The sequence below is a fragment of the Lederbergia ruris genome, assembly GCF_018332955.1.
Lineage (GTDB): Bacteria > Bacillota > Bacilli > Bacillales > Bacillaceae_C > Lederbergia > Lederbergia ruris.
This window is the reverse complement of the sequence record NZ_BORB01000026.1, coordinates 1-57,671: the sequence shown is the minus strand read 5'-3', so window position 1 is coordinate 57,671 and position 57,671 is coordinate 1. Positions and strand designations below refer to the sequence as shown.

General features: G+C 39.1%; 45 protein-coding genes, 3 pseudogenes and 1 riboswitch (1 of these 49 running past the window's edge). Of the genes and pseudogenes, 41 read left to right on the top strand and 7 right to left on the bottom strand.

All coding sequences use genetic code 11. The features are described from left to right. From mutM to map, 8 genes are all read left to right on the top strand, one after another. Positions 1–182, top strand: partial view of a DNA-formamidopyrimidine glycosylase gene (mutM, locus tag KI363_RS14395; protein WP_212966760.1) — the 3' portion only. 628 nt of this gene lie to the left of the window's left edge; the window shows 182 of its 810 coding nt (coding positions 629–810); the start codon falls outside the window, past its left edge; its stop codon occupies positions 180–182. A gap of 14 nt (positions 183–196) precedes the next feature. After that, positions 197–1,039: a deoxyribonuclease IV gene (locus tag KI363_RS14390; RefSeq protein WP_212966759.1), complete on the top strand. Its 843-nt coding sequence runs from the start codon at positions 197–199 to the stop codon at positions 1,037–1,039. Between the two features lie 55 nt (positions 1,040–1,094). Then, positions 1,095–1,973 carry a putative RNA methyltransferase gene (locus tag KI363_RS14385; protein WP_246516882.1) on the top strand — a complete coding sequence of 293 codons (879 nt, stop codon included), beginning with the start codon at positions 1,095–1,097 and terminating at the stop codon, positions 1,971–1,973. Positions 1,974–2,007: 34 nt separating this feature from the next. Further along, the gene (locus KI363_RS14380; RefSeq protein ID WP_212966757.1) at positions 2,008–2,514 is read left to right on the top strand and encodes a methylated-DNA--[protein]-cysteine S-methyltransferase; all 507 of its coding nucleotides are present in this window, start codon (positions 2,008–2,010) and stop codon (positions 2,512–2,514) included. An 81-nt stretch (positions 2,515–2,595) separates the two neighbouring features. Further along, positions 2,596–2,707: riboswitch (TPP riboswitch) on the top strand. A gap of 73 nt (positions 2,708–2,780) precedes the next feature. After that, positions 2,781–3,350: an ECF transporter S component gene (locus KI363_RS14375; protein ID WP_281414137.1), complete on the top strand. Its 570-nt coding sequence runs from the start codon at positions 2,781–2,783 to the stop codon at positions 3,348–3,350. 159 nt (positions 3,351–3,509) lie between these two features. Then, positions 3,510–5,030, top strand: a complete 1,521-nt coding sequence (locus KI363_RS14370; protein WP_212966756.1) for an ABC transporter ATP-binding protein — start codon at positions 3,510–3,512, stop codon at positions 5,028–5,030. Next, positions 5,005–5,820, top strand: coding sequence for an energy-coupling factor transporter transmembrane component T family protein (locus KI363_RS14365; protein ID WP_212966755.1), 816 nt, complete (start codon positions 5,005–5,007; stop codon positions 5,818–5,820). Before KI363_RS14370 ends, KI363_RS14365 begins: the two co-directional genes overlap by 26 nt. Positions 5,821–6,022: 202 nt before the next feature. Then, positions 6,023–6,769 carry a type I methionyl aminopeptidase gene (gene map / locus KI363_RS14360; RefSeq protein WP_212966754.1) on the top strand — a complete coding sequence of 249 codons (747 nt, stop codon included), beginning with the start codon at positions 6,023–6,025 and terminating at the stop codon, positions 6,767–6,769. A 319-nt stretch (positions 6,770–7,088) separates the two neighbouring features. On the opposite strand, the gene KI363_RS14355 is transcribed toward map, so the two are convergent. Next, positions 7,089–9,113, bottom strand: a complete 2,025-nt coding sequence (locus KI363_RS14355) for a beta-galactosidase (RefSeq protein ID WP_212966753.1) — start codon at positions 9,111–9,113, stop codon at positions 7,089–7,091. Between the two features lie 536 nt (positions 9,114–9,649). On the opposite strand from KI363_RS14355, the gene KI363_RS14350 reads away from it, so the two are divergent. From KI363_RS14350 to pelA, 15 genes are all read left to right on the top strand, one after another. Continuing rightward, on the top strand, positions 9,650–11,470 hold the full coding sequence (locus KI363_RS14350; RefSeq protein WP_246516881.1) for a sensor histidine kinase: 1,821 nt from the start codon (positions 9,650–9,652) through the stop codon (positions 11,468–11,470). After that, a complete protein-coding gene (locus tag KI363_RS14345; protein WP_212966752.1) occupies positions 11,448–12,968 on the top strand; it encodes a response regulator transcription factor in 1,521 nt (506 codons plus the stop codon). The genes KI363_RS14350 and KI363_RS14345 overlap by 23 nt, the downstream gene beginning before the upstream one ends. Before the next feature lie 15 nt (positions 12,969–12,983). After that, complete coding sequence (locus KI363_RS14340; RefSeq protein WP_212966751.1) at positions 12,984–13,649, top strand: YesL family protein; 666 nt, start codon at positions 12,984–12,986, stop codon at positions 13,647–13,649. Positions 13,650–13,667: 18 nt separating this feature from the next. Further along, entirely contained in the window at positions 13,668–14,675 is a 1,008-nt protein-coding gene (locus tag KI363_RS14335) for a DUF4340 domain-containing protein (RefSeq protein WP_212966750.1), read from the top strand. Positions 14,676–14,940: 265 nt separating this feature from the next. Continuing rightward, positions 14,941–15,828 carry an ABC transporter permease gene (locus KI363_RS14330; protein ID WP_158324109.1) on the top strand — a complete coding sequence of 296 codons (888 nt, stop codon included), beginning with the start codon at positions 14,941–14,943 and terminating at the stop codon, positions 15,826–15,828. 18 nt (positions 15,829–15,846) lie between these two features. Further along, on the top strand, positions 15,847–16,734 hold the full coding sequence (locus tag KI363_RS14325) for a carbohydrate ABC transporter permease (protein ID WP_212966749.1): 888 nt from the start codon (positions 15,847–15,849) through the stop codon (positions 16,732–16,734). Between the two features lie 48 nt (positions 16,735–16,782). Continuing rightward, positions 16,783–18,456: an ABC transporter substrate-binding protein gene (locus KI363_RS14320; RefSeq protein ID WP_246516880.1), complete on the top strand. Its 1,674-nt coding sequence runs from the start codon at positions 16,783–16,785 to the stop codon at positions 18,454–18,456. Positions 18,457–18,566: 110 nt separating this feature from the next. Continuing rightward, complete coding sequence (yicI, locus tag KI363_RS14315; protein ID WP_212966747.1) at positions 18,567–20,882, top strand: alpha-xylosidase; 2,316 nt, start codon at positions 18,567–18,569, stop codon at positions 20,880–20,882. Between the two features lie 437 nt (positions 20,883–21,319). After that, positions 21,320–21,874, top strand: coding sequence for a hypothetical protein (locus KI363_RS14310; RefSeq protein WP_212966746.1), 555 nt, complete (start codon positions 21,320–21,322; stop codon positions 21,872–21,874). Between the two features lie 134 nt (positions 21,875–22,008). After that, entirely contained in the window at positions 22,009–22,377 is a 369-nt protein-coding gene (locus KI363_RS14305; protein WP_212966745.1) for a cytochrome-c oxidase, read from the top strand. 121 nt (positions 22,378–22,498) lie between these two features. Further along, a complete protein-coding gene (locus tag KI363_RS14300) occupies positions 22,499–22,831 on the top strand; it encodes a L,D-transpeptidase (RefSeq protein WP_158324154.1) in 333 nt (110 codons plus the stop codon). Between the two features lie 168 nt (positions 22,832–22,999). Beyond that, on the top strand, positions 23,000–23,956 hold the full coding sequence (gene msrA, locus KI363_RS14295) for a peptide-methionine (S)-S-oxide reductase MsrA (protein WP_212966744.1): 957 nt from the start codon (positions 23,000–23,002) through the stop codon (positions 23,954–23,956). Positions 23,957–24,459: 503 nt separating this feature from the next. Next, on the top strand, positions 24,460–25,482 hold the full coding sequence (locus KI363_RS14290) for a dienelactone hydrolase family protein (protein ID WP_212966743.1): 1,023 nt from the start codon (positions 24,460–24,462) through the stop codon (positions 25,480–25,482). Between the two features lies 1 nt (position 25,483). Then, the gene (locus tag KI363_RS14285; RefSeq protein WP_212966742.1) at positions 25,484–26,767 is read left to right on the top strand and encodes a Gfo/Idh/MocA family protein; all 1,284 of its coding nucleotides are present in this window, start codon (positions 25,484–25,486) and stop codon (positions 26,765–26,767) included. 394 nt (positions 26,768–27,161) lie between these two features. Further along, positions 27,162–30,443 carry a pectate lyase gene (gene pelA / locus KI363_RS14280; RefSeq protein WP_212966741.1) on the top strand — a complete coding sequence of 1,094 codons (3,282 nt, stop codon included), beginning with the start codon at positions 27,162–27,164 and terminating at the stop codon, positions 30,441–30,443. A gap of 91 nt (positions 30,444–30,534) precedes the next feature. Here the strand turns inward: pelA and KI363_RS14275 are convergent, their stop codons facing one another. Both KI363_RS14275 and KI363_RS14270 read right to left on the bottom strand, forming a co-directional pair. Continuing rightward, positions 30,535–32,832: a helix-turn-helix domain-containing protein gene (locus KI363_RS14275; protein ID WP_212966740.1), complete on the bottom strand. Its 2,298-nt coding sequence runs from the start codon at positions 32,830–32,832 to the stop codon at positions 30,535–30,537. A gap of 83 nt (positions 32,833–32,915) precedes the next feature. Continuing rightward, positions 32,916–33,584 carry a YesL family protein gene (locus KI363_RS14270; protein WP_212966739.1) on the bottom strand — a complete coding sequence of 223 codons (669 nt, stop codon included), beginning with the start codon at positions 33,582–33,584 and terminating at the stop codon, positions 32,916–32,918. Between the two features lie 586 nt (positions 33,585–34,170). On the opposite strand from KI363_RS14270, the gene KI363_RS14265 reads away from it, so the two are divergent. From KI363_RS14265 to KI363_RS14220, 10 genes are all read left to right on the top strand, one after another. Further along, positions 34,171–35,688 carry an extracellular solute-binding protein gene (locus KI363_RS14265; RefSeq protein ID WP_212966738.1) on the top strand — a complete coding sequence of 506 codons (1,518 nt, stop codon included), beginning with the start codon at positions 34,171–34,173 and terminating at the stop codon, positions 35,686–35,688. A 189-nt stretch (positions 35,689–35,877) separates the two neighbouring features. Then, entirely contained in the window at positions 35,878–36,837 is a 960-nt protein-coding gene (locus KI363_RS14260) for an ABC transporter permease (protein WP_158321637.1), read from the top strand. A gap of 69 nt (positions 36,838–36,906) precedes the next feature. Then, positions 36,907–37,797 (top strand): carbohydrate ABC transporter permease, encoded by an 891-nt coding sequence (locus KI363_RS14255; RefSeq protein WP_158321636.1) that lies wholly within the window; start codon positions 36,907–36,909, stop codon positions 37,795–37,797. A gap of 123 nt (positions 37,798–37,920) precedes the next feature. Continuing rightward, on the top strand, positions 37,921–40,464 hold the full coding sequence (locus KI363_RS14250; protein ID WP_212966737.1) for an FIMAH domain-containing protein: 2,544 nt from the start codon (positions 37,921–37,923) through the stop codon (positions 40,462–40,464). A 402-nt stretch (positions 40,465–40,866) separates the two neighbouring features. Then, complete coding sequence (locus tag KI363_RS14245; RefSeq protein WP_212966736.1) at positions 40,867–42,135, top strand: nickel pincer cofactor-dependent isomerase, group 22; 1,269 nt, start codon at positions 40,867–40,869, stop codon at positions 42,133–42,135. A gap of 17 nt (positions 42,136–42,152) precedes the next feature. Further along, on the top strand, positions 42,153–42,923 hold the full coding sequence (locus KI363_RS14240) for an SDR family oxidoreductase (protein WP_212966735.1): 771 nt from the start codon (positions 42,153–42,155) through the stop codon (positions 42,921–42,923). A gap of 25 nt (positions 42,924–42,948) precedes the next feature. Further along, the gene (gene larE / locus KI363_RS14235) at positions 42,949–43,749 is read left to right on the top strand and encodes an ATP-dependent sacrificial sulfur transferase LarE (protein ID WP_212966734.1); all 801 of its coding nucleotides are present in this window, start codon (positions 42,949–42,951) and stop codon (positions 43,747–43,749) included. A gap of 72 nt (positions 43,750–43,821) precedes the next feature. After that, on the top strand, positions 43,822–45,297 hold the full coding sequence (locus KI363_RS14230; protein ID WP_212966733.1) for a gluconokinase: 1,476 nt from the start codon (positions 43,822–43,824) through the stop codon (positions 45,295–45,297). Positions 45,298–45,311: 14 nt separating this feature from the next. Next, entirely contained in the window at positions 45,312–46,055 is a 744-nt protein-coding gene (larB, locus tag KI363_RS14225; RefSeq protein WP_212966732.1) for a nickel pincer cofactor biosynthesis protein LarB, read from the top strand. A gap of 210 nt (positions 46,056–46,265) precedes the next feature. Continuing rightward, on the top strand, positions 46,266–46,550 hold the full coding sequence (locus tag KI363_RS14220) for a hypothetical protein (RefSeq protein WP_212966731.1): 285 nt from the start codon (positions 46,266–46,268) through the stop codon (positions 46,548–46,550). Positions 46,551–46,739: 189 nt separating this feature from the next. Here KI363_RS14220 and KI363_RS14215 read toward each other — a convergent pair whose 3' ends face one another. Together KI363_RS14215 and KI363_RS14210 are read right to left on the bottom strand one after the other, a co-directional pair. After that, complete coding sequence (locus KI363_RS14215) at positions 46,740–47,657, bottom strand: nuclease-related domain-containing protein (RefSeq protein ID WP_212966730.1); 918 nt, start codon at positions 47,655–47,657, stop codon at positions 46,740–46,742. Positions 47,658–47,753: 96 nt separating this feature from the next. Beyond that, the gene (locus KI363_RS14210; protein WP_212966729.1) at positions 47,754–48,743 is read right to left on the bottom strand and encodes a LacI family DNA-binding transcriptional regulator; all 990 of its coding nucleotides are present in this window, start codon (positions 48,741–48,743) and stop codon (positions 47,754–47,756) included. A gap of 227 nt (positions 48,744–48,970) precedes the next feature. Here KI363_RS14210 and KI363_RS14205 point away from each other — a divergent pair, with 227 nt between their 5' ends. Next, positions 48,971–50,482, top strand: coding sequence for a tagaturonate epimerase family protein (locus KI363_RS14205; RefSeq protein WP_373306793.1), 1,512 nt, complete (start codon positions 48,971–48,973; stop codon positions 50,480–50,482). Positions 50,483–50,514: 32 nt separating this feature from the next. After that, the gene (gene uxaC, locus KI363_RS14200) at positions 50,515–51,921 is read left to right on the top strand and encodes a glucuronate isomerase (protein ID WP_158321627.1); all 1,407 of its coding nucleotides are present in this window, start codon (positions 50,515–50,517) and stop codon (positions 51,919–51,921) included. A 51-nt stretch (positions 51,922–51,972) separates the two neighbouring features. Here uxaC and KI363_RS22065 read toward each other — a convergent pair. Both KI363_RS22065 and KI363_RS14195 read right to left on the bottom strand, forming a co-directional pair. Beyond that, positions 51,973–52,044, bottom strand: a pseudogene (locus KI363_RS22065) (KGG domain-containing protein); the annotation flags it as partial. A gap of 9 nt (positions 52,045–52,053) precedes the next feature. Continuing rightward, positions 52,054–52,470, bottom strand: a pseudogene (locus KI363_RS14195) (KGG domain-containing protein); the annotation flags it as partial. Positions 52,471–53,017: 547 nt separating this feature from the next. Between KI363_RS14195 and KI363_RS14190 the strand changes: the two are divergent. The 6 genes and pseudogenes from KI363_RS14190 to KI363_RS14165 all read left to right on the top strand — a co-directional run. Continuing rightward, the gene (locus KI363_RS14190) at positions 53,018–54,181 is read left to right on the top strand and encodes an ROK family transcriptional regulator (protein ID WP_212966728.1); all 1,164 of its coding nucleotides are present in this window, start codon (positions 53,018–53,020) and stop codon (positions 54,179–54,181) included. Positions 54,182–54,208: 27 nt separating this feature from the next. Next, entirely contained in the window at positions 54,209–54,931 is a 723-nt protein-coding gene (locus KI363_RS14185) for an endonuclease/exonuclease/phosphatase family protein (protein ID WP_158321624.1), read from the top strand. Between the two features lie 451 nt (positions 54,932–55,382). After that, positions 55,383–55,535 carry a hypothetical protein gene (locus KI363_RS14180; RefSeq protein WP_212966727.1) on the top strand — a complete coding sequence of 51 codons (153 nt, stop codon included), beginning with the start codon at positions 55,383–55,385 and terminating at the stop codon, positions 55,533–55,535. A gap of 210 nt (positions 55,536–55,745) precedes the next feature. Then, positions 55,746–56,810, top strand: coding sequence for a type 2 periplasmic-binding domain-containing protein (locus KI363_RS14175; RefSeq protein WP_212966726.1), 1,065 nt, complete (start codon positions 55,746–55,748; stop codon positions 56,808–56,810). Further along, positions 56,807–57,379, top strand: coding sequence for a type 2 periplasmic-binding domain-containing protein (locus KI363_RS14170; RefSeq protein WP_212966725.1), 573 nt, complete (start codon positions 56,807–56,809; stop codon positions 57,377–57,379). Before KI363_RS14175 ends, KI363_RS14170 begins: the two co-directional genes overlap by 4 nt. A 161-nt stretch (positions 57,380–57,540) precedes the next feature. Beyond that, positions 57,541–57,671, top strand: a pseudogene (locus KI363_RS14165) (sugar ABC transporter permease); the annotation flags it as partial.

Below are 57,671 nucleotides of genomic sequence, written 5' to 3'. Positions count from 1 at the left end.
TTCAATTGGGTGGATATATGGACAACCCCTTTTATCAGGGAGATCAAAAAACAGGGGGGGCAATGGGAAGGATGTATGTGCACGGTCAGGAGGGGGAGGCCTGCCCACGCTGCGGTGCATCGATTGTGATGGCTGAAATTTCTTCGCGCAAAACGTTTTATTGCCAAATGTGTCAAAAGTGAAGGAGGAGATCAGTTTGAAATTTGGTTGTCATCTCTCGATAAAACAGGGGTACCTAGGGGCGGCCAAACAGGCTGTGGCAATGAATGCGGCAGCTTTTCAATATTTCCCGAAAAATCCGCGCAGTCTTGGTGTCAAGGATTTTAACAAGGAAGAGGCGGCACAGTGCAAAATGTTTTGCATGGAAAATGACTTAATATCAGTTAGTCATTCTCCTTATCCAAGTCACTTAGTCCCTCATGATGAGCAAAAACGGGAGAAAGTGGTGGATTCTTTGTTGAATGATCTGGATATTGCGGAAGCGTGCGGTTCGATGGGGGTGGTCGTTCATTTTGGCAAGCCGCTCAATCGCGTTGATCCGCTCACAAGTTACCAGATCATGATTCAAATGTTGAATGACATTCTCCAGCACTGGGAAGGAAAAGCGAAACTATTAATTGAAAATAATGCGGGCGTGCCCGGGAGTATGGGGACGACTCTGGAGGAACTTGTCCAAGTCCGTTCGCTCTGTCAATATCCAGAAAAAATTGGTTTTTGCCTCGATACTTGTCATGCTTTTGCATCGGGTTTATGGACAGGAGATAATTGGCAGGAAGTATTGGAAAAAGGACAGGCCCTCGGCTATTTCGAAGAGTTGCAAGTAATTCATTTGAATAACTCTAAATACCCCACACGTCTTGGCAAGGACCGGCATGCCCCGATTTTGGGTGCCGGTTTTATTAAAGAAGATCAATTTGACCAGCTTATCAAAACCCCGCAACTTCAAGACATCCCTTTTATTTTAGAAACCCCCAAAGAAGAATGCCCACATGAACGGGAAATACAGCTTCTGCAGGAAAAATGGGGAAGTGTGGAATAAAGCGTTGATTTATACTAAACTGAGGAGAGAAAAAGAGATGGGGGAGGTTGCATGTTTGAAAAAAAGTAAAAAAGTCCAAAGTGCAGAGCAAGTTTCCACCTTTATCTCCGCCTTCAGATGTCCAATTTGTGGGGCTTCCATGAAGGTTGAGGAGCTTAAAAGCCTTGTGTGCACAGAAAATCATACGTTTGATTTTGCTAAACAAGGATATCTTCATTTGTTGCCTCATTCCATTAAAAGTCAATATGATACAGACTTATTTGTTGCGAGACGTAAGATCATAATGGTAAGTGACTTATATACCTCTTTTCATCAGGTTATGGCTAAGTTGATTCAAAAGCATGTGGATGTTTCTGAAGCTCTTATGATAGATTTAGGTTGTGGAGAAGGTTCTCATTTACAAAAGATTTTAGACGAATCCCTGAATCAGAAGTTTACAGGGATTGGCCTTGATATTTCTAAAGAAGGCGTGATAATGGCCGCCAAACATTACGAACAACCGATTTGGTTAGTCGGAGATTTGGCCTATTCACCGATCGCGGATCAATCGATTGACGTTATTCTTAATATTTTGTCCCCTTCTAATTATCAGGAATTTAAAAGGATTTTAACTCGGAATGGCCTAGTGTTAAAGGTCGTCCCTCGTACAAATTATTTAAAGGAATTACGCGAAGCTTTTTTTGTACAGGACGAAAAAAAGGAGTACAGCAACGCCGATACCATTTCTTTATTTCAAAAGCATTTCCAAGTTTTGGAGAGGTTTCACTTTCATGATACCAAAAAACTTACGAAGGACGAATTAGAGAATTTAGTTAGCATGACCCCGCTTTCATGGTCAGCAGATCCAGAACGAAAGGAAGCGTTTATGAAGCAAGAATCTTGTAACATCACGATTGATTTAGAGATTTTAGTAGGGAAGAACAACATTGAATGAGCGATGTTGTTTGCTCTTTTAAGGAGGGAAAAGGATGACAGAGACTATTTATTACAGTCAAATGGAAACTGAGGACGGGGATGTTTTCCTCGCTACAACCACGCAAGGGCTTTGTTATGTGAGTCCGCAAAATGAAGGTATGCAAGAATTAAAGAGTTGGTTGGAGCGCCATTATCCAGAAGCTCAATTAGTCAAAGATAAGGAAAAACTATCTTTTTACGAGACTCAGCTGCAAGAATTTTTAGATGGAGCACGTGAAGAATTTGCTCTACCCGTTGAATTGATTGGCACAGATTTTCAAAAAGCGGTCTGGACAGAGCTGCGAAACATCCCTTTCGGGGAAATCCATACTTATTCGCAAATTGCGGAAAGGATCGGTAATCCAAAGGCGGTTCGTGCGGTTGGAAGTGCCATCGGGGCCAACCCGCTTCTTTTCGTTGTTCCATGCCACCGAGTCGTGCGGAAAAATGGGGAAATGGGCGGTTTTCGTGGTGGACTTCCGATGAAGGAAAAACTATTGAAGTTGGAAGGACATGGATGATCTTTTTTATGGAAATATAATTAAATTTTACGAAACATTTGCTTTATTTTGAAGTCTATTGTATAGTAAGGCTAATTACATAAAAGTCCGTCCGGGTGCTTGAGGAATCAGGCTGAGATAGTAGCTATTATCCGCTACTGACCGTTAATCTGATCTGGGTAATGCCAGCGTAGAGAGTGATACATTTATCATAGGGCCCTTCTCGTCGTCTGTGCATTTTGAGACGGCTTTTTTGTATTTTCAAAAAAAGAGGGGGTTGAGGAAGGTTGAAAAAATTAAAATTTACGGATTTATTGATTACTGTCATGCTTGGGGTTGTTTTTGGAATTACGATGAAATTCTGGGATGATTTATATACCTTTATTAAGCCAATGCTGCCTATGGCTCGTCAATTAATTTACGGAATGTGGTTTATGGTCGGACCTTTTGCCTTTTTATTAATTCGGAAACCTGGTGTAGCTTTGCTAGCAAGTATTGCAGCTGCAGGTCTTTCCGCTTTTATTGGGCATGGGATCGAGGTCCTTATATACGGATTTATGCAAGGACTGGGAGCTGAATTGTTGTTTGCTGCCTTTCGTTATAAACGTTTTGGCATCATCGTCGCTGGGTTAGCAGGGGTGGCATCCTGTGCGGCTGGCTTCTTTTTAGATTGGTTTTATGGATATGCCAATTTGGAAACTTGGGCCCTGTTTGTAAAGTATGGATTGCGTGTTATTAGTGCGTTCCTATTCACTGGCATATTTGCGTATTACATTGTCAAAGCATTAGAAACAACAGGTGTGACCAATCTTATTCGCCCCGTTGCAAAAGAAGAATATACAGCACTTGATAAATAGGTAGAAAATACAGCTGTTAAAGAGAAACAGGGCTGTAAATCTGGGAGACGATCGATGATTGAACGTTAATAATGTGTCCAGAGCGATTGGGCGCCGAGTTCCAGCCCGTTAAGCGCAGATTTTCGTTAGACTGATAGATTAGAAAAAGGGAGTCGACATATGGAACAGCAACAGGAAACAAAGTCACTTGGTGTCACGAATCTTCGTTTGAAATTTCCCAATGAGCCTTCCTTCATTTTTAAGGATCTGTCTTTCTCCGTTGCACCGGGGGAGAAGGTTTTATTGCTAGGCCCAAGTGGCTGTGGGAAATCAACCTTGCTCCAAGTTTTGAGCGGAATTATACCTGATTCTATTGAAGTTCCCCTGAAATATGATTCGATCCAATTACCTGAATCATGGGGTTTTGTTTTTCAAGATCCAGATACGCAATTTTGTATGCCGTACGTGGATGAAGAGCTCGCTTTTGTATTGGAAAACTTACAGATTCCAAGGAGCGAGATGGATGGACGAATCAAAGAGGTGCTCGCGATGGTGGGATTGCAAGGACTTCCCATCCATACACAGATTCATGATTTATCGCAAGGCATGAAGCAACGATTGGCATTAGCTTCGGTATTATTACTGCAACCAGATGTCCTCTTCCTTGATGAGCCATCTGCCTTGTTAGATCCCGATGGAGTAAGCCAAATTTGGGAATCTGTTCAAGAAGTGGCGGCAGAAAAAACAGTGCTGATTGTGGAGCATAAAATTGACCAGATTGCGGATTGGGTCGATCGCGTCGTGCTTTTTAAGGATAATGGTGAAATTTTGGCAGATGGTCTGCCAGAAAACATTTTTCATTTCTACAAACAGGAACTGATTCAATACGGAATTTGGTATCCGGAGGTTTGGGAAGATTATCTTGCGTCCCCATCCTATTTAAGTTTAAAAAAGGCAAGAGGAGACGAATCCCCGTCTGCTCAACCAATGTTAGAGTTGGAGGAGTTTATCGGCTATCGAGGCAGTGAAGAAAAAATTCACATTCCAAAAGCGGCGGTTATTCCCGGGAGTTGGATTGCCATCATTGGAGAAAATGGCGCGGGAAAAAGTACGTTTCTATTAGCTTTAATGCAATTATTACGTACAACAGGCCAATATGTATTAGAGGGGAAGACAATCCAATGGAAAAAGCGAAAAAAGACATTACCGACAGGTTTATCTCTTGTTTTTCAAAATCCTGAACTTCAGTTTGTGACGAATTCGGTTGTGGATGAGCTCGCCTTTTCAGAGCGATTAAAAGGGGCAGAAGAAGATTCATTACGAAAAAAAGTTCAACAGCTTATGGATATGTTTCAGCTACCTACAAATGAAAAGCGGCATCCTTTTCAGTTATCAATGGGACAAAAGCGGCGATTAAGTGTTGCAACGGCCTTTATGTCAGGGGAAAAAATCTTGTTACTGGATGAACCGACATTTGGGCAAGACGCGAAAAACACCTTTATGATCTTGCGACAGTTGGAGGAGTTACGGAGAGAGGGGACGACGATCATGATGGTGACGCATGATGAGCAGATTGTGGAACATTTTGTCACCGAGGTTTGGACGATTGATCAAGGAGCATTAGTGGATGTTTCCAAACGAATTCCCCAACAGTTTAAGCGAAAGGAGCGATTACATGCAGGAGCTATTTACTCCAGTTAAAGAAACGTGGCTTTATCGTGTGAATCCTGCTGTAAAATTTGTTCTCTTTTTTCTTTTGTTACTCATCGTTCTCTTTCAGCGCAACCTTGCATTTGTTTTTCACTTAACACTTTTATATGGAATCCTTCTATACGGATGGAGCGGCTATTCTTGGAAGAAATTGGGCCTATTTTCCATACCGATGGTTCTTTCTTTTATTTCATCTGCGGTGACGATGACTTTATTTGGAAAAGGAGTGCACGTGTGGTGGACCTGGGGACTTATTAAAATCTCAGAAGAGAGTCTCAATTATGGTTTGTTATTGGGCTGCAAAACCCTTTGCTTTGGGATCATTAGTTTAACATTCTTATTAACCACCCGGCCGATCATGCTGTTTTATGCTCTGATGCAGCAATGCAAGCTTGCGCCAAAGTATGCCTATAGCTTTATTGCTTCCGTCCGGTTGTTGCCGATGATAGTGGATGAATTAAGGACTCGCTCAGATGCCTTAAAGGTAAGGGGCGTTCATTTTTCAAAGGGGATAAAAGGAGGATTAGCGCGTTTGCGCCTTTACATGATCCCCTTATTTGCTCAAAGCATCCGGCGTGCCCAAAGAGTCGCTGTTGCGATGGAAGCGAAAAGATTTCAAATGAGTGCAAAGCGAACATATTATTATCCTACTGTTTATACAAAAGTGGATATTGTATTTCTTACAGCTGTTGCCATCTCATTGTTCTCAGCTTATTTTTTAATGGGAATGATCCCGTACAAATCTCTGACAAAATGGCTACTCCCGGCGTTACCACTGTAAACTACAAGCAGGAGTGTGCATTTTTTTGTGGATGGTGGCTATATACAGTCTTTCCACATTTGTATTCATTGGCAATCAATATTAAAATGAATACAGATGTTTTAGAGGATGTTCAAAAAGGGAGGATCAAAAGCTACATTCGCGACCTTCTGTTTATCCTCCTTTTTGAACCCGCAGTTTAGGAAAATGAGGTGGAAAGACGATGATTACATTAAAAACAGAAAGAGAAATACAGTTAATGCATGAAGCAGGTAAACTGTTGGCTGCTTGTCATAAAGAGATTGCGAAGTTAATTAAGCCAGGAGTTACGACAACAGAAATAGATCAGTTTGTGGAGAAGTTTTTGGCGGACCATGGAGCCACTCCTGAACAAAAGGGGTATAAGGGATATCAATACGCCACTTGCGCGTCTGTCAATGATGAAATCTGTCATGGTTTCCCACGTGAAACCCCCCTTAAAGAAGGAGACATTGTGACCATTGACATGGTGGTGAATCTTAATGGCGCCTTAGCTGATTCAGCATGGAGTTATGCAGTTGGGGAAGTCTCTGAAAAGACGAAGAAGTTATTAGAAGTGACTAAAAATGCCTTAAATAAAGGAATTGAACAGGCTGTGATTGGCAATCGTGTGGGTGATATTGGTCATGCGATTCAGTCTTACGTAGAGCCACAAGGATTTTCCGTTGTTCGAGAATTTACCGGGCATGGAATTGGTCCGACTTTACACGAAGCGCCGCAAATTCTTCATTATGGTCCAGCGGGGAAAGGTTTGCGCTTAAAAGAAGGCATGGTCATCACAATTGAGCCAATGGTCAATGAAGGTGTCTGGCAATCCAAAATGGATAATAACGGTTGGACAGCAAGGACAATGGATGGAAAACGCTCTGCCCAATATGAACACACATTAGCAATCACAAAAAATGGTCCTTTAATCCTCACAGAACAATAAGTGAAAAAAAGTCACATAGCAGCTACATCAAGCTCTATGTGACCTTTTTGTTTGTTTTTGGTGAATTTCGGTTACATAGGGTGATTCTTAACGCCCGGAATGAGATGAAATCTTCAAAAGTGGTCATATAAAGCGATTCAAAGTGCCCAAAATGGAGGAGGAAATTGGAAAGTGGTCATATAAGCGGGTTCAAAATACCCGAAATAAAAGAGAATCTCCAAAGTGGTCATATAGGTAAGTTAGGAAATTTAAATACGCTTTCCGGTTTCGTTTAAAACCACAAAAGCAGCCGCTATGACGGACTGCTTTTTAGACTTTTTTACTCGGTTAAAATCATGACGTCATGCGCATCAATGGATACGGTTCCTTTGACTGTTTCTCCGGTGAGGAGATTGCGTTTTTGGGCGCTTCCCAATTCGAATTGGCTTGTTGTATCGTTATGGTTCATAACAAATAAATAAGTTTGATCTGCTTTTACCCTTTGGGAAACTTCCACACTAGGATCGGAAGCTAGGAGCGGTTTTATTTCTTTGTCCATACATAGATCCGCCATGAAATCCTGTAAGAATTTGCTATCGGGACTGGAGGCAATGTACCACGCTTCCCCTGCGCCGAATTTATTTTTGGTCACTACTGGCATCCCTTTGTAGAAATCATCTCCATATTCAGCGACAACCTCTGCTCCTTCAGGGTGGATGAGATCGAAGAGAATATTACATGGGTATTCTCCCTCTAAATGGTCGGTTTTCTCTTTGATGATGATGCGATTATACACATCTGGATGAAGAGCATCAATTTCTTCCGACCAAATGCCCAATAGCTTTCTCAGTTTTCCCGGATAGCCGCCTGTTGTCACGAGATCGTGTTCATCGACAATGCCACTAAAGAAGGTCGTCACAAAAGTACCACCGTCGGCGACGAATTTTTCTAGTTTTTCATGATAATTCCCTTTGACCATGTATAGAACAGGGGCAATGACAAGGTCATATTTGGATAAATCTTCGTCAACACCAATCATATCGACCTGAATGTTCTGTTGATAAAGGGCATCATAATATTTATGGACTTCCTTCACATAATCTAATGCTACGGATGGACCACTTGTTAAATCAATGCCCCAACGGTTTTCCAAATCAAAGACAATCGCTGTTTTCGCTTCCACGCGGGCATCAATGATGTGATCAGAAAGTTGTCCTAATTCTTTTCCTAAAGCAGCTGTTTCCCGGAAAACACGGGTATGCTCATGACCAACATGTTCGATCACAGCCCCATGAAATTTCTCTGTTGCCCCAATGGAACGACGTAATTGGAAAAACAGCACCGTATCAGCTCCGCGTGCAACCGCCTGATAGCTCCATAATCTCATCACACCTGGACGCTTAAGAGAATTATAGGCTTGCCAATTTTGTTGACTTGGTGTTTGTTCCATCAGCATGAAAGGCTTGCCACTTTTGAGCGATCTCATCAGATCATGCGTCATCGCTGTCATGCTGATGGGCGTGTCAATGGAAGGGTAATTATCCCACGAAACAACATCCATTTCTTTACCCCATTTGAAATAATCTAATTCTGGATAAAGCCCCATTAAATTTGTGGTAATCGGAATATCTGGAGTATGCTTACGAATGGCATCCCTTTCAATTTTAAAACATTCTAGTAAACTATCAGATTGGAAACGGCGATAGTCAAGAGAGATTCCCTGAAAGTTGGTACGGTTTCCATCCCATTCTTCACTCAAGGCGTTCGGTGGAACAATTTCATCCCAATCGTAAAAAGTATGGCCCCAAAACGCGGTATTCCAAGATTGATTCACCGCTTCAATCGACTGATAGTGTTCCTTTAGCCAATGACGGAAAGATTCCGTACAGTTATCACAATAGCAATATCCACCATATTCATTATTCACATGCCAAACCAAAACGGCCGGATGATCCTTATATCGTTCAGCTAGTTTTTCCGCCATTCTTTCTGAGTACTTGCGAAAGGTTGGGCTATTCGGGCAAGAGTTATGCCTTCCTCCAAACTTTCGCTTCCTGCCATTGTAATCCACCCGTAATACATCCGGGTACTTTTTGGCCATCCAGGCAGGATGTGCAGCAGTACTTGTTCCTAAACAAGTATAAATCCCGTTTTTATACAGGCGGTCAATTGTCGCATCTAATGCGGAAAAATCATATGTATCTTCATCGGGTTGATTGCGTGCCCAAGCAAAAACATTCAAAGTCGCAACATCTATCCCTGCTAATTGAAACATGCGAACGTCTTCATTCCAGACTTCTTCCTGCCATTGTTCAGGGTTATAATCTCCCCCATACCAAATCTTTGGTAATTTTTGATTTATCATGCCATTCCACCTCTTTCCTATTTTAACCACATCTTAGCGGTTTCATCTGAATCCGTCAACGAGAAAATCGAAACGTTTGGATTGAAAGTGGTCATTTTAAATTAAAAAACACAAAATCATCCACTTTACTGCCTTAAAATCACTAATTTTGAATGATTTTTAAACTAATTTGTTGTGTATTTATTAAAGAATGCCTGTGCTAACATTAATAGTAATAATGTATGAAAACGTTTTGAATAACGGTGTTCGGGGAAAGTGTTGCCTCCATTTTGTTTGGAGATGCGGTTCCCTCCGGAATATTAAAAATGGACATGATAAAGACATTCGACAATTATCGGCCATTTTCATTTATAATATAAGGGGAGTGGCTGGAGGTGCTTTTAATGGAAGGACCTGTGTCAATCAATCTCTCCAATTAAAAGAAATGGAAGCGTCTATCATTTAAGAAATATGGTTTTGGTGTATTGGAGAGGATCATCTGAAGTCTCTGTGTCAGTGGGACTTAGTTAATTCAACATTGGGATAGGGTGAAGGCAGTGAACTACCTGAGTCAATTAACTCGGAGTTTTACCAATCGTAAGGTAAAGATAAAATTATTAGGAATCTACTTAGCTGTAACTGTTATTCCTATCCTCCTGATTGGATTTTACCTCAACTATAGCATGAGAAATGTTGTCCTTAATAATACGATTAATGAAGTGGATGCGAATGTCGATAAGCTAGAAATGAGATTAAACACTATCTTAGATCGTGCCATTAATATCTCAGACCAAATTTATATTAGTGACGATTTAAAGAAAGTCCTAGAGCAGGAATACGACAATAATCTTCAAATTTATAATGCCTATGCATCCTATCCGATTTTTAATAACTATTTACGCTATTACAATGAAATTGAAAATATTCGCTTTTACATGACAAAGGAAATGATTACGAATTCACAATTTGTCTATGCGGATCAAGAGACGAGAAATCAGGCTTGGTATCAAAAGGCGATCGAGCGACAAGGAAGAATTTCTTGGGAGTATATGCAGGACAAATGGACGAAGGAGTCTTATCTTACATTAACCAGATCTGTCTATGGAAATAATCGCGAATTATTAGGCGTATTAGCGATTGCAATTTCGCCCGATAATCTGACATCTATATCGAAAAGTGAGTTATTTGATGTGTTCGTCTCATTAGATAGTGAAAAAATCGTTCATAGCAAGGATCCGCGTTATTTAGGAGAACATCCTTCTTTTATCAAAAAAGCGGATATCCAAGATCAAGAATCGATTATTTATGATACGGAATTTAAGCAAGAAAACTATAAAATCTATTTGCGTTCTTTTAAGCCTAGCAAAACATTAGCAAACCAAATCCAAATTACTGCTTTAATTCCGATTGAAGATGTGATTAAAGACTCGAGGAAAGTTTTATATAATGGCTTTTTGATTGTTACAATTTGTTTGATTGTCTCGATCACACTGATTGGTCTCTTTATCAAATCATTCGATAAACGAATTTATCAACTGCGAGATGCCATGAATAATATCGCCAAGGGAAATTTCGATATTAAAGATCGAAAATTAGGCGGTGATGAAATTGGACAGGCGTATGAAGATTTAGTTGTGACAGCGGATAGTATTAAGGAATTAATCAATGAAGTGTATATTCATAAAATCAATGAAGAACAATGGAAGAGAAGACAAAAAGAGTCTGAATTTAAAATGTTAGCCAGCCAAATCAATCCCCATTTTCTTTATAATACGTTAGAAATGATTCGCATGAAGGCGCTAATTAATCAAGATCAAGAGGTAGCTAGAAGTGTGATGTTGCTTAGTCAAATGATGCGTTCTAGTTTAGAAGTTTCCGAGCAACCGATTTTATTAGAATCGGAACTGAAACTCATCAAAACATATTTAGAAATTCAAAAAATGCGTTTTGGTGATAAAGTGAATTTTAGTGTTGCGGTCGAATGTGATATTCAAGACTATTATATTTTCCCATTACTTCTGCAACCAATTGTTGAAAACGCCATTATCCACGGGATCGATCGAGAAATGGAAACGAGTATGATCGAAATTAATGTGTATAGAACGGCTGACAACCTTGTAATCGAAGTGAAGGATAATGGGGTAGGCATCGCGCCTGAGAGATTGATGTTATTAAAGAACGCCTTAGATGCATCAGAAGATACTGCCCAACAAAGTAGTGGGATTGGCATGAATAATGTCAATAAAAGGATTAAATTATACTATGGTGAAGCTTATGGAGTTGACATAGCGAGTGAGTATGGGATTGGTACGGTTGTCACATTGTTCTTACCTTCAGAGAAAGGACCGGATTCAGATGCGGAAATTATTGATCATTGATGATGAGCCCATTATCCAAGAAGGTTTAAAACATGTTATCCCATGGTCTGAGTATGGTTATGAAATTTGTGATGTAGGGACTAACGGACGAGATGGTTTACATAAAATTCGTTTACATCAGCCAGATATAGTCATGCTTGATATTCGCATGCCCGGTTTGTCTGGTATAGATATTGTGAGTCAGCTCAAGAAAGAAAATTTTAAGACTAAATTTATCATTTTAACCGCCTATTCTAGTTTTTCCTATGCAAAAAAACTAATGGGCCTAGGGATTGAACATTATTTACTAAAACCAGTAGTGGAAACAGAGTTAATAGAGGTGCTTGAAAAAATTGACCAGGAACGGATAGAGGAACAGAGGTTACAAGAGCAACTGGCTTCTTATAATCAATTGCATGAAGAACGAACATTGAGGGCCTTGTTGGAGGGGAAGCGTGAGCATTTTTCTGACTCATTACTAAAAAAGTTAATCGGGAAGGAATTACAATTTGTTCGGATTTATGGTGATTTACAACAGCGCACAGATCAATGGCTGATGGAAAGAGTTGCCGAAAATGATCAGCATATCAAATGGATTAGGAAAGACAGTTTTGACCACTTGCTGTTTATTCAAAAAGATTCCTCTTTTGCAAAGCGATTTATAACGAAACTGAGAAAGAGAGTTCGAGAAAATAGTGGACAAGGGATTGTTTTAATGGTCGCAGATCCGGTTGACCATCCGGAAAAATTATCGACCGCTTATCGGCAAATCAAAGAATTAATGCATCTGCATTTCTGCTTTAGTGAACGGGAAATCTTACATTATCAACAGTTTACAACGGTTCCAGAAGTAGTGAAGAAACCAGATGAGGAAGATAGTAGAAAAAAGCTCTATCATTATATAGAGTTCGGAGATCAGCAAAATATTAAGAAAATCGTAGCTGATCTGGAAGATTATTACCGAGCTAGCCGCTTTTCAAAAGATAGAATCAAAGTGGAAATCTTCGAGTGGTGTGTATCACTCCTTGATTTGATTCAGAAAAACTATCCAGATGTAGATCCGATTGATAAGGATATTTGGGCAAATGAAATAAATCATCAACCCCATCTTCAAGCGATTATGCAATGGATTGTGAAGGAGCTATTATTCATCAGTGAATCGATTCATGGGGAATATCCGACAAAAGGACACATCGTCGATAAGGTGAAAGAATATATTCATTTTTATTATAGTGAAGATATCAACTTAAAATATGTGGCAGATTTATTTCATTACAATAGTGCTTATTTAGGAAAACTATTTAAAAAGGAAACCGGAGAGTATTTTAATGTTTATTTGCATCAAGTAAGAATTAATAAAGCAAAGGAATTATTAGTGCTTGATAAATATAAAGTCAATGAGGTTTCTAGGTTAGTTGGATATTCCAATGCTGATTATTTTTACAAAAATTTTAAACAGTATGAAGGGATGAGTCCGAAGGAATACCAAATGAACCAACGAAAAGAAATCAACAGCTAACGAAGAGGGATAAGTATGGCTAAACCTGTGACAGACAGACCAGCATATATGATCATGAAGTATCTGTATTATTTTTTTATGACCAATCTTTATTTTATTTTATGCAATTTACTATTTTTTATCGTGTTTTACTTAGCCGATTTTGTGTTTGAAAATATTTTATTGTTTTATATAACGTCGATTCCGATGGGACCAGCGATGACAGCTGTTCTTTCATCAATGGGCAAATTAGTGAGGGAGAAAGACATTCAGGTTACGAGGGATTTTTTTAAAGCGTATAAACTCAACTTTTGGCCAACGATGAAATACTGGTTGATTCAGTTAACGATTTTATTCATTTTGGCGATTGATATCGGTTACTCTACGAATCACGGTAATATTTTTTCCCCTGTATTTTTTATCCTAATGATCGTCTGTGTGTTTATTATGATTTATGCTTTTCCAATTATTTCAAGATTTGAAGTGAAATTGAAAAATCTGTTTATCATTTCAATCTATTCCAATTTCAAATTTTTTAAAGCAACTTTTTTAAACTTTACAAGTATCATCGCTTTTGCCATTATTTATTGGTATTTCCCAAGTATAAGCTTTTTATTTTCGATCAGCTTAATCGGCTATTTTGTGATGTTAAATTTACAACAACCATTAAGAGAATTAGAGATGAAAATGTCTAAAGGATAGGCAGATGGAGGAACGACCTTGCGAAGACTTAATATGAAAACAATCAGTCTATTCCTAATCATGATCCTCGTGATCGGCACGCTGCTTGCCATATTCAGTAACAAGGAAGAGCAGCCAGTGGAGCAAGCTTCTCAGGAATCAGAAGAGAAGGGAGAGCAAACGCAGGACAAGCAGCAAGCCCAGCCAGTTCTTTCGCTTAAAGCGGATCAGGTGCGTCGTATGACGCTACAAAATGGGAAAAAGATGATTGAACTTGTGCCAGACTCCCCTTATTCAGAGGAAGAAGTTCGGACCAATTTGAGTGGCTGGTATATACATCAACCTTATCAGAATGTCTATAGTGTCAAGTACAATCCGCTTGTCGACATGTTGTATGGAATAGAAGAATTAGCATGGGAAGAAATCATTGGCGAGGAAGCAAACCTTGAAAAGTATGGATTAAAAAAACCGGATATGAAGTTAACTTTTGAATCGGAAGAAGGGGAGGAAACCATCCTTATTGGTGATCAGGCCGGGGATGATAAGCGTTATGCAAAAGTAAGTGACAGTGAGCAAATTGGAACGATTGCGGATCGCGCTTTACTGCCTTACGAATTACAAGCGTTTGACCTGGTCGAGAAGTTTGTCAAAATCATTGCGATTGATGTATTGGCGCAATTGCAAATCCATGTTGGAGATGAGGAGTTTTTAATTAAAATTGACCATCCAATTGAACAGGAAGATCAAGATTCCCCACTCTTTTTTATCAATGATCAAGCAGTAGAGGAAGATATTTTTAGAAATTTATATAAGGATATTGCCGGACTATCCGTGGATGACACTGTAAATGATGCGACTTATCATAATCCTGAAGCGACGATGATTTATACGATTTTTAATCAGGAGCAAAAGAAGAAAAAGGAGGTAAAAGTGGAACTAGTTTCTTATGATAAGCAAAATTTTGCTGTATTTTTGAATGGAAAAGCTGATTTTTTACTGAAAAAATCAGACTTTGAAAATATGCTCAAAAAGATCAAGCAAGTATAACGCAGGAAGCATTCGATTTTTACGTACAAACGTGAAAATCGAATGCTTCTTTCTATTTTTACGATAAAAATAGAATCGTATGTCTAATTTTTACAGGAAATTTACACTTTTTTATTGGGTATAAAGGGAAAACGATTTCAGATAACATTATAGATAAGGAATGAATAGTTAGTTTTTTTGTAAATGAGGGGGGAAAGGTGTGGCAAAAACAGCTATAGATTTAAAGGGAAAAACAAATAGGCCATTAAACAATACTTGGAAAAAAATGAAAGGTCAAAAGGCGTTAATTTTAATGTCTTTTCCATTTGTCATTTGGTTAATCGTTTTCAAGTATATACCTCTCGCTGGATGGACGATGGCTTTTCAGGATTATTCACCCGCTAAAGGCCTTTTTGACCAAGAGTGGGTTGGACTAAAACATTTTAAAGTCCTTTTCAAAGAGGATTTATTTTATCAGGCTTTGACGAACACGTTAGGGATGGGGGTTTTAGGTCTCGTTTTTGGGACGCTTACATCCATCGGCTTTGCTTTATTAATCAATGAAGTAAGGTTAATTAAATTTAAGAAATTAACGCAAACGATTTCTTATTTACCCCATTTTGTTTCGTGGGTCATCGTGGCGAATATTGTCACAACGATGTTAGCTCCAGAAGGAGTTGTGAACAATTTATTAATGGCCACAAATATCATTGATAAACCGATTGGCTTTATGTCCAATCCAAATATGTTTTGGGGCATCGTGACGGCGGCTGACGTCTGGAAGGAAACCGGTTGGAATGCGATCATTTATTTAGCGGCGATGACGGGTGTAGATCCGCAATTGTATGAGGCGGCAAAAGTGGATGGGGCAAGTCGCTGGAAGCAAATGTGGCATATTACATTACCAAGTATTCGACCAGTCATTATCGTCTTGTTAATTCTAAATATTGGTAACCTGATTAATATCGGTTTCGAAAAACAAATGTTATTAGGAAATAATATTGTTGCAGAAAAAGCATTAGTGATTGATTTGTATGCGTTAAATTACGGGATCGGGATGTTCCGATATTCCTTTGGTACAGCGATTGGAATTTTCAAATCGGTCATTAGCGTGATTTTAATCGTCATTTTTAATAATCTTGCCAAGAAAACAGGGGATGGCGGAATCTATTAAGACAAGGAGGACAGCAAAATGCAACGTTTTAAAAAGATTACACTTTTTGACCTTATTCTTTCCATCAGCATGATCATTGTCATTATTATTACGCTATATCCCTTCCTTAATATTTTGGCTATCTCATTGAATGATGCTGTTGATACGGCTAAAGGTGGCATCCATATTTGGCCAAGACAGTTTACATTCGCAAACTATACGGAGATTTTTGGTAGTAATGACAGGCTTCTAAAAGCTTTTATCATGTCGGTGACAAGAACAGTGGTAGGGACAGTGACGGGGATTATTGCCAGTACGATGTTGGCCTATACATTAAGTCGAAAAGATTTTGTATTCAACAAGCCAATCGCAATCTTACTCGTATTAACCATGTTTGTTAGTGGGGGATTGATTCCCGACTATATGTTGATTCGGAATTTAGGCCTGATCAATGAATTTGCCGTATACATTTTGCCGATGTTAATTAGTGCTTTTAACGTCATTATCATTCGCTCCTTTATGGATAATTTACCCAAGGCTTTGGAGGAATCAGCTAAAATGGATGGGGCGAACGATTTTACGATCTTTGCCCGTATCATCTTGCCTTTGTCCATGCCTGTAATTGCGACCATTTCATTGTTTTTAGCTGTAGGGCAATGGAATAGTTGGTTTGACACCTATTTATATGCAAGGTCGAATGAGAATCTTACAACTTTACAATATGAATTAATGAAAATATTAGATAATGCTAGTACGTCTGGAGGGGCTGGTATTAATGCGCAAAACGCCGAATTTATTGCCAAACAGACGAATCCACAATCTTTAAAAATGGCGATTACGATCATTGCCACAGTTCCAATCTTGATGGTCTATCCTTTCCTACAAAAATACTTTGTCACAGGATTAACCTTGGGAGCTGTTAAATAAGGTATCAATTTTTCATTGATATAAATATAAACAATGAGGGGGAGTAACATGTTCACACGTAAATGGCCGTTATGGTCACTCATGTTGGTATTACTTGTTGGGATAACGCTAGCAGGCTGTAGCAGTGATTCGGATAAGAAGGCAGATGGATCAGGGAAATCTGCGGATGAGCCGCTCACGTTGACTTTCTTTAATGCAGACTTAACCTCGGATGTATCGTTTGATGATCCCGTTGCTAAGGAAATTACCAAGAGAACAGGTGTTGTACTTGATATCGAGCATCCAGTTGGTGGCGACGAGCAAGCAATTCCACTGATGATTGCAAGTGGTGAATACCCTGACATGATTTACGCTAAAGGGGATATTGGTAAATTAATTGAAGCAGGTGGCGTGATTAAGCTTGATGATTTAATTGAAGAAAAAGGCGATAATCTGAAAAAAATGTATGGCGATCAAATCGATCGTTTACGGAATTCTATTGATGATCCAAGCATTTATACAGTTGGAACGTATGGTGTGGAAAATGCTTATTGGAAAACAAGCGGGACAATGTCCATACAGTTAGATGTTCTTCGTGAGCTAGGTTATCCTGAAATTAAAACAGTGGATGATTATGAAAAGGCGTTAAAAGATTATATTGCAAAGCATCCGGAAGTGGATGGACAAAAGACAATCGGCTTGTCCCTACTTGGTAGTGATTGGCGTTGGCTGATTACAGTAGGCAATCCAGCTGGCTTTGCACTTGGTTTACCAGATGATGGTCAATGGGCTATCAATGATGAAACAGGAGAAGCAAAATACAAATTTATGGTACCTGAGATAAAAGAATATTTTAAATGGTTGAACCACATGAATGATATAGGTTTACTTGACCCTGAATCTTTCACTCAAACGCATGATACGTATATTTCCAAACTATCTTCTGGTCGAGTATTAGGAATTGCTGACCAAGATTGGAATTTCCAAGATGCCGACAAAGCATTGAAAGCGGATGGTAAGGAATGGAGAACCTATGCTCCACTTCCTGTTACATTAGATGAAAGCTACAAATCTCAAGGCTTAAAAGATTATGGTTTTGCCGGTGGTTGGGGAATTTCTATCAGCTCCACTTCAGAACATCAAGAAGAAGCTTTTGAATTTCTCGATTGGATGGCTTCTGAAGAAGCGCAAATCCTTGTGAATTGGGGAATTGAAGGAGTTAACTATGATGTTGTTGACGGAAAAAGAGTATTGAAAGATGAAGATAAAGAACAAAGAAAAACAGATGCTAAATATCCGGAAAAAACGGGTGTAGGTCATTATATCTATCTGTTCCCACAGTGGGGTAATGGCGCTGTTGATTCAACAGGAAACCCAATCTCACCAGATACACAAGATGATATTATCGCAACTTATACAGATGCGGAAAAAGAAGTTTTAAATGAATATGGAATGGAGAGTTGGATTGATTGGTTCCCATCTACTGAAGAATTGGGCATTTCCAAGCATGGATCCGCCTCTAACTACACGATTCCAAACAATAGTGACTTACAAACAATCCAACAAAAAGCGGATGATTTTGTAGAACAAAAAATCACCCAAGCGATTCTTGGTAAACCAGCAGATTTCGATAAAGCTTGGGATGAAATCCAAGCCAAGCTTATTGAAATGGAGATTGAAAAGGCAAATGCAGAAATGACAAAAATTACCCAAGATACAATGAAATTATGGGGAACAAAATAATCGGTTAATCACAGGGCTGTCCTGAATGAAGGATTGGTAATTCACTATCGAGTGAAACTCAGACTTCGAGGGCGGCCCCTCAGCGTGAAGCGGAAAGGGGTTTGAGTTAGATGAAATTTACAAATGGAAACTGGATGGTACGTGAAGGGTATAGTATTCACCATCCGCGCAGTGTACATGATTATGAAGTAAATAAAGACAGCGTCACATTTTATGCACCTTGTAAAGATATTCATCATCGAGGAGATACATTAGATGGACCTTTATTAACGGTGAAACTATCCTCGCCAATGGACAATGTGATTCGAGTGCAAACTTGGCATTATAAAGGTAGAAAAGTAAAAGGTCCTCATTTTGATGTTGCCGATCAATCTATCACTCCAGAAATAGATGTAGATGAAAAAGCTTTGTCTATAGCAAGCAGTGATCTAAAACTAGTCGTGAACAAACAACAGTTCAGTTTTGATTTTTACTATGGCGATCGAAAAATCAATACCGGAAATGCTAAAGGTCTTGCCTGGATCAAGGGTCCAGAAGAAACAACTTATATGCGCGGTCAACTAAATCTAAATGTTGGAGAACAAATTTACGGTTTGGGCGAGAGATTCACTCCTTTTGTTAAAAACGGCCAATCCGTTGATATTTGGAATAAAGATGGTGGGACAAGCTCGGAACAATCGTATAAAAATATTCCATTTTACTTGAGTAGTGAAGGATATGGAGTCTTTGTCAATCATCCCGAGGAAGTAAGCTTTGAGATTGGCTCGGAATTAGTGTCAAAAAGTCAATTTAGTGTTGCAGGTGAATATCTAGATTATTATATGATAAATGGTCCTACTCCAAAGGATGTCATCAGTCGCTATACAGCATTAACGGGTAAACCCGCTTTACCTCCAGCATGGTCTTTCGGATTATGGCTCACGACATCTTTTACAACCGATTATAATGAAGAAACTGTCAATCATTTTATTGATGGGATGGAAGAGAGAGGAATTCCTTTAAGCGTCTTCCATTTTGATTGCTTCTGGATGAAGGAATTTGAATGGTGTAATTTTGAATGGGACCGTGATAATTTCCCTGATCCCCAAGGCATGTTAAACCGTCTAAAAGAAAAAGGATTAAAGATCTGTGTCTGGATTAACCCCTATATTGCGCAAAAATCCAAGCTATTTGATGAGGCAGCGGAAAAGGGATACCTGATTCAAAAAGCGAACGGTGATGTATGGCAATGGGATCTTTGGCAAGCGGGAATGGGAATTGTCGATTTTACCAATCCTGCCGCCTGTAAATGGTATACAGATCACTTGAAACGATTAGTGGATATGGGTGTCGATTCCTTTAAAACAGATTTCGGTGAGCGAATTCCGACCGATGTTGTTTATCACGATGGTTCTGATCCATATAAAATGCATAACTACTATGCTTATAAATTTAATGAAGTTGTTTTTGATTTTCTTAAAGAAGAAAAAGGAGAAAATCAAGCCGTACTGTTTGCTCGTTCTTCCTCGGCAGGTGGTCAGAAATTCCCTGTTCACTGGGGTGGGGATTGCGACTCTACTTATGAAGCGATGGCTGAAAGTTTACGCGGGGGGTTATCCCTCACTTTAAGTGGCTTTGGTTATTGGAGCCATGATATTGGTGGATTTGAAAGCACAGCGACACCAGATGTTTTCAAACGCTGGACGGCTTTTGGACTACTATCAAGCCATAGCCGTTTTCACGGAAGCTCCTCTTATCGTGTTCCTTGGCTATTTGATAAGGAAGCAGTGGATGTGACGCGCCATTTTACGAGGCTAAAAAACCGCTTAATGCCTTATTTATTTAATGTAGCAGTTGAGAATCGGAACACAGGGGTACCGGTGATGCGGGCCATGGTACTTGAATTCCCAGAGGATCCAACTTGTCATTTACTGGATCGTCAATATATGCTTGGAGATTCGATTCTTGTTGCCCCGATTTTTAACGAGGAAGGCCTAGCAACTTATTATTTGCCGAAAGGAAAATGGACCCATCTTCTAACAGGGGAAGTCGTAGAAGGAGGAACATGGAGAAAAGAAACATATGACTATATGAGTCTTCCGTTATTTGTAAAAGAGAATGCGATTATTCCGATGGGAGCCAATCCAACAAGTCCGGAATATGATTATGCTGAAAATCTTACCTTCTATGTGTACGAGTTGGAAGAAGGCAAGGAAGTTTCGGCTACCGTTCATAATCTGGACGGAGCAGAGGCTGGACAAATGACCCTTACCCGCAATGGTAAAACAGTAGAAATTCAATCAAATATGAAGCAAAAACCATACCATGTTTGTTTTGTTGGACAAAGCGAAATTTCATCCACATCTTCAGGTGTATGGCGAGAGGAATCGATGGGATCAGTGGTTTCCCCAGACCTGGGCACTACAAACTTTAAAGTACAATTCTAAAAATAGCGTAAAGTAGAAGATATAGGCATCCAACGGGCTAGAATCGGCGATTGGATGCCTTTTCCTTTCAAATTTGAAGTATAGATAAAAATGAATTTCTTCCTGCCATTATTTCAGGATTATAATCTCTCCATACCAAATTTCTGGTAATTTTCCATTGATCATTCTTTTCCATCCCCTCCAAAATTAACCCCATCTTAGCGCCCCTACCTTGATCGGCGAACGGGATTGAAAATTGCCTTTTTAAAATTAAAAAGATTCCTAACAACTTAAGTCGTTTTCTTATAAAATAGTAGTAGATATAAAAATCAGAATAGCGAATAAACCAATAATAGGCATAGTTATGGAAAGACGAGTGGGATTTAAAACGATGGTGATTTCTAATTGTGGTTTTACACAGTGATTATGCCGAAATCATGTAGGGAGGAAAGGTTAGAATGAGAGAAAAATATGAAACCAAGCATATTTTCATGGCGATCGGTATTTGCTTCATTGTTGTATCACCGATTATGATTATTTTTATACCATTAATGCTAGCGGAATTTTTTCATTATACACCAAAGGTTTGGCATGTTTTTGTGCCAATGGAAAATTACCTAACATGTGCGATTGGTCTTATGTTCTTCATCGTTGCTTTCATGCTCCTCTTTTTATTAGAAATCCATAAAAAATCGATTATACTCTGTCTAGTTTGCCTTGGATTAGGGATAGCTTCCATTTATATTGCTTCACAATCCTACCAACGATTGGCGGATGATCATCTCTCCTATCAGGAAATTTTTACAACACAGCGGCATGATTATCCTTGGGAAGAGGTAAAAGAAGTGACGCAAATCATAGAGAGGGGAGGTAATTCAAAGTATACGTTTGTTTTTCATGATGGGAACGACCTGACCATTGATGAGAATGGCCATTTTATAGAAATTAAAGGAAAGTTATTGAATAAATTGCAAGACACTGGGATAGAATTTGTTCAAATCCGGCTAGAATAAAACAAATTTTTTACACTAACAAGGCCCTCATGTTCACATGTTCATGAAGTACGATGAAAACTAAATTTAAAAAGCATTCCAGCTCACCCCTCATCATAGACTGTAGAGTAAGAAATGATAAGGGAGGTTGGATCATGGGAGTAAAATTGATTAAAATCGCTGTTATTTATTTCTTAATTGGCATTTCATTTGGGTTATATATGTCCGCAACACATGTCTTTAAATTGGCAACGGTCCACGTCCATGTAAATTTGCTTGGGTGGATGTCTCTCGCTATAATTGGTTTAATTTATGTTCGTTTTCCAAAACTCGAAAAGACGGTAGCAGCAAAAGTCCATTTTTGGCTCCATAATATTGGATTACCGATTATGATGATTGGGATTGCCTGCGCCATATTAGGTGTCAGCCCTATCTTCTTCCCGATCGCAACAGTAGGTGGAGCGCTAACTGTTTTGGGTGTATTCTTCTTCGGGTATAATGTTTTATGGCATTTACGTACTTGATCCAAAAATAAAAGAGTATCTTACCTTGTTTTTATAGTGAGGATGCTCTTTGACTTTTAATGGTAGGGACCATCTCCTATTCTATTCATACAATATCGCAAAAGACCAAGGAGATGATGAGATGGCTTTATGGATCGATGTGTCGATTCGAAGGCATCAGCTCAAGCTATTTGATGGTTCCAAGCTGATCAAAACCTATCCCGTAGCCATTGGAAAAATCGTCACACCTACTCCCCATGGATCTTATAAGATCATTAATAAACAACCAAACCCTGGCGGCCCGTTTGGCGTTCTCTGGATGGGTTTATCCAAACCGCATTATGGCATTCATGGAACTAACAACCCTTCCTCAATCGGTAAGAATGTGTCCCATGGCTGTATTAGAATGTATAATCATGATGTGTTAGATCTCTCAAGTCGGGTTTCGGTTGGAACACCGGTCGTGATTCATTAGGGAAATTGTAACAAAAAGCCTGTTAGTTCTTTTATTAGACGAACTAGGGGCTTTTTATTATGAACGTAATCAACTTAATGGTATTTTTCGAGTAGGATCGATACAATAAAAATAAAATAGGATGGAAGGAATAGGAGATCATAAGATTTATTAAGGAGTGATGAGCATATGTCGAAGCAATATGAACTGGCAACCTTTGCGGGCGGCTGTTTTTGGTGCATGGTTTCACCTTTCGATGAACAGCCTGGAATAAAGGAAGTGATCTCAGGCTATACCGGAGGACATACAGAAAATCCGACTTATGAAGAAGTGTGTTCTGATACAACGGGACATGTAGAAGCGGTCCAAATTACATTTGATCCTAGCGTTTTTCCTTATAAAAAATTATTGGATTTATTTTGGCAACAGATTGATCCGACTGATCCGGGAGGGCAATTTGGTGATCGAGGAAGTTCCTACAAGACAGCGATTTTTTATCATAATGAGGAACAAAGGCAACAAGCGGAGGCATCCAAACAGGCACTCGCAGAAAGTGGCCGTTTTCAAAAACCGATTGTCACCGAAATATTGCCAGCAGCCCCTTTCTATAGAGCAGAGGAAAGTCATCAACATTATTATAAGAAAAATCCATTCCATTATAATGCCTATAAAGAAGGATCGGGACGAGCCCAATTCATTCGTGAAAATTGGAAAAAGCAAAAGACAGATGAGGAGCTAAAAAGAGAGTTAACGCCATTACAATATGAAGTAACGAGGAAGAATGGGACAGAGCCGCCGTTTCAAAATGAATATTGGGATAACAAAGAGGACGGAATCTATGTCGACATCATCTCTGGTGAACCATTGTTTAGTTCGAATGATCAATATGATGCAGGATGTGGCTGGCCAAGCTTTACAAAGCCCATTCAACGCTCAGAATTAAAGGAAAACTTGGATACGTCTTTTGGCATGAGACGAATTGAAGTCCGTTCGAAAACAGCTGACGCCCATCTTGGCCACGTCTTTGATGATGGCCCGGGTCCAGACCATGCCCGCTATTGTATTAACTCTGCTGCTCTTCGTTTCATTCCGAAAGACAAATTGAAGGATGAAGGGTATGAGGAATACCTAAGCTTGTTCCATTAATTTCTTTGCTGGATGGGATTTTGGCTAATGTATGATCTAGCTCCAGGCGCCATAGCGGGTCACATCAACTTCACCGAAGAATGCAAGGGATTCGGAACGAACAATCGCTTTGGATCTACGTTTTTTCGTAACTCTTGCTATTTCGTAGACCCAACTGCGTCCTGGATCTACGTTTTTGTATCCCCCTCGCGAAAACGTAGACCCAACCGCGCTATGGATCTACGTTTTTGTATCCCCCTCGCGAAAACGTAGAGCCAACTGCGTCCTGGATCTACGTTTTTGCATCCCCCTCGTGAAAACGTAGACCCAACCGCGCTATGGATCTAGGTTTTTGCATCACCCCCGTGAAATTGTAGACCCAACCAAAAAACTTTTAAAAAAGGACTTGTTCTTTTTGGCATTTTACTATAACATTTAAATAACAACGTTGTTATATCGTTAAAATGGAAAGCGTTATCACCAAAGTGTTCGGTGGATAAACATATTTGAAAGGAAGGAATTCTATGTGGTCTGCTGATTTATATTTGGACCGGTTATATAAAGAAACAGTAGCAGTTCAACCAAATCGATATGATAACAGCTGGAAGCAAGAGTTAAAGGAAAAGTTTGCGAATGCTTTAGGTGACTTTGCTAGCAACTCGGAAGAACAGAAAGCGACTCAGTTGGAAAAAGTAGATATGGGGGAATATATTCGCTATCGGATTGAATTGACAACGATTCCACCCCTGAAAATGCCGATCTATATATTAATACCAAAAAATCAGACTTTACCATTGCCTACTGTTCTTGCCATTCACGGCCATGGTTATGGCCATAAAGAATTGGTTGGTTTACATCCCGATGGTTCACCAAGAAGTAAGTCATCGTATCATGAGGATTTTGCGATTGAATTGGTTCAAAAAGGCTTTGCTGTTGTCGCCCCGGAATTAATCGGATTTGGCGACAGGAAATTGCAAGAGGACCAAGGGAAAGGAAAACCTGGTGATAATTCCTGCTATCGACTGGCTAGCCAACTCCTTTTATATGGAAAAACGTTAGCGGGATTGCGAGTTCACGAGTGTATCAAAGTAATAGATTACCTTGAAACACAAGAGGAATTCGATTCAAGCAAAATCGGTTGTATGGGTATATCAGGTGGTGGCCTTGTCACGGCTTTTACATCCATTTTAGATGAAAGAATCAAAGCCACAGTCATTAGTGGATATACGAATACATTTGCCGGAAGTATTATAGACCGAAGACATTGTTTAGATAATTATATCCCGAATATTTTACACATAGCCGAGATGCCAGAACTGATTGGTTTAATTGCACCTAGAGCGCTTTTTATCGAAGCCGGGAAAGAAGATCATCTATTCCCACTAGAACATGTCCAAATCGCATTACGCCAGCTTCAGGAAATATATCAGGCTTTCAACGCGGAGTCGTTATTAGCTTCCCACTTCTTTGATGGCGGGCATGAAATTTGTGGAGAGCGTTCCTATAACTGGTTAGTCGAGCAACTAAAAATAAGAGGAGATGAGTAAGATGAAGAAAAAATATGTTTTAATTGGAACGGGTGGAAGAGCTGAATTTTTCTATGGTGCTTTAGCGAGAGATTATACGGACACCTGCGAACTTTTAGCTTTTTCCGATATAAATCAAACAAGAATGGACTATGCGAATCGCTTGCTGGAAGAGAAATATAATCATCCTAAAATCAATACATATCATTCTAGTGAATTTGATAAAATGATTGAAGTTGAAAAACCAGATTACGTCATCGTCACAACGATTGACCGCACCCATCATACTTATATCATTCGCGCATTAGAGCTTGGCTGTGATGTGATTACAGAAAAGCCGATGACAGTCGATGTAGAAAAAACTCAAGCGATTTTGGATGCGATTGATCGGACTGGCAAAAACGTAAGGGTGACATTTAATTATCGTTATGCCCCTCATAATACAAAAATTAGAGAATTAATCCGAGATGGAGTGATTGGAGATGTTCACTCTGTTCACTTTGAATGGGCATTAGATACTCAACACGGTGCCGATTATTTCCGGAGATGGCATCGCAATAAACGCAATAGTGGTGGATTGCTCGTTCATAAATCTACCCACCATTTTGATTTAGTGAATTTTTGGTTAGATTCTATTCCAGAAACCGTCTATGCTTCAGGAGGATTACGTTATTACGGAAGAGAAAATGCGGAAGCAAGAGGCGTAACGAAGTTTTACCAACGTGCTCACGGAAATGACTATGCAAAAGATGATCCATTTGCGATTGATTTGGAAGCGAACCCTCATTTGAAGGCCATGTATTTAGATGCAGAAAAAGAGGATGGCTATCAACGAGATCAAAGTGTTTTCGGTGATGGAATTGATATTGAGGATACATTAGGTGTACTTGTCACGTATAAAAATAAAGCGATTCTTACCTATTCACTCAATGCCTATTTACCATGGGAAGGATTTATCATCACATTTAATGGAAGCAAAGGTAGAATAGAAGTCACTGTACGTGAACAATCCTACATCAATTCAGGTGGAGAGAAGGATGATGAAGGAAAATTACAAGAAAAGTCTATCAGAGTATTACCGATGTTTGGAAAATCGTATGAAGTGGAAGTGCAGGAAGGAAAAGGCGGCCATGGAGGAGGAGATGTCGTCCTGCTACAGGATCTATTTGGTGAGCCAACAGAGGATGAATTTAACAGGGCTGCCTCCCATATTGATGGGGCCAGATCCATCATGACAGGAATTGCCGGCAACATCTCATTGAAAACCGGGCAGGCTGTAAAAATAGATGATTTGATTAAACTTTAAAAGTGTCCTAGTGTTCAGCTCAATATTTCGAAAACAGGAATATGGGTATCCAATGGTTGAAAAATTCAACTTATTGGATACCCCTATTTTTTTAACGGATGACTACGAGTGTACAAACTTGTTAGTTTGCCAACGAAGACAAAAAATGCAAAGAGGCAAAGAAAAAGAGCATATTTATACATAGAGTATCGTGTTATCATGCGCTATTATTAAAGCGTTATCATCAAGCGTAAAAATGCTCGAAGCAAGGAAGATACATCTACCGCTGAACCTCCTTTTTGAATATGCACTTTTTTACTATGAAGTTTTCTATTTACTTTGAAAGGAGCTGATTCATGGAAGAAAAAATGGTTCCTAATCAAGGCAAATAAAAAAGAAAGGGGTAGAATGATGTATGAATTTTAAGCGTGTAGGAATGATGGTCTTAATCTGTATAACCATGTCCATTATGTTTCCGACTTTACCTTTTAAAGTGGTCAAAGCTAAGGCGAATTTTGAAGTGTACACGGAAGTAGAAGAGATTGTTTCCGGATTGCAGTTAAAAAAACTAAAGGAGATAGGGATGATTGTTGAAAAACAGGCAAATGAAGATCAGCCTATAACAAGAATAGAATTTATGTCATTAATCAATGATGCTTATGGATTTGTGAAAACGGAGAAATTTAAACATCTCAGCAATGAAACGACTGTATGGGAAGTTTCTCTCGATGAATGGGATGCCTATGTGCTTGAAGCCGCGAAACAAGCAGGATATACGGACTTTCTTGTAGACAATGGTCAAATAAAGCCAAATCAACCAATCACAAAGGAAGAGGCTGAGCAAATCATTGCCCATTTACAAGAAGAATCCGTTCGTCCAGCTGATTCAACGGGATTAACTTGGGGAGAGGCAAGAGAGCTCGTTGCCCCTTTAAAAACGGACAATATGTCAGATGATGTTCATATGGTTGGCGTACATGCGATAGACAAAAATTTACTTGCTGTTACACTAAATGGTGATTTTGAGGAATTTGATTTTAATGATCTAGAGGTGGTGGTACCGACAAAAAGCTGGGAAGGAATGTCGCCAGGATTTAAAAAATTGAGAATTGATAAAGCCGCAAAAGGCATCAATAAATTCGGGCAAACGGTTTTAATTGTACACAGCTTGGATGAATGGAATGAAAATGGCGAATATGAGCAGGTGATCGATGATATGAGATTTTCAGGGGATCTTGATGACGCGATAGAAAAGGCTAATAATTTGTTAACGTGGCAAATGGAGCATGGTGGTTGGACAAAGAATTGGTCCCATATATATACACGCCCTTGGGATGGAGAGGAACCCCGTTCTGAATGGGTGAAGGATGGTGTGGAGTTAGGGACGATCGACAATGATGCGACCATTTCTGAAATGTTATTTTTAGCACAAATTTATCAAGAAACAAAAGATCCTAGGTATAAAGAAAGTATTGAGAAGGGAATGGATTTCGTATTTAAATTGCAATATCCAACTGGTGGGTTTGCACAAGTGTACCCTAAAAGAGGGAATTACTCTGATTATGTCACATTTAATGATGAAGCGATGATTAATGTTCTGGAGATGATGGATCAGATTGTCGAAAAAAGATATCCGTTTGCTTCAGATCTAATTAATGAAGAATATCGTACAAAAGTTCAAGAATCGATTGATTTAGCCGTTGACTATATACTAAAGGCGCAAATTGAGGTAGATGGGAAGCTGCTGGCCTGGTGTGCTCAACATGATCCCGTAACGTATGAGCCAAGGGGAGCACGTGCCTACGAACATCCATCCATTTCTGGTTCAGAATCGGTGGGCATTATTCGCTATTTGATGTCTAGGCCACAAACGGAAGAGATCAATCAAGCAGTGTTGGCAGCATTGGAGTGGTTCGATGAAGTAAAACTTGAAAACACCCGCTATATAAATGGTGACCCGAATAACGAGTATTTTGTGGAAGATGCCAATTCAACAGCATGGTATCGGTTTTACGAAATCGGAACGAATAAACCGATTTTCTCTGGTCGGGACGGGATTATCAAGCATGATATTATGGAAATTGAAGAGGAACGTAGAAACGGTTACGCCTGGGGTGGTAATTGGGCGACGAAGTTACTAGATATCGCCCAGCAAACAGGTTATTTTACGAATAAGGTATTTGTCCAGGTAGGTAATACAAATTCCGTTGATTCGTTTGAAAGAACGCTTGTACAGGGGGAGATTAAGAAACTCGAAGGACAGATCAAACAGATGGAGGATCTTGATGACAAATTTACTGTTTCCCAAGATGGAAGCGGGGATTACGAGACTGTCCAATCAGCGATTGATGCGATTCCAGAAAATAATCCAACACCTGTTACCATCTATATAAAAAATGGTATCTATAAAGAAGTGGTCAAAGTGCCCAAAAATAAACCCTATATTACCATGATTGGAGAAAGCATGGACGATACGGTTATTACGTATGATAATTATGCGGGCAAAGACAACGGTGTTGGTGGAACCATTGGGACGAGTGGAAGTGCTAGCGTCTTTTTACAAGCAGATGATTTTCGAGCAGAAAATCTTACTTTTGAAAATGCATTCGACGAATCGGCAGATGTAGACGGAAAACAAGCAGTAGCTGTTAACGCTAGAGGTGACCGTATGTATTTTAAAAATGTACGATTTATTGGAAATCAAGACACATTATTAACCAACTCAGGCACCCAATATTATACACAAGTATATGTAGAGGGGGATGTTGATTTTATTTTTGGAGCAGCAAGGGTGGTTTTTGAGGATTCTATCATTCACTCCTTGGATCGTGGTTCTGATACAAACAATGGCTATATTACGGCGGCTAGTACACTCCTTGCAGATGAGTATGGTATGTTGTTCTTAAATAGTAAATTTACGAGTGATGCAGCTCCAGGGACTGTCTATCTAGGAAGACCATGGCCTGCTGGTGGAAATACAAATGCGATTGGTAGTGTAGTAGTGATGAAGAGCGAACTAGGGGAGCATATTCATAAGGATGGCTGGACATCTATGAGTGGATTGGAGCCAAAAGATGCAAGATTATATGAATATCAAAACTATGGCCCAGGTGCCGTGATCAACGAGTCAAGAAGACAACTATCTGATGAAGAAGCTGCTAATTGGACAGTGAAAAATGTATTAAAAGGTTGGGATCCAAGAGAAGAAGACCCAGGACAAGAACCGCCAGAAGGCATTTCTGAGCTAGAGACCTTGATAGATGAAGCAAAATCAATCAAGAATGATGGGAAATATACAGAAACAACGTATACCGCCTTACAACAGGCCATTTCAGCAGCAGAGAAAGCGTTAGAGGAAATAAAAACAGAAGAAGAACTAGCCGCGGCGATTTTTGCTTTACAATCAGCGATTAACGGGTTACTGACCTTAGATGAACTTGATACAGCCCATCTACTTTCAATCCTTGAGGATCACCAAGAAGATTTTTCTGAAAAAGATTATCGCTCCCTGACGGTTCATTTGACAGCTGTTAGTCAATTTGAGAAAAAGGGAGCGGCTGCAAAAGTCATCAAACATATGGAAAGTTTCAAAAAATTACTCGATGATCAGTTGGAAAAAAACTCGATTTCTCAAAAACTGTACGATGACTTAATAGCAGATGCTCATTCACTCATTCAGAAATGGACAGAGGAATAATAAAAACAAATCAAGTGGAGAGAAGTTTTTCTCCACTTGATTTATTTAAGGGCCCAGTTTTACTAGGAGGTGTGAACGAATCTGATGGAATCTAAATCGCCCGTTTGTGCTGGGTCCGATATTTCCCAGGTGTAATCCCTTCTATTTTTCTAAAAGATCGAATAAAATTTTGCGAGTTATTGTATTGCAATTTTGCCGCAATGTCTTTGACTGAGATATCGGTATTCACGAGCCATTGTTTTGCCATGCTAATCCGATACATGATCAAATATTCACTGAAAGAGACATTCATTTCTTTTTGAAAAATGCTACTTAAATAATTGGGGTTATAATGCAAGCGTGTCGCAATCGAATCTAGCGAAATATCCGTATCAAATTCTTGATGAATAATATGCACAATTTTATCTGATAAGGACTTGTTTTCTGATTCTGTCCGCTCCTCAACCTTTTCTATCAGTGGGTAGATGATTTGCTGTTTGAACCATTTTTGCACTTCCTCTAATGTACCTAACTGCTCTATTTCCGCGAAAAACGCTCGTTCATCCAGTCCTTTTATATGAACGCCCAAGATTTGCATTAACTCAATCAATTCGTAGAGCAAACGAGTCATAATAATATAAAAATGATTATGATGAAAATTCTTACGCGCTAATACTTGGAAAAAACGGTCAAACTCCAGCTCCACTTTTTCACGATCGGCTACCTTAATGGCATCAAATAAATGATTTTTAATAGCGGTTGGGAACGGTGTTGTAAATTGATAGTTCTGATTAATATTTTCAAAGAAAATAATCGACTCTGCTCCCGATTTAAAACGATATTTTAATGCCTCTTTCCCTTCTTTAAAGGCTTCTTTGGCCGCTGATAAAGACTGAAATGGATGACTAATGCCAATGCTAACAGGTAAATCAAACGCTGCCTTTATTTCCGCTTGAATGAATTGAGCTTGTTCATTCATGTAATGCGTATATTCCTCCATAGAATCGAAATGATCCAATAAAATCGTTACTTGCGTATGGTTGATTACTACTGGAGTGAAACGTTGATCAATCTCAAACAAATCTTCCATCATATTATTAATCGCAAACAGCAATAAATCCTGGTCACTTTCATTATATTTTGTTTGATCCAGTGCATCGATTTGCAAGGCAAATAAAGTTAAGTGCTTCCAAGTTTTAGGATAATTGAAAGACACAAGTTTGTTCGAAATTTCCTGTTTGTGAACTTTTCCTTGTAATAGGCGGATCGTAAAAAATTGCTTTAATTGTGTGACTTGGCTTTGTAAACGACCTTCCAATTCCACATTTTTATCCAGCAAATGTTCAATATGTGTTTCAATGAGCTCAAATTCATTTTTATGTGAATGAGCATGATCTTCTTTTGAAGAGAATTTATCACCTGCGAGTTTATATAATTGGCGGATGGGTTGATACATTCGTCTGCTTCCAATGAAAGAAGTAATTAAAGAAATAATAAGTAAAATAGAACAGACTAGGAAGGTTAACCAGCCAATCGAACTTGATTGCTTATTCAGATCACTCATCTTAATAAAGGAAAGGTAGATCCAATGATTGTATCGAGAAGTTTGATAAGTAACCTTATAATCTGTTCCCTCGATATCTTGATTAAATTGTCCGGATTCCTGATCAATAGCCGCTAATATTTCTTGAGAATTGCCGAACGTTTCCCCTATTTTCTTGGGATTACTATGAGCAATGATTTGCTGATTTGAATCGAGAATCATATAAAATTCAGAATCAACCTTTTTTTCCATGATCTTTGTTAAACTGCAGCTCGGAACTAAAACGCTAGCGACAGCTGTTTTATCAGTGCTAGTAAAAGGCAACTTTTTCACAAGACTAATATAATGTGAGCAGGAATTCTTCGCATCATTATTTAAGCTAATCTGTTCATAATCCTCTTGAATCCATGTAGAGGATTCAGGGAGATTCATATAGTTAGAGAGAATAAGTTCTTTTTCATCTTCATCTAAATGAGCAAGACCATTATTATTAATGAGCCAATTATCTCTTAAATTAACCAGAACTATATCTTCAATCCCCGTGTCAACTGTTTGTAAATGATTTAATTCCTGCTTGATCTCATGATATTTTTTAAAATGATCAGCAGATAAGGGAGATCGAATAATTTGCTTTGTTTGTGGTGAATTCAAAAAGTAGGTGACAGAATGGTCGATATTTTTCAATACTTGTTCCACGTTCATTTGAATTTGATAGACATTTTGAATCTTTTCTTGGGCGGAGTGTTCCTCAATCACTTGCGAGGATTTCCAATAGGAAAAAATGCCAACAATAATAACGGGAACAGTACCTAAAATGATTAATAAGGTAATCAATTTATAGAAATGTTTAAAGGTTTTCGTTTTCATATAGATCTACCCTTTTCTATTTTCAAAGAGGCTTGCAGAATGCAAGTCCTCGGTTTTAGCCGTTGTTCCACTTTTGTTGACTACTATGTATCCTTGATTTCTTCAGAACCGTTTAAAGTTCCAGACACTTTCTCTTTTGTTCTTAAGAGCTGATTGAAAGCGAGATTGGCACTCCACATGATGATAAAACCTGCACAGCTAATGCTTAAAAATGGCAAGATACCGGGAAATTTCATGGTGAGATAGTAAAGAGCGGAGAGCAAAACGATCATCATCAAGCTAAAATGTAACTGAGTAATGCCGATCATGATGGCATATTTAATGTATTGCCCAATGCGAAGCTCATAGTGAACAAAAACAGGACCAATATAGAGAATAAATAAAAGATATAAAATACCTGCAAGGAAAAGCAATCCTAACAGTGGTGCATAGTAGGGCGTATCCACAATCGAACCGACATATTGTAGGTCCACATATAAAATCGCCCCTATAAAGAGAATGATCAGCCCCAATAAATTCGCTTTCCAAAAGTCGCGTTTAAACGTTTGGAAAAATGTTTGGAAAATAGGAATATCTGTATCTTGTAAAATCCACTTGCGAATAATGGTAAATAAGGCAATGCTTGCTGGCATGAAACCAAAAAAGCAAAGTCCCAGTAAAGTAAATAGAACCCACAAAATATTAAGATAGGCGACCCGCGTTACCCAAAGGCATATTTTATAAAGGCCACCCCAAATCCCTTCAATTTCCACTTATATAACCTCCAAACAAATATAAAACGTTTTCAATTGTAAATAAAAATAAATCAAATCCAATCAAAACAGTCGTCTGCGCTTTTGTATCATCCAGCTCCGACTCCTAGCTGCTAGCAAACTTTCGGTACCTTCCTACGATAAGTCAACATCGATTCGCCCTCTGGGCTTATCGTGTTTCCTTTATCTCAGGCCAACAGGATGTTGGTCAGAACGGCGTTGCGCCAGGACGGCGCGTCTTTAGCCGTTCATCCTTTACTAAAAAAATTTGTACGCCGCTAAACGGGCGCTTGCGCTTTTCTTATTATAACATGAAAAAATGATAATTTTCTAAAATTTGGTTAGGAAATGAGAAGATGATACTTCTAAATGTAAATGATTATTTAGAAAAATTTGCCGTATTTTTACTAAAGGAATGATCAATAAAGGAAGAGATAATGATTATTTCACTGTTTTATAGGGAGGAAGAATTTTTGAGATAACCGGTTTTTGAAAACGTTGTTAAAGAGTGAGAAAGTGATTATATACAATGATCCTCATTTAAAATAGAATGAATGTTGAAAAAGAAAATAGGAGGGGTGGTTCAATGCTCTTGAGGAAGAAGTTATGGCTTGTAGGAATATTATCTTTGTTCCTTATTGTTGCGGCTGGATGTAATCAGAGCGAAAATACTTCCAAGAATGAAGGAAGCGGAAATGGAGAAGAAAAAGAAGATGGTCCATTTAAGTTTTCAATTATGGCCAATCTTCATACACCAGAAGTTCCAGATGAAAAAGTTTTAAACATCATCGAAGAGAAGACAAATACAGAAATTGAAATGCAGTGGGTTCCAGACAATAATTATGAGGATCGGCTTAATACAGCCTTTGCTACAAATTCACTTCCAGAAGCTGTATTTATGAAGAATCAAAACACATTTATTCAATTTAAAGATGCGATTCGCGATGAGCAATTTTGGGAAATCGGGCCATATTTAGATGAATATGAAAATCTAAGTAAATTAAAAGAACAAGTCATCAATAATACTTTAGTCGATGGAAAGCTTTATACGTTATATCAAGGACGTCCATTATCAAGACAAGGTATTATATATAGAAAAGATTGGGCCGATAACTTAGGATTGAAGGCACCGACGACAACAGAGGAATTTTTCGAAATGGCAAAAGCCTTTACAGAAGATGATCCAGATGGGAATGGAAAAGACGACACTTTTGGTGTAACGGATCGAAATGATCTGATCTATGGTGCGTTTAAAACAGTTGCTTCATGGTTCGGCACACCGAATAACTGGGGAGAACAGGATGGGGAGTTATTACCTGAATTTATGTTCCCGGAATATAAAGAAACCATGGACTTTTTTAAAAAAATGCATGAAAACGGATACATCAACAAGGACTTTCCTGTGACAAGTAAAGTGGATCAACAAGAGTTTTTCAAAAATGGATCAGCTGGAATTTATGTTGGAGCGATGAGTGATGTAGGCAGCCTTTATAGCGATGCGGCAGCGATTAATCCAGATGTTGATTTAGATGTTCATAATCGAATAGCAGGCCCAGATGGAGAGTACGGTATTTGGTCAATTCCAGGATATGGAAATTTAGTCATGTTTCCGAAAAGCGCCGTAAAAACAGAGGAAGATTTAAAGCAAATCCTTGCATTCTTTGACAAATTGATGGACCCAGAGCTAGCGAATACACTTTACTGGGGGATTGAAGATGATACCTATACAGTGAAGGATGGTGGCGCGCTTCCTGTTGAGGATCAGGCGAAATTTGATCGTGAAGTGAAACCTTACCAAGCACTTGAAATTGGTGAACCTGAAACAAATGGTCGATATGAAGGGTATTTTGATTATGAACCAAAAGCAAAATCGGAAGAATTATTTGTCGATAATGAGGATTATTTGATTAATGATCCTACTGTGACGCTCGATTCCGAGACTTATATTCAAGACGGTGCTCGCTTACAACAAATTATAACAGATGCAACCTATCAATATATTTTAGGTCAGACAGATGAAGCTGGTTTTGAAAAGGCGATTGAAAAATGGAAAAAAGAAGGCGGAGAAAAAATTATCCAAGAGTTTAATGAATCGAATTCATAATGTGTGATGGAAAAGATGACTGAATAGTGGAACGGTCATCTTTTCCTTATCTAGTGAAAGGATAAGGGGATAATCATTTTCTTTTACGATGGAAAGAAATAACAAAATGATTATAGACGATATTCACTAGATCACGTACGATTTATTTGCATCACACGCATACAAACACTTTTAGAGAGGGAGTTGAAAATGAAAACAGCTTTAGCAGAAAATCAACCGATTGAAAATGTTAAAAAGGTAAGAAGAGCAGAAATGCTTAAACGGATTAAAAAAAATAAACTTATTTATTTAATGATATTACCGGGCATTATTTATTTTATTATTTATAAATATATCCCGATGTATGGATTGATTATTTCCTTCCAAGATTACAAGCCATACCTAGGGATCTCTGGGAGTGAATGGGTAGGATTTGCTCATTTTGAAAGATTGTTCACAAGTTCAGACTTTTGGATGATTTTTAAAAATACACTCGTTTTATTTGCTTTACAAATTTTTATTTATTTTCCAATTCCGATCATTATTTCTTTGATGTTAAATGAAGTGAAAAATGCTTTTTTCAAAAGAGGCGTGCAAACGATTATTTATATTCCTCATTTTATGTCATGGGTTGTAATCGTTTCCATCAGTTATGTGATGCTGACGCTTGATGGAGGCATTGTTAATTCGGTTCTGGAAAGTTTAGGCTTTAATAAAATTAATTTTCTGTTAAGTTCTGAGTGGTTCCGGCCGATGTACATTATCCAAGTGATTTGGCGAGAAGCAGGGTGGGGAACGATCATTTTCCTTGCCGCAATTACAGCAGTTGATCCGCAATTATATGAAGCAGCAAAAATGGATGGGGCCAATCGTTTTCGACAAATGTGGCATATTACATTACCCGCGATTCGCAGTGTGATTATCGTCCTATTAATCTTGAAAATTGGCGATGTGCTTGAGCTTGGATTTGAACACGTCTATCTATTGTTGAATGCATCTAACCGTGAAGTGGCTGAAATCTTTGATACGTATGTTTATGTGGCGGGGTTACAACAAGGTCAATTTAGTTACAGTACAGCGGTTGGTTTCTTTAAAGGAGCTGTTGGTCTCGTGATGGTCATTTTTGCCAATCGATTAGCGAAGAAATTTGGAGAAGAAGGAATCTATTAAGTTAAAAATGTCTGGTCAAAAAGAAAAGTACAATTTTGAACAACATCCAGAAAGGAGCTTGTGCTGAAAATGAAAAAGAAGCGTAAACCAAATGAAGTGTCTGCGGGAAGCAGAGTTTTTGATGCGGTGAATAACACATTATTATTCCTCATTGCGTTCATTACATTTTTGCCGTTTATTCACGTCGTAGGGAGTTCTTTTGCGACAAGTGCAGAAATCGCAAGCAGCAAGTTTCTATTATTCCCAACTAAATTCAGTCTAGATGCTTATCGGTATATATTTTCAACGGATACGATTTTTAGGGCCTTATTAGTTTCTATTATGATTACAGTTGGTGGCACCGTGTGGAGTATGTTATTGTCTACGCTTACAGCCTATGGATTGTCACGTAGAGATTTAGTCGGACGAAGATTTATCAACTTCATAATCGTTTTTACTCTTCTGTTTAATGGGGGGATGATTCCTACTTTCTTAGTCGTTCAACAAACAGGCCTGTTAAATTCGTTATGGTCTCTGATTATCCCCGTATCGATTAATGCTTTTAATATGATCATTCTAAGAAGCTTTTTTATGAATTTACCTGCAGGACTTGAAGAATCCGCGAAAATCGATGGAGCCAATGACTTTAGTATTCTCTTTCGCATAGTGATTCCCATTTCCTTACCGGCGATTGCAACAATTTCTTTGTTTTATGCAGTCACGTACTGGAACACGTATATGCATGCCATTCTTTATTTAAGTGATTCAACGAAATGGCCTGTCCAAGTTTTACTAAGACAAATCGTTGTACTAGCAAGTGGTATGAACTATGATGGGGCTGCCTATACAGATGTTCCGCCACCAGAAGTAACAGTCAAAATGGCGACAATCGTTGTCGCGACCGTGCCTGTTTTATTATGCTATCCATTTTTGCAAAAGTATTTTGCCAAAGGGGCGTTGTTAGGGTCTGTAAAGGGTTAACGGATCCTCCTATCTTGGCGAAGGAAACCTCAAAGAAGGGAGAGGGCGATCGTGGATTTTTACCCCTTGCCCTTCCTCCATCCACGATTGGAAGGAAAATTCAGAGGAGGAGAGTGATGGTTTATGAAGAAAGGATTTTTGATGGTGCTTGTTATTTTGTTGTTACTCCCTGTTTCAGGAGAGAAAATAATGGCTGAATCAGGGAGGAAAGAAAATCATGAAGAAGAAGTGCTTGCTTTTCCCGGAGCTGAAGGTGGAGGGAAATATGCAAGTGGGGGTCGTGGCTATGATGTCTATGAAGTAACAACCTTAGAAGATTACGGTGAGGAAGAAACCCCCATTAAAGGCTCACTACGTGATGCTGTTAGTGAGAGTAATCGAACGATTGTTTTTAGAGTATCAGGGACAATCCATTTAAAACAACGATTACGGATTAAACAAAAAAATTTGACGATTGCAGGGCAAACCTCTCCTGGAGATGGAATAACGATTACAGGGTATGGGACAGATATAGGGGGTTCTGAAAATATTATCATTCGTTATATTCGTTTTCGACCAGGCGGCGTCAACAGTCATGTCGAATTTGATGCCTTTGAAGGTCGGGATGTAAAAAACGCGATCATCGATCATGTGTCGGCAAGTTGGGGAATCGATGAGGCCTTGTCCTTTTACAGAAATGAAAATACAACCGTCCAATGGAGTATCATTAGTGAAAGCTTAACGATCTCGGGTCATGCCAAAGGGAGACATGGATATGGAGGAATCTGGGGTGGTGAAAACGCGACTTTTTCAAATAATTTAATTGCTAGTCATATTAGCCGCAATCCAGCACTTGGAAACACAGGAAACAGCCTTCACCCAATTTCAAAAGCGGACATGGTGAATAATGTCATCTATAACTGGGGATTCAATTCAACCTATGGCGGCGATAACCAGAAAAATAATGTGATGAATAATTACTATAAACCAGGCCCGGCCACTCATGAAAAAGTTCTAAAAAGAATAATTAGTCCTGGAAAGGATGGAACACCAAGTTGGTTTCACGTATCTGGAAACTATATGGTAGGAAACGAAGCGGTGACAGCTGATAACACATTAGGGATTGAAGAGATTAAAACAGGCGTGAGTTTCTCTGATACTCCATTTGATGTTTTAGGACATCAGGAATTAGACATAAAATCGGCGGAGGACGCCTATGAACAAGTGCTAAACAAAGCGGGGGCTACTTTTCCAAGAAGGGACGCAGTAGATGCGCGCGTTGTGAATGATGTAAGACATGGGACAGGTAGAACAATTAATCATGAATATGAAGTAGGTGGCTTGCCTGAATTAAAAATGGAAGAGGTCCCGATTGATCGAGACCACGATGGGATTCCAGATGAGTGGGAACTTGCCCATGGACTTGATCCTAATAATCCCGAAGATGGCAAAGAAATCACAGCATCAGGTTATTCGAATTTAGAATTATACTTACACTCCCTTGTGGATATTGACTATGAACCGCAAAATCCTGATATACGTTTAGCTTCTCCTCGGCCGAACAGCGTATTCAAAACGGGAGATAAAGTGAATTTCAGTGTAAACCTTAATGATAAAAAGAATATAAAAAAGGTAGAATTCTATCAAAATGACCAAAAAATCGGTGAATCGACTTCTGGATCTTTTGGATTTGATTGGGAAAATGCGCCTGAAGGCACTTGGTATGTCTCCGCTAAAGCAATTGATCGGGATGGGAATGAAACCCAAACAACGTCCATAGCGATTCATATCAATACGAAAAATCAAAGTGGCGATTGGAAATCGAAAGATATTGGCAAAGTAGGGATTGAAGGAAATGCTACCCTCACAGAAGAAGGATTAAAGGTAAAAGGGGCAGGAAGGATTGAAAAGGATTTTGATTCCTTCCAATTTGCTTATCAACCATTGGAGGGAGATGGATCTTTAACGGCTAGAATTGATTCATTGACCAAAGTGAGTAATAATGCTATTTCTGGGCTTATGATTCGTGAAGAACTCTCAGCTGATTCTCCAACAGCGATTATTAGTACTTCTGTTGTAAAAGCGGATAAACAGGATACATTATATGCCGTTCATTTCTCTACACGAGCGAAAAAAGGAGAGAATATTCTAGCCCCAATGGAATATGATCGTCCTCAGGAAAAAGGGGTTCCTACCTTGCCGGGAAGGGATATCCCCTATTGGTTAAAGATTGAACGAAAAGGGGAAATTTTAACAGGGTATGCTTCAGAAGATGGGATAAACTGGACAGAAGTCGGTAATATAAAAATCTCAATGAAAAAGAAGGTATATATAGGTTTTGCTGTGGATGCCGCCAAGGATACTAGTCAGCTTGTCAACTATAATACGGCTGAATTTTCAAATATTTCACTACAGCATAATAATGTTACAACCGCTACTATGCTTTCGACCCTTGAAGAGCATGAGGCGGTTTTATCTGAAAAGGCGTATCGTTCCCTCACACTTCATTTGACGGCTATAGGGGAATTTGAGGAAAAAGCGGCGGGGGAGAAAGTAATAAATCATATGGAAAGTTTCAAGAAATTACTAGATTATCAGTTAAAAGACAATTCGCTATCTCAAGAACTATACGAAGTTTTAAAGGCAGATGCCAATTCACTCATTCAGAAATGGGAAGGTAATATATAAACAAATGGAAGAATTCTATTAGTTGATAGAGGTGTCCCGGTGGCTAGGAATAATTTGCTGTCGGGCACCTTTACCTAATAATTCCCTCAAAGAACCAAGTGTGCAGAATCTGTGTCTACATTATTGAAGTTTTTCCTCATTTTGATAAAGATAAAAAATGCTTGTTTTTTTGTGAATCTTGGTATAGCATGATAATAACAACGTTGTTAATTAGGGGCCTACGAATAAGTTTGATGCAGATCTTATCGTTCTTCCTAATCATTTTGAAAAAGAGCAGGGGAAGTCGAAGTGATTGATAGATTGAAAGTGTTTACAAATTTTTGCAGCTCATCTATTATGAGAATAGGTAAGAAATGTTAGAATGCCTGATCGTAATTTGGCAAAAAACGGAGTGAATAACCCATGGATATCATTAGAGAACTGGTAAAGGATATACCTATTCCTAAAATGGCAAAAATAAAGCAACGATTCGATTCAACCCAAATCGATAATTTAACGGCCGCTTTACAACCTCTATTGCAGCGTGAGGAGATCAAAAGTAAAGTAAAATCAGGAATGGAAATTGCTGTAGCTGTTGGGAGTAGAGGATTAGATCGTTTGCCTGAGATGACAGCCGTCACGGTGCAATTTTTAAAAGAGCTTGGGGCGAAGCCATTTATTGTTCCATGTATGGGAAGTCATGGTGGCGCTACTGCTGAAGGGCAACAAGCCGTGTTGGAACATCTTGGCGTGACCGAAGAAAGTGTAAAGGCGGAAATTCGTTCCTCCATGGAAGTGATTTGCTTAGGTGAATTACCTAATGGATTACCCGTTTATATTGATAAAATTGCTTCGGAAGCGGATGGGATTGTAGTCATCAACCGTGTAAAACCGCATACAGCATTTCGCGGTCCGATTGAAAGTGGCATTATGAAAATGATCAGTATCGGATTGGGGAAACAGAAGGGGGCGGAAGCTTGCCATCAGCTTGGATTCAAGCATATGGCCGAACATGTTCCCGCTATGGCAAAAATTACGCTGGCCAAAATGCCGATTTTATTTGCCGTAGCCACGGTCGAAAATGCATTTGATAAGGTTCACACGATTGATGTTCTTGAACCGCATGAAATAGAAGAAAAAGAGATTCAATTACTAGAATTAGCCAAAAGCCAGCTTCCAAAACTTTATTTCGACAAGATTGATGTATTAGTCATCGATAAAATTGGTAAAAACATTAGTGGCGATGGGATGGACCCGAATATAACCGGCAGATACCCGACCCCTTATGCCTATGGCGGACCAGAAGTATCGAAAATGGTTGTCCTCGATTTAACGGAAGAAACAGAAGGCAATGCGAATGGGGTAGGGACGGCCGATTTCACGACCCAAAGATTAGTAGATAAAATGAATCGAGATGCCACCTATGCAAATGGGTTAACTTCGACAGTAGTCGGTCCAACCCATATTTCGACTGCATTAGCGAATGATCAATTTGCGATTCAAGCAGCGATTAAAACTTGTAATATTTTGGATTTTACGAAAGTCAAACTGGTTCGTATCAAAAACACGTTAGAAATCGGTGAGATTGAAGTATCGGAAGCTTTACTCCCTGACGTTCACAACCATGAGCATATGGAGAAAATATCTGATCTGTATGAATGGAATTTTGATGAAAAAGGTAACTTATTTTGAGTTTTGGAGGGAAGAGAATGAGTTCATTGTTTGATCTGACTGGTAAAGTGGCTGTCGCGATTGGCGGCAACAGCGTCCTTGGAGGCTCGATTGCCAAAGGGTTAGCCGAACATGGAGCAAAGGTTGCAGTTGTCGGCAGAAATATGGAATCAGCTGAGAACGTTGTGCGGGAGATTGTAGAAAATGGTGGGGAAGCCAAAGCGTTTCAAGCTGATGTGAGTGAATTGGATACGGTGAAAAAAGTAGCGGATGAAATCGAAGAATGGGCGGGAGGCTACGATATTTTATTAAATGCTCCAGGTAAAAATAGTCCAACTCCTTTCTTTGATTTAGAAGTGGATGAGTGGGACGATATTATGGATGTAAACCTGAAAGGGCTTGTGTTTACGATTCAGCATTTTGCCAAGCGAATGGTCGAACAGGAGCGAAAAGGAAGTATTATTAATATCTCGTCTGTTTCATCTGGCCCTCCGCTATCGAAAGTATTTACATACTCGGCATCCAAAGCAGGCGTAAATAGTGTAACGCAATTTTTAGCAAGAGAATTTGCACCCCATGGGATTCGTGTAAATGCAATTATTCCGGGATTCTTTCCGGCGGAACAAAATCGCAAAATTTTAAGCGAAGAGCGAGTGCAGTCGATTATGGGCCACACGCCAATGAATCGTTTTGGAGAACCGGAAGAGCTACAAGGAGCAGCCGTCTACTTAGCATCCGATCGGGCTTCTGGCTTTGTGACGGGAACGTTTATCCGCGTGGATGGCGGTTTTGGCAGTATGACCATCTAACATGGTTGTGAAAGGAGAGCGTATTTTGCTAGAGAAAAAAGTTGAAAAACTGACATCTATTCTCCGGGAAATGAATAAAGTCGTCGTCGCCTTTTCTGGTGGCGTTGACAGTACTTTTTTATTAAAAATGGCCGTGGACACTTTGGGAAAAGAGCATGTTTTGGCCGTAACGGCCGATTCAGAAACCTATCCGACGAAGGAATTGCTTGAAGCAAAAGAGTTGGCAAAGTGGATTGATGTTCCTCATACTGTTGTGGAAACATCAGAATTAGCGATCCCTGGTTATACTGAAAATGATCGCAATCGTTGTTATTTTTGTAAAAATAGTTTGTTTGAACACTTAATTCCGATTATGGAAGAAAAAGGATTCCAAAATGTTGTCTATGGTGTGATCGCCGATGATTTGAATGAATATCGCCCAGGGATGAAAGCAGCAAAAGAAAAAGGAGTCCGGGGTCCACTGCAAGAAGCCAACTTATTCAAAGAGGAAATAAGAGCTTTATCGAAGGAGCTGGGACTGCCAACCTGGGATAAACCATCTTTTGCTTGTTTATCATCAAGGATTTCCTACGGCGAAACGATTACACAAGCGAAGCTGACAAAAGTAGAGAAAGCGGAGGCCTATCTTCAAAGCTTAGGCATTCGCCAGGTGCGCGTTCGAACGCATGAAGAAATTGCGAGAATCGAAGTTGAACCACAAGATATGCCGATTTTATTAAACCATCATGCAAAAATTGCCAAGAAATTACAAGACTTTGGCTATAAATATATTACAATGGATTTGAATGGCTACAAAAGTGGAAGTATGAATAAAGTGTTGGTTTAGAAAATGAAGGGGGAGATGCGCAATCTCCTCTCTTTCAATTTAAATCGAAAGCAGTATAAGGGATGGGAAAATATGCAAAAAGAATATGTGATTGGTTTAGATTTAGGGACAACAAGTGTGAAAGCTGTATTATTTAATACAAACGGACAGTTTATTGCAGAAGCAGAAAGACTGAATACCTTTTATTATCCGAACCCTGATTGGGCTGAGCAAGATCCCCAGGAATTGGAAAAATCAGCGCGTTTTGCGCTCAAAGAAGTGATAGAGAAAGGAAAGATTGGCCAAGATCATCTAGTTGCCATTGGTTTTTCCTGTGCGATGCATTCATTGATTTGCGTGGATGAACAGTATCAACCACTATCCAATATGATTATTTGGTCTGATGGACGAAGCAGTCGTCAGGCGGAGAGCCTGAAAGAAGGGAAAGGAAAGGAAATCTTTTTAAAAACAGGTGCACCGATCCATCCGATGACCCCTTTCTTAAAATTATTATGGATGAAGGAAATGAAGGATGACGCCTATCTGAAGGCGGCGTACCATATTTCCATGCAAGAATATCTCATTGAGAAATGGTTTGGAGAACGGATCATCGACTATTCGATGGCTTCGGCAACGGGTTTATTAAATATTCAAAAAGTAGAATGGGAGGAGGAAGCTCTTGAATTAGCAGGAATACGGAAAGAACAACTTTCTAAAATTGTACCGCCGACAACCCGTTTGCCTCGTCTAAAAAGTGAAATTGCGGAAGAAATCGGCATTCCGGAAGACTTGCCGTTTGTGATCGGAGCAGCTGATGGACAGCTAGCGAATCTTGGAGATGGAGCAATCGCACCGGGAGAAGTAGCGATTTCGGCTGGCACAAGTGGGGCGATTCGGCAATTTATCAGTGGAGCGGCAGTTAACGAAACAGAAGAAACGTTTACATATCTTTTCACGAAAAATAGTTCTATTATTGGTGGAGCGACGAATAACGGCGGGATCACTTTACAATGGTTAAAAGACCTTTTAGTTTTTAAAGGACCTTTAGAGGATCTATTACATGAGGCGGAAGCGATTGACCTTGGAGCGGAAGGGCTTATTTTTCACCCTTATATTAATGGAGAAAGAGCCCCATTATGGAATCAACGGGCCAAGGGTAATTTTTACGGATTGACGATAGGCCATACACGCGGTCATTTAGTCCGTGCAGTCCTTGAAGGAATTGTCTTGAATCTTTACCAAATTGGCCAGTCTTTAGAGAAATTAGCTGGTCCTCCGAAGAAAATTTGTGTCAATGGGGGATTAACGAAATCCTCTTTATGGGTGCAAATCTTAGCGGACGTTTTTGGTCAAGAGATTCATCTGTCAGACACGCCGTATAGTGCAGCATGGGGGGCCGCATGGACGGCACTTGTTGGCATAGAAAAAGTAGGATCCTTCGAGGAAATAAAAGACAATTTACCGGCGGGCAAGGTAGTTTCCCCCAATCACTTACGACACGAACAATACAAACGTATTTTTAAACAATATGAGCGTTTCGGCAAGGACTTAGCGGCTTATTTTATTTGAAGGTGAGTGCAGCAATGGAAGAAATATTACAACAAGTACGGGATGGGCAATTAACGGTGGCAGAAGCAAAAACTCAATTAGCCACTTATGAGGACCTGGGATTTGCCAAGGTGGATCATCATCGAAAAAAACGCCAAGGCTTTCCCGAAATTATATATGGGGAAGGCAAGACTACCGACCAAATCCTCTCCATTATGAAAGCCATTTTAGCTAAAAAAGAAGATGTTTTAATCACTCGAATCTCTAAGGAAAAGGCGGAAGTAATTTTACAAGAATATCCGGAGCTGATGTATCATGAACTGGCCCGGATTCTATCCTATCAACATGAGCCTAAAAAGCCGAGAGCAGGTTATATCTCCGTGATTTGCGCAGGGACTTCAGATCTTCCTGTTGCGGAGGAAGCAGCAGTCACAGCGGAAGCATTAGGAAGCAATGTCAAACGGATTTATGATGTCGGTGTAGCTGGGATCCACCGGCTTTTTGATCAAATTGAAGATATTCAATCCGCAACCGTTTCGATCGTCGTCGCCGGGATGGAGGGAGCACTACCAAGCGTCGTAGGTGGCCTCGTCTCTCACCCCGTTTTGGCCGTTCCAACCAGCATCGGCTATGGTGCCAATTTTGGTGGCCTATCCGCACTATTAACCATGCTCAACTCATGTGCCTCCGGGATCAGTGTCGTCAATATTGATAACGGCTTTGGTGGCGCCTATAATGCGGTGTTGATCGATCGGATGGTGAATCGAAGTAGGTACTAAGCTGACGAGCCCCCCAACAACGGGGAGCTCGTTTTATTTGTTTCAAGGTGTGCGTCCCGTCCCGGCCGTCACGGAAATCATAGAAAGCGATAAAAAACGTAAGGGTGTTGGCCGGGCCGTCCCCGAAATGGAGAAAATCCAGGAAAAGTGGGACGGCGATGCGTTTGGCCGTCCCCGAAATGGAGAAAATCGAAGAAAAAGGGGACGGCGATGCGCTTGGCTGTCCCCGAAGTGAAGAAAATTCAGGTAAAAGGGGACGGCGCCGCGCTTGGCCGTCCCCGAAATGGAGAAAATCCAAGGAAAAGGGGACGGCGTCGCGCTTGGCCGTCCCCGAAATGGAGAAAATCGAAGAAAAAGGGGACGGCGCCGCGCTTGGCCGTCCCCGAAATGGAGAAAATCGAAGAAAAAGGGGACGGCGATGCGCTTGGCTGTCCCCGAAATGGAGAAAATCCAGGAAAAGTGGGACGGCGCCGCACTTGGCCGTCCCCGAAATGAAGAAAATCCAAGAAAAGTGGGACGGCGCCGCGCTTGGCTGTCCCCGAAATGAAGAAAACCCAAGAAAAGTGGGACGGCGCCGCACTTGGCCGTCCCCGAAATGAAGAAAATCCAAGAAAAAGGGGACGGCGCCACGCTTGGCTGTCCCCGATTAGCTGGTTATTTTTTTAAATGAAATTATCCATACTATTAATTTTTTAAGAGGTAGTAAGAAAAGCCACCTCTGTCAACAAAAGTGAGATTTTTCGCTAAGATTCTTCTGATTGTTTTCTTAGGGAGAATTCTTCCACACCATTCATAAATGGCTTTCGTTGTGATTTTTCTCTCGGGAAAAAGCAAATGAAATTCTGCTATATTTTCGATGACGGCGGTTTCCGCATTTATTTCCCGATGGCAATTTTTACAAAATAATGTATGAAACGTTATGGCAGTTAGGAAGTTTTGACAGCATGAACAAACCATTCCCTTTTCTAACTGCTCGTATTCGTACTGAGGCAATCGTTCATTTGATGAATGTTCCCGATGATGCGAAACCAATTTCTGGGTTAATGCTTTTTCCTTTTGCGTAGTAGCTATGTCGGAAGCTTGTAATTTCTTTAAAAATCGATTTAGTTGGCTTCGGAAGATAAAGGGTTGATGCAGGGGGGCTTGATACAAGGTGAATTCTGGATTGATGAAGATGATATAAGGTTCTATGGAAAAATTGTATCCCCATTGCTGGAGGAGATGTCGGAGTAAAAATTCGCTTCTTGTTAGTTGCAAGAGGGGATTTCTAATTTCTTTTCCGGTGGAAGCGGCGTACCATTTGTCTTGTTGAATGTAAAAGTCACCTTCAAAATTTTTAATTTCCAAAAGATAGATCTTATTTTTCCTGATCAAAAGGCTGTCTAATTGAAATTCCGTTTTATTGCTTATTAGTAATAAATCATAGAGAGTCAATTGGTGCTTGAGAGGATATTCTTTTAGTTGGTGATAAAATGCTATTTCTCCGTGGTACCCTTTTTCAAGGTTCTCCAAATGCTGTTTTTCTTCCAATGATAGATTCATGCGAGGGTGTAACGATTGTAAAACGAGTAATTCCTTAGATTTTCTTGGTTTGTCGTGCATTATATCATTCCTTTCATTAGCAAGCATAGTTTAATAGTAGAGAATTTTCAGATTGAATTCAAGGGGGAAAGAATCAAAATCTTTCTCCGCCTCAAATCAAGCTTTAACCGATGTGCAGGAGGCTCTTTCGTGCAAGAGTGGTTGCAATTTTTTAACGGTTGGTTCGCTGTCCTGCTCTTCGATTTGTTGAATCATCGTATGAACAATTTCCTTCGCTAACTGGTCAACTGGGACGCCGATTGCGGTTAACGGAATTTCTAGATTCGCCATTTGCGGAATATTATCATAGCTAATAATTGAAATATCTTTCGGTATATCGAGTTGATTTTCTTTTAATCCCCGAATAATCCCGCTACTAATATCATAACTTCCGCCAACGACCGCAGTAGGAAGTGGGGAATGGCTGATTAGTTTTTTCGCCGCGGAGTAGCCATTATACCAGTCCAACCCTTCTGTATTGACAAGATAATGGGGATCAACTGCAAGTTTATATTTTTTGGCAGCCTGAATAAAACCATTATATTTGGCTAGTTGCATCGGATCTTTTGATGATATGTCGCCAATATAAGCGATTTTTCGATGGCCTAATTCATATAGATATTGAATCGCATCATGCATTGCTTGTCCATGATTCGCATCAATAATCGGAAAAGGAGAGAATGTTTTCCCCGATACTCCATAAGAAAGTAGCGGGATCGGATGGGTTTCAATCATTCTATCGCCCTCTTCCTCAAATAAAATAATCCCATCTACCTGAAACTTACGAAAAGTTTCAAGGGAAGCTTCAATCGGATCAACAGATAGTATCATGGAATAGGGGGTCTTTCGAATTTCATCACTAATTTTAGTTACTAAAGTAGCTAAGACGACTCTTTCAATGGTAGGCCAAATTAACCCGACCAATTTTGTTCGTTTCGAAACAAGGCGTTGAGCAGCAAAATTCGGTTCGTAGCCCATTTCTTTGGCAATTGCAATGATTTTATCTTTCGTATCTTTTTTCACTAAGGGACTATTATTCAACGCTTTTGAAACCGTTGAATAACTAACACCTGCTATTTGAGCGATATCTTTAATCGTTATACTCATACCATCACCTGAAAAGTTTTATTTTTATTAATGTAACATAGTTTTGGTTGCATTACATTTTCTGTTAAAGGATTCATACAAAAATCCTTTTTTAAGAAAATGACGAAAATAGGTTGTTATAGAAAGGAAAATGATTTACTATAATAATAACAACGTTGTTATAAATTTTACATGAATTTGGAATCGTTATCAAATCTAATTTCATATTTTGAAAGGAGTTTGAGAAAATGGCACACTTAGTAGATCAAAAGGGGCATTTATTGGAAATGATGAATGAATTGGAAAAAGGAAAAATTCCGGCATCCTCTACTACGAAAATCTATGATCAATCCTATACGGAGCAGAATGGAACGCGCTTATTAATGGTGCATGATCAACAGGGAAAATGGTTACTTGCGGTTGGGGAAGGGGCGATTTTTAATGATTTACAGGGTACGTCTTTAGCCGACGATAAAAAGATTTGTCCACTTTCGCATGAAAATCGCTTAGTTTTAAATCGTTATTTCGATTATACCGTTCCGCGTGCATTTGGCACAAAAACGGCTACAATGGGGTTAGGGGATCGTTTAGGTTTGGCTTCACCGGGACATATTGAAACCGTTCGCAATCGTCATGTCAAACCGATTCTCGCTCAGCAAAGTATCCGTGAACTAACGCTTTTAAATAGAACGATGAAGGATATGCTTGATGCGGCGAGCTTTGCTGTTTTTCAAGAGGGATATAAGGACGGATATGGCGCGGATGGCGATCATATTAAAGAAGAGGAGGATATTGAATATGCCTTGTCATTAGGTGTTTCCATGTTAACCCTAGATTGTTCCGATCATATCCCCAAACAAATTGAATCCTTATCATCGAAAGAGCTTGCAAAAGAATTTGATCAATTAGATGAGGAAACAAAGACCTATTTTAAAAATGAATATGTCAATAAAACATTCTCTGTGAACGGACTCTCGATTCAATTTGACGAAACAAACGTAATGAAAAATGTTTTACAATATGCGAAATCCCTCAACTTTATGGCACATGTTTATGATACTTACATCCGTGAATCAGAACGACCGATTGATTTTGAAATTTCCATTGATGAGACAGAGACGATCACTTCACCGCAGGCACACTTTTTTGTTGGGAATGAATTACAACGTAGAGGGGTAAGCGTAACCAGTCTGGCACCAAGATTTTGTGGGGAATTCCAAAAAGGAATCGATTATATTGGGGATATCGAGCAATTTGAACGTGAATTAAGCGAGCATGCCTTGATTGCGGAATATTTTGGCTATAAGTTGAGCATCCATTCAGGCAGCGATAAATTTAAGGTATTTCCGATTATCGCGAAATATACAAAAGGAATTCTTCATATTAAAACCGCTGGAACGAACTGGTTAGAGGCAGTAAGGGTGATTGCCAATACGAATCCATCCCTTTATCGTCGCATGCATACGTATGCTTTGGACCATTTTGAAGAGGCATTAGCTTATTATCATGTGACGCCAGATTTAGATAGTGTCATACCACTTGATCAAGTGCCAGATGAAAAACTTGCCGATTATATGAATGATGATGCCGCCCGCCAATTATTCCATGTTACATATGGAATTCTGCTGACAGCGAAAAATGAAGAGGGTGAGTTTATCTTTAAAGATGAATTTTTCGAAACATTAAATCGTCATGAAGAAGTGTATCGCCAGGCGCTTGTCGATCATATTGGGAAGCATGTAGATTTGTTGGGATTGTAACAGTAACAAAAATAAAGAAAGCTGGTGTGAAAATGAAAGAGTTTATGAATGAACATTTTTTGTTGGAAAATGATGTGGCAGTTCAGCTATATCATGAGTATGCAAAGGATATGCCGATTATTGACTATCATTGCCATCTAAGTCCACAAGAAATCTATGAAAATAAGAAATTTAAAAATATCACTGACATTTGGTTGTACGGGGATCATTATAAATGGCGGACAATGCGAGCGAATGGAATTGAGGAAAAGTATATAACAGGCGATGCGAGCGATTACGATAAATTCTTAGCTTGGGCAAAAACCGTTCCGATGTTAATTGGAAACCCTTTATACCATTGGACACATCTAGAATTGCAAAGATTTTTCGGGATTTACGATCTTTTAAGTGAGGAGACGGCACCGGCTATTTGGGAAAAAGTGAACAGCCAATTAAGCAGTGAGGGTTTCGGGGCACGTGACTTCATAACAAAATCGAATGTAAAAGTCGTTTGTACAACAGATGATCCCGTAGATACTCTAGAATACCATCAGAAAATAAAAGAGGATTCAAGTTTCGAAGTATCTGTTCTACCTAGTTTTCGTCCTGATAAAGGTTTGGAAATTAATCGCGATGGATTTCTAGATTGGGTAAAAAAACTAGAAGAAGTTTCGGGAATTCAAATTCATTCCTATCATGATTTTCTTCAAGCGCTTGAAGAAAGAGTAGACTTTTTCCAATCGATTGGCTGCAAAGTATCTGACCACGCGCTTGATTCGATGATGTATGCGAGAACAACAAAAGAAGAAGCATCGATATTTTTTAAAGAGGCGTTAAATGGGAAAAAAGTTTCTCTGGAGGGTGAGAAAAAATATAAAACCTATACCCTGCAATTTCTCGGGAAATTATATGCGAAATATGATTGGGCCATGCAATATCATATCAATGCTCTGAGAAACAATAATACGAGAATGCTAGAGGAACTTGGACCAGATACAGGCTTTGATTCAATCAATGACGAAGGAATTGCCAAGCCATTAGTAGGGTTATTAAATGCATTAGAAAAAGAAAACGCCTTACCAAAAACGATTTTGTATTCCCTAAATCCAAATGATTTTCCGATTATTGCTGCGATGATTGGTAGTTTTCAAGGTGGCGGAATTCCTGGGAAAATCCAATTTGGGACAGCGTGGTGGTTTAATGATACAAAGGCAGGAATGTTGAACCAAATGCAAATTTTAGCGGATATGGGAGTATTTAGCCGCTTTATTGGAATGCTAACTGATTCACGAAGCTTCCTATCCTATACAAGACATGAATATTTTAGAAGAATTGTATGTAACTTTATCGGCGAGTGGGTTGAAAATGGGGAAGTCCCTCATGATATCGAGTTCTTGGGAAGAATTGTTCAAGGCATTTCTTATCAAAATGCAAAAGCATATTTTCAATTTGAATCATAACAAAAAAATCTCCAGACCTATGATAGTAAGGTCTGGAGATTTTTTTGATTATTATTTATTGTTGTCATGGCGGGCTTCTCCGCCTTTCTCTCCGATTTTCCTGTAGAAATCTTTATCATGGCTATCGGCGGTAGCTTCTCCACCTTTTTGCCCGATTTCTTGATAGAATTCTTTATCGTGATTGTCAGCGGTAGCTTCTCCGCCTTTCTCTCCGATTTTCCTGTAGAAATCTTTATCATGGCTATCAGCGGTAGCTTCTCCACCTTTTTGCCCGATTTCTTGATAGAATTCTTTATCATGATTCTTGGCAGTAGCTTCTCCGCCTTTTTGTCCAATTTCTTGGTAGAATTCTTTATCATGATTTTCGGCAGTAGCTTCTCCACCTTTATGTCCAATCTCTTGATAGAATTCTTTATCATGATTTTTAGCGGTAGCTTCTCCACCCTTTTCTCCAATCTCTTGATAGAAACTCTTATCATGTTGCTTGCTTGTAGTTTCTCCGCCTTTACGTCCTGCTTCTTCTCTACTCATTTTGTTTTGATCAGCCATTAAAATCCTCTCCTTATTAGAAAAATTGTTTTAATGCTGCGCGCATTTTATGTTTACCCAGGTTTTTCCGAGATAAACAAGCCCCACTATTTTTTGTTGCATATGAATGAATAAGGTTTATGCTGGATTTCTACTGTTACTAGGCTATTCCCAAACCCGAAGCCTACCATTAACGGAAGAAAAAGAGGAGCCATTTTTTAAAAGAAATATTTGACAAAATATAGCTACCTTGCTATAGTTATGGCAACGTTCGCAGAATCATTTTAGAACTTTGCAGAAAAATGATCATACAAATTAATATATAAGGTAGAGAATAAAGAGAACCTGAAACTTTAGTGATATGTTAATCGCTAGTTTTGGGTTCTTTTTTCTTACTAATCTATGAAGCTTCATCCTTAAGTTCCTATCTTTAAATAACCCTTGCGTTCAAATAAACTATAGCCTATGATTAAATCAATCCATTTGATTAATGGAAGTTACTAGTTCAAAAATGGCTATAGTTTGCGTCAAGAATATAAAAATGGTTATAAAAGAAAGGATTAAGTACATGAAGCTTGGAAAAGTATCAAACAGTCAAATGCTTAAAGAAATTAATCAACAGAAAGTATTGCGTCTTATCTATACTGAGGGCCCGATTGCACGGGTTGATTTAGCTGGAAAAACAGGACTTACGCAACAAACAATTACCAATATTGTCAATCGCTTACTTAGTGAGAATGTAATTTTAGAAACAACTCCAGTAGCAAATGGAGGGAGAAGAAGGCCTATACCACTCATTATTAATAGTACGAATATGTATGCGATTGGGATCGAGCTGGCGATTAAATATGTGCGTGGCACTTTAATGGATTTTCAGAATAATACCTTAAAAGAAATAACCGAATATGTTCCTCGTTATGAAAATGAAGAGCATCCAATGGAGTATATTTTTAAAGTCATTGATCAACTGCTCGAACAGGTGCCTGATAAGGAAGGGTTAAAGGGAATTGGCTTTAGTATTCAGGGGTTGGTCAATTCAAACAAAGGAACAGTTATTTATTCTCCTGGGTTAAGATGGAACGATTTCCCATTAAGGGAAAAGTTAGAGGAGCGATACGGTCTTCCGATCTATCTAGAGAATGATGCGAATTTGCTGGCAATCGTGGAAAGTTTAAATGGAGAGCTTGCTTCCTCAGAACAAAGTATGATTTTTAAATTTGATTATGGCATTGGCAGTGCTATGGTTATTCATAAACAACTGCTCCATGGTGCTAATTATGTAGCCGGGGAATTGGGGCACTATAAAGCTTTTACTGATGATGATGCTATTGCCTGTCACTGTGGATCGAAGGGATGCTTAACAACTTTTGCTTCTATTAGTGGCTTGAAACGTAATGGAGGTTTCACATTAGAAGAATTTAATAAAGCGATTCGGACGAACGAGCCAGAAGCGATGGAGATTTTTAATAAAGTACAAGCCGCCATCGCAAAGGCAATCGCAAATTTAATTACGCTATTTAACCCAGAATATATTTTGTTTACAGGTAGATTCATGGATAAAATTGGCGACCTTATGCTTCCGCTTATAAAAAATGATATATTGGATTTAATTCCTGATTCTTGTCAAAACGTTAAAATCGTTGTACTAGCGGAAACGCCCAATGAATCCAAATCTGCAGCAGGTTTGGTAATGAATTACTTTTTTAATATTCCTTTCAGTGAATTTTACTGAAATAAGAGAGGGAAGTGAATAAGAACTATGAAACTAATGTCTTACAATATTCATCATGGTGTTGGTTTAGATGAAAAATTATCGTTAGAAAGAATCGCGAATCTAATAAAAAATACAGGAGCCACAATTATTGGTCTGCAAGAAGTGGATTGTTCTTTTGGAGAAAGAAGCGAATTCCAGGACCAAAGTTTGGAATTAGCGGAACAACTAGGCTTTTATTTTACATATGGAGCGAACATTGATGAACCGCCCTTAGAAGGACATTCTGAAAATAGACAATATGGAAATGCAATATTGAGTAAATACCCGATCAAGGAAGCTGAAAATATTTCACTTCCTACCTTGGATGAAGAACCGCGTGGCGTGATCAAGGCACTACTTGACGTTCACGGTACTCCTTTGCATGTATTGAATACTCATCTTTCATTAGATAAAAAGAGTCAACAACACCAAATTGAAAAGCTAATAGAACTGGTTGAAGGAATGGAAGGGCCCATCTTGATGACAGGGGATTTTAATGCAGAACCAAACAGTGAAGAAATAAATAAACTATTAGCTCACACGAATTTTACAGATTGTTTTACTGAAGTAGAAGAAAATGAGTCTTTTCCAGCTGACGCCCCCACTTGCCGAATCGATTATATTTTTGCCAAGGGAATACAAAATAACCATTCATTTGTTGTTCATCAAGAGGGCTCCGATCATCTCCCGATTGTGGCAGAAATTAGTTTTAAAAACGAGATGGAATAAAGTCCTTATTCCATCTAATATACTTAATAATATGACATTATTTAAAGAAAAAACTGAAGGTTTAAAATATAATTTTGGATTTAAAGGGAGATATTTAAAAAAATATGTTGACATTTATCTCACAAAAGATGAAAATGAGATAAACTACACCGATATTTCGTTAGCGTTAGAAAGCGGATACACTTTTTGGGGATATATCTGAAAAGCCATTTGCAAGGCCCTTCATAGGTTTATAGGAATTTCACTGTAAGCGTTTCGAAACCTTCTTTATAGGATCTTTACTAATTATTCATAGAGAATTGAAAAATGGTTGCTAGAATGAACTGAAAAAGTGAAAGAACAAGTGTTAAGCATGGATTTTGCTTCCGGGAGGGAAGTTCGCTGAAAGAAGTCAAGGTAGAAATCACAGCTTTACTAGAAATAGAGAATGTGACAATTGCGGGCGTTGCAGATGAATTCACAAATGGGGCTGTTGCCACTATTGATTGTAGTTGGTCTGAAAGGGGGTTTCTACCAAAAAGGAGGTGATGTCACATTAAAAATAATCGGGAAAGACGGTGTTTTGCACTGGGATGCATATAAGCAAAACATTCGGGCCTATTAAAAAATGGGAGTTTGTAGAAACTTTGGCTCTAAAATATGAATTTGGACCTGGTCGAAGACTTCATTCAATACAAAAGCCGTACATTTCAGAGATTGATGGTCTAAAAGCCGGAGAGGTAGCTTTAGCAGCTTATCAATCATTCGAAACTCATAAAATCCAAAATTAAATTGTTGGTAAATCATTATACCAATAGTTATAGGAGGGGCAATCTTGAAAAACAATAAAGTGTTATTTTTAATGATTTTAACCTTCATGTTAATTTTAGCAGCTTGTAGTGGAAAAAAGTCCTCTGGGCCCGAAACACCTGAGATTGATAAGGAAGATTTAAAGAATTTTAATGAAACCGGGATGCCGATTGTGAATGAGCCGATTACCTTAAAATTTATGGCAGGAAAATCAGCTCTGTCTTCAGATAATTATAATGAAACTTTACTTTGGAAGACTTATGAGGAAATGACTAATATCCATATTGATTGGGAATTAATTCCGACCTCGCCAAGCGATAGTCGTGACGAGAAAAGAAATCTGGCATTAGCTGGGGGAACAATGCCTGATGTGTTTTATACAATGTCCATGCCGAATGAAGATTTATTGAAATATGGACAACAAGAAATTTTTGTGAAAATGAATGATTTAATTGAAGAGTATATGCCTAATTTATCAGCGTTATTGGAGCAATATCCGGAAATACGCAAGGGGGCAACCTTCCCTGATGGCAATATGTATTCGATTCCAACTATTTATGACCCTGAATTCACCTCTGTTCTTTTAGGATCAAAAGGATGGATCCGGAAAGATTGGCTTGAGCAATTAGATATGGAGATGCCCGAAACGATTGATGATTTTTATAATTATTTAAAAGCAGTCAAGGAAACGGACCTTAATGGTAATGGAGAACATGATGAAATCCCATTTGGAGCGACAACTATTTCGGATCTACGAAATATGCTAAAAGGGGCATTTGGTATTGGAAATAAAGGGGTTAAGCACTCTTATATTGACGAAGATCCTGAAACAGGGAAAGTGCGTTTCTATCCTATTTCCGATGGCTATAAGGAAGAATTGGAATATCTCAATAAACTTTACTCCGAAGGATTAATTCAAGAGAATATTTATACAATCGATCCGAACCAAAGTTATAGTATGGGGGCGGAGGGCCTTTATGGGAGTACTGTGATTACAAGTCCTGAAACGATTTATGGAGAGGAAATGGGTAAAAACTTCGTTGGCCTACCGGCACTGGAAGGACCAGCAGGAAAAACTATCATAAAGTGACATCTCCGCTTGCCCATATAGGAGGATTTGTTGTTACGAAAGAGAACAAGCATATCCCTGAAACCCTTAGATGGTTGGATTACTTCTATAGTGAAGAAGGGACAAAATTATTCTTTATGGGAATTGAAGGAGAAACGTTTGAAGTGGATGAAAACGGCGACCTGCAGTATTTAGATAAGATCACAAACAGCTCTGAAGGCTTATCAATGGAGCAAGAATTGTCGAAATATATTACTTGGCTAGGTGGCGGTTATCCAGGATTTGTTCGGGAAGCAACCTTTAAGGGTGCCGAGAGTTTACCATCATCAATCGAAGCGGCTCAGAAGCTGGAGCCACATATGTTAGATGAAGTTTGGCCAGAATTTACGTATACAGTGGAAGAAAACAGTAAATTGTCTGGTTTAAAGGCCGACATTCATAAATATGTAGATGAAATGCAGGATAAATTTATTACAGGTACAGAACCTCTTTCAAAATGGGATGAGTACGTCAAAAAGGTTGAAAAAATGGGGTTAGAAGACTATTTGGAGATTCAACAAGCGGCCTATGAAAGATATAAGAATAATTAATATAAGTTATTTGTAATCGATATTGGGTTAGGGTTGTATCAAATGAAATAGAAGGTTTGGAACACCCCTTTCCTTTTATAGAGGGAGGGACTTGTATGCAAGTTAAACACGCAGAAGTTAAGCATAATCATGTCGTCATACCTAAGAATCGTTTTTCTCGCATGTGGAAAAACTTTCTTAAAAGTTGGCAATTATATACTTTTCTATTACCAGCGCTCACTTTTTTCGTCATTTTTCACTATATTCCGATGTATGGGGTGCAAATCGCTTTTAAGGACTTTTTTGCCACGAT

What these genes read in the sequence shown, in the direction of transcription:
- KI363_RS14380 (WP_212966757.1), top strand. Translation starts at nt 2,008, where the DNA reads ATGACAGAGACTATTTATTACAGTCAAATGGAAACTGAGGACGGGGAT.
- KI363_RS14370 (WP_212966756.1), top strand. Translation starts at nt 3,510, where the DNA reads ATGGAACAGCAACAGGAAACAAAGTCACTTGGTGTCACGAATCTTCGT.
- KI363_RS14365 (WP_212966755.1), top strand. Translation starts at nt 5,005, where the DNA reads ATGCAGGAGCTATTTACTCCAGTTAAAGAAACGTGGCTTTATCGTGTG.
- map (WP_212966754.1), top strand. Translation starts at nt 6,023, where the DNA reads ATGATTACATTAAAAACAGAAAGAGAAATACAGTTAATGCATGAAGCA.
- KI363_RS14355 (WP_212966753.1), bottom strand. Translation starts at nt 9,113, where the DNA reads ATGATAAATCAAAAATTACCAAAGATTTGGTATGGGGGAGATTATAAC.
- KI363_RS14345 (WP_212966752.1), top strand. Translation starts at nt 11,448, where the DNA reads ATGCGGAAATTATTGATCATTGATGATGAGCCCATTATCCAAGAAGGT.
- KI363_RS14340 (WP_212966751.1), top strand. Translation starts at nt 12,984, where the DNA reads ATGGCTAAACCTGTGACAGACAGACCAGCATATATGATCATGAAGTAT.
- KI363_RS14330 (WP_158324109.1), top strand. Translation starts at nt 14,941, where the DNA reads ATGAAAGGTCAAAAGGCGTTAATTTTAATGTCTTTTCCATTTGTCATT.
- KI363_RS14325 (WP_212966749.1), top strand. Translation starts at nt 15,847, where the DNA reads ATGCAACGTTTTAAAAAGATTACACTTTTTGACCTTATTCTTTCCATC.
- KI363_RS14320 (WP_246516880.1), top strand. Translation starts at nt 16,783, where the DNA reads ATGTTCACACGTAAATGGCCGTTATGGTCACTCATGTTGGTATTACTT.
- yicI (WP_212966747.1), top strand. Translation starts at nt 18,567, where the DNA reads ATGAAATTTACAAATGGAAACTGGATGGTACGTGAAGGGTATAGTATT.
- KI363_RS14310 (WP_212966746.1), top strand. Translation starts at nt 21,320, where the DNA reads ATGAGAGAAAAATATGAAACCAAGCATATTTTCATGGCGATCGGTATT.
- KI363_RS14305 (WP_212966745.1), top strand. Translation starts at nt 22,009, where the DNA reads ATGGGAGTAAAATTGATTAAAATCGCTGTTATTTATTTCTTAATTGGC.
- KI363_RS14300 (WP_158324154.1), top strand. Translation starts at nt 22,499, where the DNA reads ATGGCTTTATGGATCGATGTGTCGATTCGAAGGCATCAGCTCAAGCTA.
- msrA (WP_212966744.1), top strand. Translation starts at nt 23,000, where the DNA reads ATGTCGAAGCAATATGAACTGGCAACCTTTGCGGGCGGCTGTTTTTGG.
- KI363_RS14290 (WP_212966743.1), top strand. Translation starts at nt 24,460, where the DNA reads ATGTGGTCTGCTGATTTATATTTGGACCGGTTATATAAAGAAACAGTA.
- KI363_RS14285 (WP_212966742.1), top strand. Translation starts at nt 25,484, where the DNA reads ATGAAGAAAAAATATGTTTTAATTGGAACGGGTGGAAGAGCTGAATTT.
- pelA (WP_212966741.1), top strand. Translation starts at nt 27,162, where the DNA reads ATGAATTTTAAGCGTGTAGGAATGATGGTCTTAATCTGTATAACCATG.
- KI363_RS14275 (WP_212966740.1), bottom strand. Translation starts at nt 32,832, where the DNA reads ATGAAAACGAAAACCTTTAAACATTTCTATAAATTGATTACCTTATTA.
- KI363_RS14265 (WP_212966738.1), top strand. Translation starts at nt 34,171, where the DNA reads ATGCTCTTGAGGAAGAAGTTATGGCTTGTAGGAATATTATCTTTGTTC.
- KI363_RS14260 (WP_158321637.1), top strand. Translation starts at nt 35,878, where the DNA reads ATGAAAACAGCTTTAGCAGAAAATCAACCGATTGAAAATGTTAAAAAG.
- KI363_RS14255 (WP_158321636.1), top strand. Translation starts at nt 36,907, where the DNA reads ATGAAAAAGAAGCGTAAACCAAATGAAGTGTCTGCGGGAAGCAGAGTT.
- KI363_RS14250 (WP_212966737.1), top strand. Translation starts at nt 37,921, where the DNA reads ATGAAGAAAGGATTTTTGATGGTGCTTGTTATTTTGTTGTTACTCCCT.
- KI363_RS14245 (WP_212966736.1), top strand. Translation starts at nt 40,867, where the DNA reads ATGGATATCATTAGAGAACTGGTAAAGGATATACCTATTCCTAAAATG.
- KI363_RS14240 (WP_212966735.1), top strand. Translation starts at nt 42,153, where the DNA reads ATGAGTTCATTGTTTGATCTGACTGGTAAAGTGGCTGTCGCGATTGGC.
- KI363_RS14230 (WP_212966733.1), top strand. Translation starts at nt 43,822, where the DNA reads ATGCAAAAAGAATATGTGATTGGTTTAGATTTAGGGACAACAAGTGTG.
- larB (WP_212966732.1), top strand. Translation starts at nt 45,312, where the DNA reads ATGGAAGAAATATTACAACAAGTACGGGATGGGCAATTAACGGTGGCA.
- KI363_RS14220 (WP_212966731.1), top strand. Translation starts at nt 46,266, where the DNA reads ATGCGCTTGGCTGTCCCCGAAGTGAAGAAAATTCAGGTAAAAGGGGAC.
- KI363_RS14215 (WP_212966730.1), bottom strand. Translation starts at nt 47,657, where the DNA reads ATGCACGACAAACCAAGAAAATCTAAGGAATTACTCGTTTTACAATCG.
- KI363_RS14210 (WP_212966729.1), bottom strand. Translation starts at nt 48,743, where the DNA reads ATGAGTATAACGATTAAAGATATCGCTCAAATAGCAGGTGTTAGTTAT.
- KI363_RS14205 (WP_373306793.1), top strand. Translation starts at nt 48,971, where the DNA reads ATGGCACACTTAGTAGATCAAAAGGGGCATTTATTGGAAATGATGAAT.
- uxaC (WP_158321627.1), top strand. Translation starts at nt 50,515, where the DNA reads ATGAAAGAGTTTATGAATGAACATTTTTTGTTGGAAAATGATGTGGCA.
- KI363_RS14190 (WP_212966728.1), top strand. Translation starts at nt 53,018, where the DNA reads ATGAAGCTTGGAAAAGTATCAAACAGTCAAATGCTTAAAGAAATTAAT.
- KI363_RS14185 (WP_158321624.1), top strand. Translation starts at nt 54,209, where the DNA reads ATGAAACTAATGTCTTACAATATTCATCATGGTGTTGGTTTAGATGAA.
- KI363_RS14180 (WP_212966727.1), top strand. Translation starts at nt 55,383, where the DNA reads ATGAATTCACAAATGGGGCTGTTGCCACTATTGATTGTAGTTGGTCTG.